Source organism: Pseudorhodoferax sp. Leaf274, assembly GCF_001422445.1.
Classification (GTDB): Bacteria; Pseudomonadota; Gammaproteobacteria; order Burkholderiales; family Burkholderiaceae_C; genus Pseudorhodoferax.
In genome coordinates this window covers 281175-333730 of sequence record NZ_LMNA01000026.1, presented here as the reverse complement: position 1 = coordinate 333730, position 52556 = coordinate 281175, and the positions used below count along the sequence as shown (strand labels likewise).

56 protein-coding genes and 1 tRNA gene (2 of these 57 cut by a window edge) are annotated in these 52556 nt (G+C 69.2%); 25 read left to right on the top strand and 32 right to left on the bottom strand.

The features are described from left to right. Both ASF44_RS22270 and ASF44_RS22265 read right to left on the bottom strand, forming a co-directional pair. Positions 1-454, bottom strand: partial view of a TlpA disulfide reductase family protein gene (locus ASF44_RS22270; protein WP_056901429.1) — the 5' portion only. Its footprint begins 47 nt before the window's first position; 454 of the gene's 501 nt are visible here — the first part of the coding sequence; the start codon lies at positions 452-454; the stop codon falls past the left edge of the window. Between the two features lie 66 nt (positions 455-520). Further along, complete coding sequence (locus ASF44_RS22265; RefSeq protein WP_056901428.1) at positions 521-1591, bottom strand: hypothetical protein; 1071 nt, start codon at positions 1589-1591, stop codon at positions 521-523. Between the two features lie 127 nt (positions 1592-1718). On the opposite strand from ASF44_RS22265, the gene ASF44_RS22260 reads away from it, so the two are divergent. The 4 genes from ASF44_RS22260 to ptsP are packed head-to-tail and all read left to right on the top strand — an operon-like array spanning position 1719 to position 4754. Then, the gene (locus ASF44_RS22260) at positions 1719-2270 is read left to right on the top strand and encodes a hypothetical protein (RefSeq protein ID WP_056901427.1); all 552 of its coding nucleotides are present in this window, start codon (positions 1719-1721) and stop codon (positions 2268-2270) included. Between the two features lie 10 nt (positions 2271-2280). After that, positions 2281-2724, top strand: a complete 444-nt coding sequence (locus tag ASF44_RS22255) for a PTS sugar transporter subunit IIA (RefSeq protein WP_056901426.1) — start codon at positions 2281-2283, stop codon at positions 2722-2724. Beyond that, positions 2693-2962 (top strand): HPr family phosphocarrier protein, encoded by a 270-nt coding sequence (locus tag ASF44_RS22250; protein WP_056901425.1) that lies wholly within the window; start codon positions 2693-2695, stop codon positions 2960-2962. The genes ASF44_RS22255 and ASF44_RS22250 overlap by 32 nt, the downstream gene beginning before the upstream one ends. 22 nt (positions 2963-2984) lie before the next feature. Continuing rightward, entirely contained in the window at positions 2985-4754 is a 1770-nt protein-coding gene (gene ptsP, locus ASF44_RS22245) for a phosphoenolpyruvate--protein phosphotransferase (protein ID WP_056901424.1), read from the top strand. An 18-nt stretch (positions 4755-4772) separates the two neighbouring features. On the opposite strand, the gene lipA is transcribed toward ptsP, so the two are convergent. The 3 genes from lipA to ASF44_RS22230 are packed head-to-tail and all read right to left on the bottom strand — an operon-like array spanning position 4773 to position 6746. Continuing rightward, positions 4773-5759 carry a lipoyl synthase gene (gene lipA / locus ASF44_RS22240; RefSeq protein ID WP_056901423.1) on the bottom strand — a complete coding sequence of 329 codons (987 nt, stop codon included), beginning with the start codon at positions 5757-5759 and terminating at the stop codon, positions 4773-4775. Between the two features lie 5 nt (positions 5760-5764). Then, a complete protein-coding gene (gene lipB, locus ASF44_RS22235) occupies positions 5765-6436 on the bottom strand; it encodes a lipoyl(octanoyl) transferase LipB (protein WP_082524974.1) in 672 nt (223 codons plus the stop codon). Positions 6437-6449: 13 nt separating this feature from the next. Next, on the bottom strand, positions 6450-6746 hold the full coding sequence (locus ASF44_RS22230; RefSeq protein ID WP_056901421.1) for a YbeD family protein: 297 nt from the start codon (positions 6744-6746) through the stop codon (positions 6450-6452). Positions 6747-7089: 343 nt separating this feature from the next. Here ASF44_RS22230 and ASF44_RS22225 point away from each other — a divergent pair, with 343 nt between their 5' ends. The 9 genes from ASF44_RS22225 to ASF44_RS22185 all read left to right on the top strand — a co-directional run bounded on the left by ASF44_RS22225 (position 7090) and on the right by ASF44_RS22185 (position 14201). Further along, positions 7090-7542 (top strand): ATP synthase subunit I, encoded by a 453-nt coding sequence (locus ASF44_RS22225; RefSeq protein WP_235579307.1) that lies wholly within the window; start codon positions 7090-7092, stop codon positions 7540-7542. Positions 7543-7544: 2 nt separating this feature from the next. Continuing rightward, a complete protein-coding gene (gene atpB / locus ASF44_RS22220; RefSeq protein ID WP_056901419.1) occupies positions 7545-8423 on the top strand; it encodes a F0F1 ATP synthase subunit A in 879 nt (292 codons plus the stop codon). 64 nt (positions 8424-8487) lie between these two features. Next, entirely contained in the window at positions 8488-8748 is a 261-nt protein-coding gene (gene atpE / locus ASF44_RS22215) for a F0F1 ATP synthase subunit C (protein ID WP_056667590.1), read from the top strand. 42 nt (positions 8749-8790) lie between these two features. After that, complete coding sequence (locus ASF44_RS22210) at positions 8791-9261, top strand: F0F1 ATP synthase subunit B (protein WP_056901418.1); 471 nt, start codon at positions 8791-8793, stop codon at positions 9259-9261. Between the two features lie 7 nt (positions 9262-9268). Then, positions 9269-9799 carry a F0F1 ATP synthase subunit delta gene (locus ASF44_RS22205; RefSeq protein WP_056901417.1) on the top strand — a complete coding sequence of 177 codons (531 nt, stop codon included), beginning with the start codon at positions 9269-9271 and terminating at the stop codon, positions 9797-9799. A gap of 45 nt (positions 9800-9844) precedes the next feature. Beyond that, the gene (gene atpA, locus ASF44_RS22200; protein WP_056901416.1) at positions 9845-11398 is read left to right on the top strand and encodes a F0F1 ATP synthase subunit alpha; all 1554 of its coding nucleotides are present in this window, start codon (positions 9845-9847) and stop codon (positions 11396-11398) included. A 23-nt stretch (positions 11399-11421) separates the two neighbouring features. After that, positions 11422-12312, top strand: a complete 891-nt coding sequence (gene atpG / locus ASF44_RS22195) for a F0F1 ATP synthase subunit gamma (RefSeq protein ID WP_056901415.1) — start codon at positions 11422-11424, stop codon at positions 12310-12312. Between the two features lie 41 nt (positions 12313-12353). Beyond that, complete coding sequence (gene atpD, locus ASF44_RS22190; RefSeq protein ID WP_056901414.1) at positions 12354-13760, top strand: F0F1 ATP synthase subunit beta; 1407 nt, start codon at positions 12354-12356, stop codon at positions 13758-13760. A 21-nt stretch (positions 13761-13781) separates the two neighbouring features. Continuing rightward, positions 13782-14201, top strand: a complete 420-nt coding sequence (locus tag ASF44_RS22185) for a F0F1 ATP synthase subunit epsilon (RefSeq protein ID WP_056667572.1) — start codon at positions 13782-13784, stop codon at positions 14199-14201. 91 nt (positions 14202-14292) lie between these two features. Here the strand turns inward: ASF44_RS22185 and ASF44_RS22180 are convergent, their stop codons facing one another. The 3 genes from ASF44_RS22180 to ASF44_RS22170 are packed head-to-tail and all read right to left on the bottom strand — an operon-like array spanning position 14293 to position 16367. Beyond that, positions 14293-14811, bottom strand: coding sequence for a TPM domain-containing protein (locus ASF44_RS22180; protein ID WP_056901413.1), 519 nt, complete (start codon positions 14809-14811; stop codon positions 14293-14295). A 14-nt stretch (positions 14812-14825) separates the two neighbouring features. Next, positions 14826-15776, bottom strand: a complete 951-nt coding sequence (locus tag ASF44_RS22175) for a YgcG family protein (RefSeq protein WP_056901412.1) — start codon at positions 15774-15776, stop codon at positions 14826-14828. Positions 15777-15779: 3 nt separating this feature from the next. Beyond that, on the bottom strand, positions 15780-16367 hold the full coding sequence (locus ASF44_RS22170; RefSeq protein WP_056901411.1) for a LemA family protein: 588 nt from the start codon (positions 16365-16367) through the stop codon (positions 15780-15782). Positions 16368-16509: 142 nt separating this feature from the next. Between ASF44_RS22170 and ASF44_RS22165 the strand changes: the two genes are divergently transcribed. The 3 genes from ASF44_RS22165 to ASF44_RS22155 are packed head-to-tail and all read left to right on the top strand — an operon-like array spanning position 16510 to position 18552. Continuing rightward, a complete protein-coding gene (locus ASF44_RS22165; RefSeq protein WP_056901410.1) occupies positions 16510-16965 on the top strand; it encodes a nuclear transport factor 2 family protein in 456 nt (151 codons plus the stop codon). A gap of 32 nt (positions 16966-16997) precedes the next feature. After that, on the top strand, positions 16998-17993 hold the full coding sequence (locus ASF44_RS22160; protein ID WP_056901466.1) for a YheT family hydrolase: 996 nt from the start codon (positions 16998-17000) through the stop codon (positions 17991-17993). 10 nt (positions 17994-18003) lie between these two features. Continuing rightward, a complete protein-coding gene (locus ASF44_RS22155) occupies positions 18004-18552 on the top strand; it encodes a DUF2946 family protein (protein WP_056901409.1) in 549 nt (182 codons plus the stop codon). Positions 18553-18567: 15 nt separating this feature from the next. Here the strand turns inward: ASF44_RS22155 and ASF44_RS22150 are convergent, their stop codons facing one another. From ASF44_RS22150 to ASF44_RS22135, 4 genes are all read right to left on the bottom strand, one after another. Continuing rightward, positions 18568-19140, bottom strand: a complete 573-nt coding sequence (locus tag ASF44_RS22150; protein ID WP_056901408.1) for a cytochrome c5 family protein — start codon at positions 19138-19140, stop codon at positions 18568-18570. A gap of 88 nt (positions 19141-19228) precedes the next feature. Continuing rightward, complete coding sequence (locus ASF44_RS22145; RefSeq protein WP_056901407.1) at positions 19229-20644, bottom strand: efflux transporter outer membrane subunit; 1416 nt, start codon at positions 20642-20644, stop codon at positions 19229-19231. Further along, on the bottom strand, positions 20637-23807 hold the full coding sequence (locus tag ASF44_RS22140) for an efflux RND transporter permease subunit (protein ID WP_056901406.1): 3171 nt from the start codon (positions 23805-23807) through the stop codon (positions 20637-20639). The genes ASF44_RS22145 and ASF44_RS22140 overlap by 8 nt, the downstream gene beginning before the upstream one ends. 18 nt (positions 23808-23825) lie before the next feature. After that, positions 23826-25085 carry an efflux RND transporter periplasmic adaptor subunit gene (locus ASF44_RS22135; RefSeq protein WP_056901405.1) on the bottom strand — a complete coding sequence of 420 codons (1260 nt, stop codon included), beginning with the start codon at positions 25083-25085 and terminating at the stop codon, positions 23826-23828. 221 nt (positions 25086-25306) lie between these two features. Between ASF44_RS22135 and ASF44_RS22130 the strand changes: the two genes are divergently transcribed. The 3 genes from ASF44_RS22130 to ASF44_RS22120 all read left to right on the top strand — a co-directional run bounded on the left by ASF44_RS22130 (position 25307) and on the right by ASF44_RS22120 (position 26624). Continuing rightward, complete coding sequence (locus ASF44_RS22130) at positions 25307-25945, top strand: TetR family transcriptional regulator (RefSeq protein WP_082524967.1); 639 nt, start codon at positions 25307-25309, stop codon at positions 25943-25945. Between the two features lie 83 nt (positions 25946-26028). Next, positions 26029-26487 carry a hypothetical protein gene (locus ASF44_RS22125; RefSeq protein ID WP_156374630.1) on the top strand — a complete coding sequence of 153 codons (459 nt, stop codon included), beginning with the start codon at positions 26029-26031 and terminating at the stop codon, positions 26485-26487. 61 nt (positions 26488-26548) lie between these two features. Then, positions 26549-26624: transfer RNA gene (locus ASF44_RS22120), tRNA-Arg, on the top strand. A 6-nt stretch (positions 26625-26630) separates the two neighbouring features. Here the strand turns inward: ASF44_RS22120 and rsmI are convergent. After that, positions 26631-27554, bottom strand: a complete 924-nt coding sequence (gene rsmI, locus ASF44_RS22115; RefSeq protein ID WP_056901403.1) for a 16S rRNA (cytidine(1402)-2'-O)-methyltransferase — start codon at positions 27552-27554, stop codon at positions 26631-26633. Here rsmI and ASF44_RS22110 point away from each other — a divergent pair. From ASF44_RS22110 to ASF44_RS22100, 3 genes are all read left to right on the top strand, one after another. Further along, positions 27554-27943: a YraN family protein gene (locus ASF44_RS22110; protein WP_056901402.1), complete on the top strand. Its 390-nt coding sequence runs from the start codon at positions 27554-27556 to the stop codon at positions 27941-27943. The two genes, rsmI and ASF44_RS22110, sit on opposite strands and share 1 nt — an antisense overlap. A 66-nt stretch (positions 27944-28009) precedes the next feature. After that, entirely contained in the window at positions 28010-28609 is a 600-nt protein-coding gene (locus tag ASF44_RS22105; RefSeq protein WP_056663774.1) for a phosphoheptose isomerase, read from the top strand. Further along, the gene (locus ASF44_RS22100; protein ID WP_056901401.1) at positions 28606-29235 is read left to right on the top strand and encodes a BON domain-containing protein; all 630 of its coding nucleotides are present in this window, start codon (positions 28606-28608) and stop codon (positions 29233-29235) included. Before ASF44_RS22105 ends, ASF44_RS22100 begins: the two co-directional genes overlap by 4 nt. A gap of 44 nt (positions 29236-29279) precedes the next feature. On the opposite strand, the gene ASF44_RS22095 is transcribed toward ASF44_RS22100, so the two are convergent. Next, complete coding sequence (locus ASF44_RS22095) at positions 29280-30182, bottom strand: NAD(P)-dependent oxidoreductase (RefSeq protein ID WP_056901400.1); 903 nt, start codon at positions 30180-30182, stop codon at positions 29280-29282. A gap of 33 nt (positions 30183-30215) precedes the next feature. Next, entirely contained in the window at positions 30216-30605 is a 390-nt protein-coding gene (locus ASF44_RS22090; RefSeq protein WP_056901399.1) for a tautomerase family protein, read from the bottom strand. A gap of 89 nt (positions 30606-30694) precedes the next feature. On the opposite strand from ASF44_RS22090, the gene ASF44_RS22085 reads away from it, so the two are divergent. Next, positions 30695-31606, top strand: a complete 912-nt coding sequence (locus ASF44_RS22085; protein WP_082524966.1) for a LysR family transcriptional regulator — start codon at positions 30695-30697, stop codon at positions 31604-31606. On the opposite strand, the gene ASF44_RS22080 is transcribed toward ASF44_RS22085, so the two are convergent. The 3 genes from ASF44_RS22080 to ASF44_RS22070 are packed head-to-tail and all read right to left on the bottom strand — an operon-like array spanning position 31603 to position 34453. Then, entirely contained in the window at positions 31603-32739 is a 1137-nt protein-coding gene (locus tag ASF44_RS22080; RefSeq protein ID WP_056901397.1) for a PilT/PilU family type 4a pilus ATPase, read from the bottom strand. The genes ASF44_RS22085 and ASF44_RS22080 overlap by 4 nt on opposite strands. Continuing rightward, entirely contained in the window at positions 32717-33385 is a 669-nt protein-coding gene (locus ASF44_RS22075) for a cyclic nucleotide-binding domain-containing protein (RefSeq protein WP_056901396.1), read from the bottom strand. The genes ASF44_RS22080 and ASF44_RS22075 overlap by 23 nt, the downstream gene beginning before the upstream one ends. Positions 33386-33409: 24 nt before the next feature. Further along, complete coding sequence (locus ASF44_RS22070) at positions 33410-34453, bottom strand: type IV pilus twitching motility protein PilT (RefSeq protein ID WP_056663793.1); 1044 nt, start codon at positions 34451-34453, stop codon at positions 33410-33412. Positions 34454-34493: 40 nt separating this feature from the next. Between ASF44_RS22070 and ASF44_RS22065 the strand changes: the two genes are divergently transcribed. Next, positions 34494-35207, top strand: coding sequence for a YggS family pyridoxal phosphate-dependent enzyme (locus ASF44_RS22065; RefSeq protein WP_056901395.1), 714 nt, complete (start codon positions 34494-34496; stop codon positions 35205-35207). Between the two features lie 19 nt (positions 35208-35226). Here the strand turns inward: ASF44_RS22065 and ASF44_RS22060 are convergent, their stop codons facing one another. The 10 genes from ASF44_RS22060 to ASF44_RS22015 all read right to left on the bottom strand — a co-directional run bounded on the left by ASF44_RS22060 (position 35227) and on the right by ASF44_RS22015 (position 45074). Beyond that, positions 35227-35757 carry an OmpA family protein gene (locus tag ASF44_RS22060; RefSeq protein WP_056901394.1) on the bottom strand — a complete coding sequence of 177 codons (531 nt, stop codon included), beginning with the start codon at positions 35755-35757 and terminating at the stop codon, positions 35227-35229. Continuing rightward, complete coding sequence (locus ASF44_RS22055) at positions 35757-37055, bottom strand: diguanylate cyclase domain-containing protein (protein ID WP_056901393.1); 1299 nt, start codon at positions 37053-37055, stop codon at positions 35757-35759. The genes ASF44_RS22060 and ASF44_RS22055 overlap by 1 nt, the downstream gene beginning before the upstream one ends. Further along, positions 37052-37606: a YfiR family protein gene (locus ASF44_RS22050; protein WP_056901392.1), complete on the bottom strand. Its 555-nt coding sequence runs from the start codon at positions 37604-37606 to the stop codon at positions 37052-37054. The genes ASF44_RS22055 and ASF44_RS22050 overlap by 4 nt, the downstream gene beginning before the upstream one ends. 98 nt (positions 37607-37704) lie before the next feature. Beyond that, complete coding sequence (locus ASF44_RS22045) at positions 37705-38352, bottom strand: thioredoxin family protein (protein WP_056901391.1); 648 nt, start codon at positions 38350-38352, stop codon at positions 37705-37707. 79 nt (positions 38353-38431) lie between these two features. Further along, positions 38432-40576: a protein-disulfide reductase DsbD gene (locus ASF44_RS22040; RefSeq protein ID WP_082524973.1), complete on the bottom strand. Its 2145-nt coding sequence runs from the start codon at positions 40574-40576 to the stop codon at positions 38432-38434. Between the two features lie 56 nt (positions 40577-40632). Next, positions 40633-41376 carry an alanyl-tRNA editing protein gene (locus tag ASF44_RS22035; protein WP_056901390.1) on the bottom strand — a complete coding sequence of 248 codons (744 nt, stop codon included), beginning with the start codon at positions 41374-41376 and terminating at the stop codon, positions 40633-40635. A gap of 108 nt (positions 41377-41484) precedes the next feature. After that, positions 41485-42453, bottom strand: coding sequence for a tripartite tricarboxylate transporter substrate binding protein (locus tag ASF44_RS22030; protein ID WP_056901389.1), 969 nt, complete (start codon positions 42451-42453; stop codon positions 41485-41487). A gap of 55 nt (positions 42454-42508) precedes the next feature. Further along, on the bottom strand, positions 42509-43711 hold the full coding sequence (locus ASF44_RS22025; RefSeq protein ID WP_056901388.1) for a M20 aminoacylase family protein: 1203 nt from the start codon (positions 43709-43711) through the stop codon (positions 42509-42511). A 5-nt stretch (positions 43712-43716) separates the two neighbouring features. Further along, entirely contained in the window at positions 43717-44544 is an 828-nt protein-coding gene (gene panC, locus ASF44_RS22020) for a pantoate--beta-alanine ligase (protein WP_056901387.1), read from the bottom strand. Positions 44545-44600: 56 nt separating this feature from the next. Then, positions 44601-45074: an Lrp/AsnC family transcriptional regulator gene (locus tag ASF44_RS22015; protein ID WP_056901386.1), complete on the bottom strand. Its 474-nt coding sequence runs from the start codon at positions 45072-45074 to the stop codon at positions 44601-44603. 130 nt (positions 45075-45204) lie between these two features. On the opposite strand from ASF44_RS22015, the gene mdeB reads away from it, so the two are divergent. Continuing rightward, positions 45205-47814: an alpha-ketoglutarate dehydrogenase gene (gene mdeB, locus ASF44_RS22010; RefSeq protein ID WP_056901385.1), complete on the top strand. Its 2610-nt coding sequence runs from the start codon at positions 45205-45207 to the stop codon at positions 47812-47814. A 46-nt stretch (positions 47815-47860) separates the two neighbouring features. Here mdeB and ASF44_RS31255 read toward each other — a convergent pair whose 3' ends face one another. The 4 genes from ASF44_RS31255 to ASF44_RS21990 form a co-directional block, all read right to left on the bottom strand. Beyond that, positions 47861-48745 (bottom strand): THxN family PEP-CTERM protein, encoded by an 885-nt coding sequence (locus tag ASF44_RS31255; protein WP_162243858.1) that lies wholly within the window; start codon positions 48743-48745, stop codon positions 47861-47863. A gap of 215 nt (positions 48746-48960) precedes the next feature. Beyond that, a complete protein-coding gene (locus tag ASF44_RS22000; RefSeq protein WP_235579306.1) occupies positions 48961-51258 on the bottom strand; it encodes an ATP-dependent DNA helicase in 2298 nt (765 codons plus the stop codon). Then, positions 51255-51704 (bottom strand): hypothetical protein, encoded by a 450-nt coding sequence (locus ASF44_RS21995; protein WP_056901383.1) that lies wholly within the window; start codon positions 51702-51704, stop codon positions 51255-51257. Before ASF44_RS21995 ends, ASF44_RS22000 begins: the two co-directional genes overlap by 4 nt. A 29-nt stretch (positions 51705-51733) precedes the next feature. Further along, a protein-coding gene (locus ASF44_RS21990) for a YbfB/YjiJ family MFS transporter (RefSeq protein ID WP_056901382.1) crosses the window boundary here: on the bottom strand, positions 51734-52556 show its 3' portion. The gene runs 431 nt beyond the window's last position; only the last 823 of its 1254 coding nucleotides appear in the window; its start codon lies off the right edge, out of view; the stop codon is at positions 51734-51736.

The window sequence follows — 52556 nt, the reverse complement described above, 5'->3', positions numbered from 1 at the left end:
AGTCAGGCTCGCCCACATAGCGCTTGACGATCTCCCCGCGCTTGTTCACGACAAAGGTCGTGGGCGTGAGCTGGATGTCGCCCCAGGCCCGGGCCACGCTGCCGGTGTTGTCGATGGCCACGCGAAACGGCAGTTTGCGCGTCTCGGCGAAGTTCACCACATAGCTCGGCGGGTCGTACTGCATCGCCACGGCGAGGGTGTCGTAACCCTGGGCCTGGTACTTGTCGTGCGTCGCGACGATCTGCGGCATCTCTGCCACGCAGGTCACGCAGCTCGTGGCCCAGAAGTTGACCAGCGTGACGCGGCCCCGTAGCGCCTGCGTGTCCAGCGTGCTGCCGTCCAGCAGCACGTAGCGGGCATCCGGCGCCGGCGTGGGCGCGGCCATCGCACGGTAGCCGAGTGCGCCGGCGGTCAGCACGATGGCGACCAGTGCGAGGGAGTAGATCTTTTTCATGGCAGTAGGGGGTGGACCGGGAGAGCGACTCGGCAATGGCTGAAAAGTTCGGTGGACATACCCGCTTCAGCGCGCGTGCGACCGTGACAGGCCATACAGCAGCGTGCTCGCCAGCTGGCTGCGCAGATTGTGCAGGGTCAGGCTGTCTTCGCGCATCCATGCGGTCAGCGAAATGCTGGCCGCGTCTTGCGCGATCTCGATCCATGGGATGTCGGGTGCATCCGTCAGCAGGTTCGACTGCAGGCGCCGCGCCGCAGCGTCGATGTTGCGCGCATCCACCAGAACGATGTCAGCCCGGGTCTGTGCGAACTGGCGTTGCGCGGCGGATCCGGTGGCCACCCAGTCGACCTGCGCGCCCAGGCTTTCGCACACATGCTCGACCTCCTGGCGCACCGCCTCGTGCCGCGTGATCAGCAACACGCGCTGGTGCTGCAGCGGGACGGCCGCGCTGCCCACCAGCGCATCCTGGCTGGTCAGCAGATCGCCGGGCAGCGGGTCGGCGGCGACCGCGTGCAACTGCTGCAAGCCCAACGTCAGGACCGTGTCATCGCCCTGGCTTTGCCGCGCCAGCCGCGCACCGGCCGCACGCGCCAGCGCCTGCAGCAGGTGCCAGGTCAGGCGCTGGCGCGTGTCCGGCCCGGTCTGCGCGGTGCTATCGGGGCTCAGACGCAGGCGCAGCAGGGCGATCCCCATGTCGCCCGAGGGCTCGAGGGAGACCGCCAGGCGGTGGTCGGGCCGCATGCACCAGGCAATGGCGGTATCGACCAGGCGCTGCAGCAGTTCGGCGTCGGTGCCCACCCACACGGGCAATGAGGTCTGCTGCCGCACCTGCACCCGGTGGTGCTGCAGGCCGGGCATCTGCCGCGCCAGGGCCTGCGACACGAAGATGTCCAGGCGTTGCGGTGCGCCAACGGCGGCTCTCGGCTGTTCGTCCAGCGCGGCCAGCTGCAGGCTCTGCTGCGCGACCTGGAGTCCATCCTCCACCGCGGCACGGAGCCGCTGCAGCTGGGCGCGCGAGATCTTGCCGCTGCGCAGGAACTCCTGGACGATGCCATGCGCCTGTTCCATCGGCGGGCCGAGCGCGTCGCCGACGGCGCCGGCCAGGCCCGCACCGGCGCGCGTGGTCCCTGCCGCCATTGCGGGCGGGTGGGAAGGCGGTGGCGGCATGCCAGGCATGCCTGGATCGGGGCCTAGGTCGTGCGTCATGGGGAGCAGTTCAGTTTACTGGGCCAGGCGCGCGGCGAGAGCGCTCGATAATTCCGGCATGTCGTGCCCCCGTCCCTGGCCTGCCGCGCTGCTGGCGGCCTCGCTGCTGGCCTGCAGCCCTGCGCTGAACTGGCGGCAAGTCCGCATCGACGGCATGGCGATGCGCATGCTGCTGCCGTGCAAGCCCGACCGGGCGGAGCGGGAGGTGGCGATGGGCGGGCGCAGCATGCCGCTGCGTATGCTGGGCTGCGATGCAGATGGCGCCACCTTCGCGGTCTCGCATGTGCAGGTGCCCGCTGCCGATCCGTCCAATCCGTCCGATTCTTCCGCGCTGCTGGAGGGCTGGAAGTCCGCCGTGCTGGCCCATGTGCACGCCAGCGGCGTGGTGGAGCAGGCCTGGGCTCCGGCCGGTGCACAGCCCGGCGCCGCTGCCATGCGCGTGCAGGCACAGGGCCGCGGGGCCGATGGCGCTGCCGTTGCATTGCAGGCCGTCTGGTTCGCCGTGGCCGACCCTGCAGGCCTGCATCTTGTGCATGCTGTGGTATTGGCGCCGCAAGCGCGAGCCGAGGCGGCAGAGACCTTTTTCTCGAGCTTCGCGCCCGCACCATAATCCCGCAGTCATGACAGGCATCCTGATCGTCGCCCATGCGCCGCTGGCGCACGCTTTGCGCCAATGCGCGCTGCACGTATTTCCCGACTGCGAGCGTGGCGTGCAGGCACTGGACGTGCAGCCCCACGTGTCTCCGGACGAGACCTTCGGCGCGGCCCGCATCGCCATGGAGCAGATGGGCAACGTGCCCGTGCTGGTGCTGACCGACGTGTTTGGCGCCACGCCCTGCAACGTGGCACAGCGGCTGGTCGATGGCGTGCGCAGCAAGCTGGTGGCGGGCGTCAACCTGCCCATGCTGCTGCGCACGGTCAGCTACCGGCACGAGCCGCTGGAAGGGCTTGTCGCGCGCGCCTTGGTGGGAGGGACACAAGGGGTCATGCAGGTGGCGATCACGGCGCCGCAGAACCAGGCAAGGAAGAGGAATGATCAAAGCCACCACGAGCATCAACAATAAGCTCGGGCTGCACGCCCGCGCGTCCGCCAAGCTGACCAAGCTGGCGGGCAGCTTTCCCTGCGAAGTCTGGATCGCCAAGGGCGAGCGGCGCGTGAATGCCAAGAGCATCATGGGCGTCATGATGCTGGCAGCCGGCTTGGGCAGCACCGTGGTCATCGACACCGAGGGGCCGCAGGAGCAGGAAGCCATCGACGCCGTCCTGGCCTTGATCGCCGACAAGTTCGGCGAAGCCGAGTGATCGCATCGATGCGGAGCGTGCGGTGACGTTCTCCCTGCATGGCCTGCCGGTCGCCCGCGGCGTCGCCATCGGCCGTGCGGTGCTGATGGCATCGAGCCGCGTCGATGTTGCGCACTACTTCATCGAGCCCGAACGCGTCGCTGGCGAGATCGACCGGCTGCGCGCGGGCCGCAATGCCGTCATCGATGAACTGCACCGGCTGCAGCTCAGCGTGGCCCAGATGGGGCCGAACGATGCGCCGCACGAGCTCTCGGCGATGTTGGACGTGCACCTCATGCTGCTGCAGGACGAGGCGCTGACCAGCGGCGTCAAGCACTGGATCACCGAACGGCTCTACAACGCCGAATGGGCGCTGACCACGCAGCTGGAAATCATCGCGCGCCAGTTCGACGAGATGGAGGACGAGTACCTGCGCGAGCGCAAGGCCGACCTCGAGCAGGTGGTCGAGCGCATCCTGCGCTACATGAAGGGAGTGGCTTCGCCCGTCGCGCCGCCGACCGCGCCGCGCCGCAAGACCCAACAGGACCTGCTGCTGGACGACACGGTGGACGTGCCGCTGGTGCTGATCGCGCACGACCTGTCGCCGGCCGACATGCTGCAGTTCAAGCAGAGCGTGTTCGCAGGCTTCGTCACCGATGTCGGCGGCAAGACTTCGCACACAGCCATCGTGGCGCGCAGCATGGACATCCCGGCCGTCGTCGGCGCGCGCACGGCGAGCCAGCTGGTGCGCCAGGACGACTGGGTCATCATCGATGGCGATGCCGGCGTGGTCATCGTCGACCCCTCGGCCATCATCCTGGCCGAGTACGGCTTCAAGCAGCGCCAGGGCGAACTCGAGCGCGAACGCCTGGCGCGCCTGCGCCATACGCCGGCGGTCACGCTGGACGGCGAGCGCATCGAGCTCCTGGCCAACATCGAGATGCCGGACGACGCGCCTGGCGCGTTCAAGGGCGGTGCCGCAGGGGTCGGCCTGTTCCGCAGCGAGTTCCTGTTCATGGGGCGCCAGGGCCATCTGCCCGACGAGGAAGAGCAGTACCAGGCCTACCGCCGTGCCGTGCTGGGCATGGAGGGCCTGCCTGTCACGATCCGCACCGTCGACGTCGGGGCCGACAAGCCACTGGACCGCTCGACCAAGGACGAGGCGCACCTGAACCCGGCGCTCGGCCTGCGTGCGATCCGCTGGAGCCTGGCCGATCCTGCGATGTTCCGCACCCAGCTGCGGGCCATCCTGCGGGCGGCCGTGCATGGTCCGGTGCATTTGCTGATCCCCATGCTGGCCCACGGCAGCGAGATCCGGCAGACGCTGTCGCTGATCGACTTCGCGCGCGCCGAGCTGGACAACCGCGGCGCAGCGCATGGTTCCGTGCAATTGGGCGCCATGATCGAGGTGCCTGCTGCGGCGCTGACGGTGCGCCTGTTCCTCAAGTACTTCGACTTCCTGTCGATCGGCACCAATGACCTGATCCAGTACACGCTGGCGATTGACCGGGCCGACGAGTCGGTGGCCCATCTGTACGACCCACTGCATCCGGCGGTGCTGCGGTTGCTGGCCGACACCATCGCGGAATGCCGGGCCCAGGGCAAGGGCGTCAGCGTCTGTGGCGAGATGGCTGGCGACGTGCAATACACGCGCTTGCTGCTAGGCCTGGGCCTGCGCAGCTTTTCCATGCACCCCGCGCAGATCCTCGCGATCAAGCAGGAGGTGCTGCGCGCCGACGCCGGCAAGCTGGCGGCATGGGCGCAGCAGGTGCTCGCGGCGGACGACCCGGCCGCGCTGCTGACGAAGGGCTGAGCCCGCCCCCCGCTGCGCTCAGTGCGCGGCCAGCACGTGGCCGGCCTGCTGGTCGGCGTGGTAGCTGGAGCGCACCATGGCGCCCACCGCGGCATGGCTGAAGCCCATCTTGTAGGCTTCTTCCTCGAACATCTTGAAGGTGTCCGGATGCACGTAGCGGCGCACCGGCAGATGGCTGCTGCTGGGCGCCAGGTACTGGCCGATGGTCAGCATGTCGATGTCATGCGCCCGCATGTCACGCATCACCTGCAGGATCTCTTCGTCGGTCTCGCCCAGGCCGACCATGATGCCGCTCTTGGTGGGTACGCTGGGATGCAGGGCCTTGAACTTCTTCAGCAGGTTCAGGCTGAACTGGTAATCGCTGCCGGGGCGGGCCTGCTTGTAGAGCCGCGGCGCGGTCTCCAGGTTGTGGTTCATCACGTCCGGCGGCGCGGCCTTCAGGATCTCGAGCGCGCGGTCGTCACGGCCGCGGAAGTCGGGCACCAGGATCTCGATCTGCGTGGTCGGGGACAGTGCGCGCGTCTGGCGGATGCACTCGACGAAGTGGCCGCTGCCGCCGTCGCGCAGGTCGTCGCGGTCCACGCTGGTGATCACCACGTACTTGAGCCGCAGCTTGGCGATGGTCTTGGCCAGGTTCAGCGGCTCGTCCGCGTCCAGCGGATCGGGGCGGCCGTGGCCGACGTCGCAGAACGGGCAGCGCCGCGTGCACTTGTCGCCCATGATCATGAAAGTGGCCGTGCCCTTGCCGAAGCACTCGCCGATGTTGGGGCAGGAGGCTTCCTCGCACACCGTGTGCAGGTTGCTCTCGCGCAGGATCTGCTTGATCTCGTAGAAGCGCGTGGTCGGCGAGCCGGCCTTGACGCGGATCCAGTCGGGCTTCTTCAGCGTCTCGGCCTGTTCGACCTTGACCGGGATGCGCGAGAGCTTGGCCGCGGCCTTCTGCTTGGCGGATGCGTTGTAGCTGGCGGCGTCTTGCGCGTCGCGGACGACTTCGGTGCTGCTCATGGCGGTCAGGGGGCGAGGTGGGTGGCGAGCTTTGTGCTCAGCACCGACGCCGCTTCGTTCCAGGTGATGGGGAGGCCGATTGTAGAAAGGTCCACCGTCTGCAGTCCGGGATAGCCGCAAGGGTTGATGCGGCCGAAGGGCTCCAGGTCCATGGCGACGTTGAGCGCCACGCCGTGGTAGGTGCAATGCCGACTGACCTTGATGCCCAGTGCCGCGATCTTTCCGAGGCCGATGAAGCGTGGTTCCTCGCCAGGCGGCGTCGGCTCCAGCCGCGCGTGGCCGAAAGGGTCTTCAAGCCGCACATAGATGCCCGGCGCGCCGCGCACGCGGTGGCCGGTCACGCCGAAGTGGGCCAGCGTGCGCAGCACGGCCTCCTCGATGCGGTGCACGTATTCCTTGACGTAGTAGCCGGCGCGCTGCAGGTCGATCAACGGATAGGCCACCACCTGGCCCGGCCCGTGGTACGTGGCCTGGCCACCGCGGTTGGTGGCCAGCACGGGGATGTCGCCGGGCAGCAGGATATGTTCGGGTTTGCCGGCCAGACCCTGCGTGAACACGGGCGGGTGCTCGCAGACCCACAGGGCATCCGGCGTGTCGGCGGCGCGCGCAGCCGTGAAGGCCTGCATCTCGGCGCAGACAGCGCCGCAGTCGCTGAGGCCCCGCTGTTCGATGCGGATTGCGGACACGCGCCTACAGCACCACCTTGACCATCGGGTGCGTGCTCAACGTGCGGTACAGCTCGTCGAGTTGCTCGCGCGAGGTGGCCGTCACCGTGACCGTCACGCCCAGATAGTTGCCGCCCTTGCTCTCGCGCAGCTCGACGGTGCTGGCGTCGAACGCCGGATCGAACTGGCGTGCGATGGTGGTCACCGCATGCACGAAGCCTTCGGCCTTGGTGCCCATGACCTTGATCGGAAACGGCGAGGGGTACTCGATCAGCGAGTCCTTGCGCGCTTCGGGTTGCGGGGTGTCGGGGCTTTCGTTCATGGAATGGATTCCTGGTGGGCGCTGGCCTTGGCCTGCTGGTGGCACAGCGTGATCTACAGCGCTGACTCTGCTTTCGTGCAGCGGCCGCAGCGCACTGCCGGCATGGCGCGAAACGCTGGCGCGCGCGGCGGAGGTCATGGAGCGCAAATGCAACGCCGCAAGCGTGAAGCTTTCGAGCGTCAGGGGTTTCTACGTATAATAAGTGGCTTTGCGAAATTCTCGGGGGAGGCTTCACAAGCTTGCAGCAGATGGCGCCCAGGCGCTGCCAGCCTGCAGCCGATGAAGTACTGCGCAGGAGCACGAGGAGCCATAACGAATGACATACCAAGCTCCTGTGTCCGAGATGGACGCTGAAGTCGCAGATTTCAAGCCCTTGACCGCCGAAGAGGCGCAACGCTTGCGCGACGCAAATCCCGTGCTCTCGCCCTGGTGGGTGATTGCTGCCCAGGCGGGCGCGGGTGTGCTCGTGGCAATGCTGGCGCTGTTGTGGGTGCGCGAGTGGTCGGCCGCCTGGTCCGCGCTGTATGGCGCACTGGCGATCGCCCTGCCTGCCGCCCTGTTCGTCCGGGCCATGCGCCGCTCGCCCGCCAATTCGCAGGCAGCGATGCTGCGGTTCGCGGTGTGGGAGATGGTCAAGCTGGGCCTGAGCGTGTTGATGCTCGGCGTGGCCTGGTGGCTGATTGCAGACCTGCACTGGCTGGCCATGCTGGCCGGTGTGGTTGCTGCGCTGAAGATGTATTGGCTGGCCCTGGTGGCTCGGCCGAAGTTGTTGAAAACGGAACTGAAGAGACCTTGAAGATGGCCGCTGAAGGACACGCACCGACCGCAAGTGAGTACATCGTCCACCACTTGCAGCACTGGCAAGTGGATTGGGGTCTCAATCCCGTGAAGCAGACGGCCATCGTCGACTTCAACGTCATCAACCTGGACTCCGTCCTGTATTCGTTGATCCTGGGTGTGATCGGCTGCTTCGTGATGTGGCTGGCTGCGCGCAAGGTGTCGTCGGGCGTGCCGGGCCGTTTCCAGGCCGCCGTCGAGATCCTGGTCGAGATGGTCGACAACCAGGCCAAGGCCAACATCCACAACGCGCAGAGCCGCAAGTTCATTGCCCCGCTGGCATTGACCGTGTTCGTCTGGATCTTCCTGATGAACGCCATGGACATGCTGCCGGTCGACCTGCTGCCGAGCGCCTGGACCCATGTCTACGGCGCGCTGGGCCATGACCCCCACCACGCCTACATGCGCGTCGTGCCGACCGCCGATCTGTCGACCACGCTGGGCCTGTCCACTTCCGTCCTGTTCCTGTGCTTCCTTTACAGCATCAAGATCAAGGGCCTGGGCGGTTGGGGCCACGAACTCATCACGGCTCCTTTTGGTGCCCACCCCGTGCTGTGGCCCATCAACCTGCTGATGCAGGCCATCGAATATCTTGCCAAGACCGTCTCGCATGGCATGCGGTTGTTCGGCAACATGTATGCAGGCGAACTGGTGTTCATGTTGATTGCCCTGATGGGTGGCGCCATGGCCTTCAGCTTCTCCGGCATGGCACTCACGTTGGGTCACGTGGTCGCTGGCTTCATCTGGGCGGTGTTCCACATCCTCGTGATCACGCTGCAGGCTTTCATCTTCATGATGCTGACGCTCATCTATCTGGGCCAGGCACATGAGGCGCACTGATCGCCCGCAGCAGTTTTCTCTCGTTTCTTTCTCTCTTGCCTTTTCATTTATCTAAGGAGTCATCATGGCAAACGTTCTCGGTCTCGTCGCTCTGGCTTGTGGTTTGATCGTCGGTCTCGGCGCGATCGGTGCTTCCATCGGTATTGCTCTGATGGGCGGCAAGTTCCTTGAGTCGTCGGCACGCCAGCCCGAACTCATGAACGACCTGCAAACCAAGATGTTCATCTTGGCCGGTCTGATCGACGCGGCCTTCCTGATCGGTGTGGCCATCGCCCTGCTGTTCGCCTTCGCCAACCCCTTCATCGCTGCACTGCCCGCCGCCTGATCCCGCGTTCGACGCCCCAGCCTAGAGTAGAGGAGTGTTGACGTGAGTATCAACGCAACCCTGTTCGTTCAGGCCGTCGTCTTCCTGCTGCTGGTGCTGTTCACGATGAAGTTCGTGTGGCCGCCCATTGCAAAGGCGCTGGATGAACGGGCACAGAAAGTCGCAGCCGGCCTGGCGGCCGCTGAAAAGGCCAAGGCCGAACTCAGCTCCGCCAACCAGCGTGTCGAACAGGAACTGGCAGCCTCGCGCAACGAGACCGCCGGCCGCCTGGCCGATGCCGAGCGCCGCGCCCAGCAGATCATCGACGAGGCCAAGAGCCGCGCCACGGAAGAGGCAGCCAAGATCGTTGCGGCCGCGCGCGACGAGGCCGAGCACCAGACCGTGCGTGCACGCGAGGCCCTGCGCGAGCAGGTCGCCGTGCTGGCCGTCAAGGGTGCCGAGCAGATCCTGCGCAAGGAAGTCAATGCCGGCGTGCATGCAGACCTGCTGCAGCGCCTGAAGACGGAACTCTGAGGACGCCATGGCCGAACTCGCGACCATTGCGCGTCCTTATGCAGAGGCCTTGTTCAAGGCCAGCGCGTCCGACCTGAACGGCGCGCAGGCCTGGCTCGACCAGCTGGCGGCGGTGGCCGGCCAGCCGGAACTGTTGCAGGTCGCTGCCAACCCCAAGGTCACGCCTGCCCAGGTGTTCGACCTGATCGCCGGCCTGGTGCCGCAGGGCTTGCCCGAAGCGGGCAAGAACTTCCTGCGCGTGCTGATCGACAACGACCGCCTTGCTGCGCTGCCCGAAGCGGCGCTGCAGTTCCGGTCGTTGAAGAACGCCGCCACCGGCGCCTCCGACGCGGTGGTCTACAGCGCCTTCCCGATCGATGCGCAGGCGCTGCAGGAAGTTTCGGCCACGCTGGAGCAACGCTTCGGCCGCAAGCTGACGACCCGGGTCGAGATCGATCCGGCACTGATCGGCGGCATCCGTGCCGTGGTCGGTGACGAGGTGCTGGACACCTCGGTCAAGGCCCGCCTGGAACAGATGAAAGCTGCGCTCACCGCTTGATGCGGTTGGCGACGGTGTCTCCCAATATTGAATAAGGAAAGAGTCATGCAGCTCAATCCCGCAGAAATTTCCGAACTGATCAAGAGCCGCATCGAAGGTCTCGGCGTCAGCGCCGACATCCGCAACCAGGGCACCGTGGTCTCCGTGACCGACGGCATCGTGCGCGTGCACGGCCTGTCGGACGTGATGCAGGGCGAAATGCTGGAATTCCCCGCCACCCCTGGTGGCGCGCAGACCTTCGGTCTGGCCCTGAACCTGGAGCGCGACTCCGTCGGCGCGGTGATTCTGGGCGAGTACGAGCACATTTCCGAAGGCGACACCGTCAAGTGCACCGGCCGCATTCTGGAAGTGCCGGTCGGTCCCGAGCTCGTTGGCCGCGTGGTCAACGCACTGGGCCAGCCGATCGACGGCAAGGGCCCCGTCAACGCCAAGCTGACGGACGTGATCGAGAAGGTCGCGCCCGGCGTGATCGCCCGCAAGTCGGTCGACCAGCCCATGCAGACCGGCCTGAAGTCCATCGACTCCATGGTGCCCGTCGGCCGCGGCCAGCGCGAGCTGATCATCGGCGACCGCCAGACCGGCAAGACGGCCGTGGCGATCGACGCGATCATCAACCAGAAGGGTCAGAACATGACCTGCGTCTACGTTGCGATCGGCCAGAAGGCTTCGTCGATCAAGAACGTGGTGCGCGCCCTGGAGCAGGCCGGCGCGATGGAATACACCATCGTCGTGGCCGCTTCGGCTTCCGAATCCGCTGCCATGCAGTACCTGTCGGCCTACTCGGGCTGCACGATGGGCGAGTACTTCCGCGACCGCGGCGAAGACGCGCTGATCGTCTATGACGACCTGTCCAAGCAGGCCGTGGCCTACCGCCAGGTCTCGCTGCTGCTGCGCCGCCCGCCAGGCCGCGAAGCCTATCCCGGCGACGTGTTCTATCTTCACAGCCGTCTGCTCGAACGCGCCGCCCGCGTGAACGCCGACTACGTGGAAGCCTTCACCAAGGGCGAAGTCAAGGGCAAGACCGGTTCGCTGACGGCACTGCCGATCATCGAAACGCAGGCTGGCGACGTGTCCGCCTTCGTGCCGACCAACGTGATCTCGATCACCGACGGCCAGATCTTCCTGGAAACCAGCCTGTTCAACGCCGGCATCCGCCCCGCCATCAACGCCGGTATCTCGGTGTCGCGCGTCGGTTCCTCGGCCCAGACCAAGATCATCAAGGGCCAGTCCGGCGGTATCCGTACCGACCTGGCCCAGTACCGCGAGCTGGCTGCGTTCGCGCAGTTCGCTTCCGACCTGGACGAGGCCACCCGCAAGCAGCTGGACCGCGGTGCCCGCGTGACCGAACTGCTCAAGCAGGCCCAGTACGCGCCGCTGCCGATCAGCCTGATGGGCGCCACGCTGTTTGCCGTGAACAAGGGGTTCATGGACGACATCGAGGTGAAGAAGGTGCTGCCGTTCGAGCACGGCCTGCACGCCTACCTGAAGGACAAGAACGCCGCGCTGCTGGCCAAGCTGGAGTCGACGAAGGCCCTGGACAAGGACGCGGAAGCCGAACTGTCGGCCGCCATCGGCGCGTTCAAGAAGTCCTTTGCCTGATCACCTAAGCAAAGGAGTCTTGCATGGCTGCTGGTAAAGAGATTCGCGGCAAGATCAAGTCGGTCGAGAACACCAAGAAGATCACCAAGGCCATGGAAATGGTCTCGGTCTCCAAGATGCGCAAGGCCCAGGAACGGATGCGCGCTGCGCGTCCGTACGCCACCAAGATCCGCGACATCGCGGCCCACCTTGGCGAGGCGAATCCCGAGTACACGCACGCCTTCATGAAGGCGAACGAAGCCAAGGACGTCGGCTTCATCGTGGTGACGACCGACAAGGGTCTGTGCGGTGGTTTGAACACCAACCTGCTCCGCCTGCTGACGGGCAAGCTGCGCGATGTGCAGGCCGCCGGCGGTACGCCGCTGACGGTGGCCATCGGCGGCAAGGGTCTGGGGTTCCTGAACCGCATGAACGCCAAGGTCGTCGCCCACGTGACGCACCTGGGCGACACGCCGCACCTGGACAAGCTCGTCGGTCCCGTCAAGGTGCTGCTCGATGCGTATGCCGAAGGCAAGCTCGGCGCGGTCTATCTTTGCTACACCCGCTTCATCAACACGATGAAGCAGGAGTCGGTGATCGAGCCGCTGCTGCCGCTGTCGAATGCCAAGCTCAGCGACGAGGCCAAGGCCAAGGCCGAAGCCAAGCCGAGCACGCACAGCTGGGATTACATCTACGAGCCCGACGCGCAATCCGTCATCGACGAACTGCTGGTCCGCTACGTGGAGGCGCTGGTCTACCAGGCCGTGGCAGAAAACATGGCGTCGGAGCAGTCCGCGCGCATGGTGGCCATGAAGTCCGCGACCGACAACGCCGGCAATGTGATTGCCGAGCTCAAGCTGGTCTACAACAAGTCGCGTCAGGCGGCGATCACGAAGGAACTCTCCGAGATCGTCGCGGGTGCTGCTGCGGTCTGACGTCCGCCCCGATTCAAATTTTTGGAGCAAAGGAGCACCAAATGGCTCAAGCACAAGGCAAGATTGTTCAATGTATCGGCGCTGTGGTGGACGTCGAGTTCCCGCGCGACCAGATGCCCAAGGTCTACGACGCGCTCAAGATGGAAGGTTCGGCGCTGACGCTGGAAGTCCAGCAGCAGCTGGGTGACGGCGTGGTCCGTACCATTGCGCTGGGCTCGTCCGACGGCCTGCGCCGCGGCTCCATGGTGTTCAACACCGGCGCCTCCATCATGGTGCCGGTCGGCAAGGCCACGCTGGGCCGCATCATGGACGTGCTGGGCAGCCCCATCGACGAACGTGGTCCGGTCGACCAGGCCCTGACGGCCTCGATCCACCGCAAGGCCCCGGCCTACGACGAGCTGTCGCCGTCGCAGGAACTGCTGGAAACCGGCATCAAGGTGATCGACCTGGTGTGCCCGTTCGCCAAGGGCGGCAAGGTGGGCCTGTTCGGCGGCGCCGGCGTGGGCAAGACCGTGAACATGATGGAACTCATCAACAACATCGCCAAGGCCCACAGCGGTCTGTCGGTGTTCGCTGGTGTGGGCGAGCGGACCCGCGAAGGCAACGACTTCTACCATGAGATGGCCGACTCCGGCGTCGTGAACCTGGAGAACCTGGAAGAGTCCAAGGTGGCCATGGTCTACGGCCAGATGAACGAGCCCCCGGGCAACCGTCTGCGCGTGGCCCTGACCGGCCTGACCATCGCCGAGTCGTTCCGCGACGAAGGCAAGGACGTGCTGTTCTTCGTGGACAACATCTACCGCTACACGCTGGCCGGTACCGAAGTGTCCGCCCTGCTGGGCCGCATGCCTTCCGCCGTGGGCTACCAGCCGACGCTGGCCGAGGAAATGGGCCGTCTGCAAGAGCGCATCACCTCGACCAAGGTGGGCTCCATCACGTCGATCCAGGCCGTGTACGTGCCGGCGGATGACTTGACCGACCCCTCGCCTGCCACGACCTTCGCCCACTTGGATTCCACCGTGGTGCTGTCGCGTGACATCGCCTCGCTGGGCATCTACCCGGCCGTGGATCCGCTGGACTCCACCAGCCGCCAGCTGGACCCGCTGGTGGTCGGCGCCGACCACTACGAGACGGCCCGCTCGGTGCAGGGCACGCTGCAGCGCTACAAGGAACTGCGCGACATCATCGCGATCCTGGGCATGGACGAACTCGCGCCGGAAGACAAGCTGGCCGTGGCCCGTGCCCGCAAGATCCAGCGTTTCCTGTCGCAGCCCTTCCACGTCGCCGAAGTGTTCACGGGCTCGCCCGGCAAGTACGTGCCGCTGGCCGAAACCATCCGCGGTTTCAAGATGATCACGGCCGGCGAGTGCGACCACCTGCCCGAGCAGGCCTTCTACATGGTCGGCACCATCGACGAGGCCTTCGAGAAGGCCAAGAAGCTGTCCTGATCGGGCGCCTGGAGGAACCCCATGGCAACGACATTCCAAGTTGACGTCGTCAGTGCCGAGGAGTCCATCTTCTCGGGTGAGGCCCGTTTCGTGGCCTTGCCCGGCGAGGCCGGCGAGCTCGGCATCTTTCCGCGCCACGTGCCGCTGATCACGCGCATCAAGCCTGGCTCGGTGCGCATCGAGCGGCCGGACGGCAGCGAAGAGTTCATCTTCGTGGCCGGCGGCATCCTCGAAGTGCAGCCCAACGCCGTGACCGTGCTGTCCGACACCGCGATCCGCGGCAAGGACCTGGACGACGAGAAGGCCAACGCGGCCAAGGCTGCGGCCGAGGAAGCGCTGCGCAACGCCAAGGGCGAGTTGGACATCGCCAAGGCGCAGTCCGAGCTGGCCGTCATGGCGGCGCAGATCGCTGCGCTGCGCAAGTACCGCCAGAAGAAGTAAAGCCGGCGCCCTTGCTGCTCCACAGGGGGCTGCATGGAACCCTCAACGAACGCCGCAGGCCCTTGGTCTGCGGCGTTCCTGTTTTTGGGGCTCAGCGCAACTCGATGTGGTCGGGCAGGCTGTTGGTGCGTGGCGTGCCCTGGGCCTGCGGAAAGTGCATGACCAGCACGGCCGAGACTTCTTCCAGCGCGGTCGTGAGGCCGTCCTCCACGCTCCCCCGGCGCAGGACCTGGCCAAGCTGGGCAACCACGGCCTGCCAGTGCGGTGCGTCCACATGCCGGTTCAATCCGCGGTCGGCCACGAGTTCGATGGCGTGTTCGGCCAGCAGCAGGTAGATCAGCACGCCGTTGTTGTGCTCGGTGTCCCAGACGCGCAGCTTGCCGAACATGGCGACGGCCCGCTCGCGTGGCGTGGCGTCGCGCAGCAGGTAGCTGGTGGGCAGGGCGGCCTCGACGCAGATGCAGACTTCGCCGGTATGGCGTTGCTCGCTGGCGGAGATGCGGCGCTCCAGCCGCTCCAGCGCCGCGCGCGGCAGGGCCTTGTGCGCGTCGCCCACGTCGATCCACCGGTGTGCCAGAAAGCGCCGTAGCCGGCCCCAGATCTGTGCCATGCGCCGTGTGCTCCCTACCAATCGCCGGAGGCGCCGCCGCCGCCGAAGTCACCGCCACCGCCGGAGCTGAAGCCGCCGCCTCCGCCGCCACCGTCTCCGCCACCACCGATGGTCCAGCCTCCAGCGAAGCCGCCGGCCCCGCCGGCCCAGCCACCCGGTCCCGGGCCGATGCGCCCGCGGCCGCGCCGTGAGCCCGGGCGCAGCACCGGGCTGAGCCCCGCCACCAGAGCGATCACGAACGCCAGCAACCCCGCGCCCAAGGCAAGCCACCAGACCGCCTGCAGCACCAGCGCCGCGAAAGCGCCTGCTGCGATGCCTGTCGCCGCTGCGCCCAGGCGTCGCCCGAGCATGCCGCGCAGCACGCCGGCAACCACCGGTACCGCGAAGAACAGCGCGAACAGCAGCGGCGCCAGCATGTCCTCGCCCAGGCCCTCACCGCCGTGCCCCTTGGCCGGCTCCGGCGCCGGCAGGTTCTCGCCGCGGATGCGCGCGTCCAGTTGCGCCACGCCGGCCAGCAGCGCGCCCGCATAGTCGTTCTGGCGCAGCCGCGGCGCGATGGCCTCGTCGATGATCTGCCTGGCCGCCAGGTCGGGGATGGCGCCTTCGAGGGTCTTGGCCACTTCGATGCGCAGCCGCCGGTCGTTCTTGGCGACCAGCAGCAGCACGCCGTCGCCGACATCGCGCCGGCCGATCTGCCAGGCGTTGGCAACGCGGTTCGCATAGGCTGCGATGTCCTCGGGCGCGGTGGTCGCCACCAGCAGCACCACCACCTGCGCACCGCGCTCGTGTTCCAGCCGCGCCAGCGCCTGCTCCAACTGCGCACGCTGGCCCGCGTCCAGCGTGCCGGTGGTGTCGACCACCCGTGCCGTGAGCGTGGGCACCGGCTGCAGGGGCTGGGCCTGCAGCGTGGCCGTGGCCAGCAGCAGAGCTGCCCACAGGCCGATCCGTGCAAGCCAGGCGCGCAAGGGCTACTTCTTCTGGAAGTCGACCACCGGCGGGGATGAGATCTGCGCCTCGTTGGCGACCGTGAAGCTGGGCTTGGCGCCGTAGCCGAACACTTTGGCCGTCAGGTTGGTCGGAAAGCTGCGCGCGAGCACGTTGTATTCCTGCACGGCCTGGATGTAGCGGTTACGCGCCACGGTGATGCGATTCTCCGTGCCTTCCAACTGCACGCGCAGGTCGCGGAAGCCCTGGTTGGCCTTGAGGTCGGGATAGCGCTCGCTGACCACCATCAGGCGCGACAGGGCGCTGCCCAGTTCGCCCTGGGCCGCCTGGAACTTCGCCATGGCCTCAGGGTTGTTCAGCGTCTCCGGCGTGACCTGGATCGACGTCGCCTTCGCGCGGGCCTCGACCACCTTGGTCAGCGTGTCCTGCTCGAACGCAGCCTCGCCCTTGACCGTGGCGACGATGTTGGGCACCAGGTCGGCGCGGCGCTGGTACTGGTTCAGCACCTCGCTCCAAGCCGCCTTGGACTGCTCGTCCAGGCGTTGGAAGTCGTTGTAGCCGCAGCCCGACAAGGCCAGCGCCAGCGCGATGGTGAAAAGCCAGTGACGCATCTTCCCGTGCTCCGTGCATCCGGCGCCACCGCCGGCTGGCAGCGAGCATAGCGGAGCATCGAGGCGGCACGGCGCTGGTGCGGCGGGCGCAGCAATTCGTTGCACAATCGCGCGCACCGCAACCTCCTCGTATGCCGACCGCATGAGCAAAGCCCGACTGCAGGCCGCCACACTCTCCGGCAGTGCCGACGAAACCGAGGCCGCGTTCTACGACGCCATGCTGCATGCCGATGTCGACGCCATGATGGCCTGCTGGGCCGACGAGGACGAGATCGTGTGCATCCATCCTGATGGCCCGCGGCTGGTCGGCGCGGGCGCCATCCGCGCCGCCTACGAAGCACTGTTCTCGGCCGGCGCGGTGCGCGTGCTGCCGCAGCGCGCGCGCAAGATCGAGACGCTGGCCTGTGCCGTGCACAGCGTGGTCGAGCGCATCGAGGTGCTGACCGACAGCGGCCTGCGTGCCGCCGAAGTCGTCGCCACCAATGTCTACCTGAAGACCGCGCAAGGCTGGCGCATCGTCACGCACCACGCCAGCGCCGACCGGCTCGGCGGGGGCCGGGACCACGAGCCTGCGGCCGGGCCGCAGACGCTGCACTGAGCGGCTTGTCCACGGACGGCGAGGCGCGGCAGATGGAGTACAGCGCACCCTGGTGGCTTCCGGGCGGTGACCTGCAGACGATCTGGGCGTCGCTGTATGGCCAGCGGCGCCATGGGCCTGCGCTGGCATTCAAGCGCGAGCGCTGGATCACGCCCGACATGGACTTCATCGACGTGGACATGGCAGATGCCGCCGCCGATGCCATCGACCCGGCCGCGAGCCCCGAGCAGCGCCCGTTGCTGGTGCTGTTCCATGGCCTGGAGGGTTCCTCGAGCAGCCACTATGCCGAGGCCTTCGGCGACTTTGCGCGCCAGCACGGCATGGTCTACGCCGTGCCGCACTTCCGCGGTTGCAGCGGCGAGCTCAATCTCGCGCCGCGCGCCTACCACTCCGGAGATTTCGAGGAGGTCGGCTGGATCTTGCGGCGCATGCGCGCGCGCCACCCCGGGCCCATCGTGGCCGTTGGCGTCTCCCTCGGCGGCAACGCGCTGCTGCGCTGGGCCCAGGAGATGGAGGGCGCGGCGTCGGCCTATGTGTCGGCCATCGCTGCGGTCTGCGCACCGCTGGACCTGACGGCGGGCGGCATGGCACTGGGCCAGGGTTTCAACCGGCTGGTCTACACGGGCATGTTCCTGCGTTCGATGAAGCCCAAGGCCCTGCGCAAGCTGGCGCAGCATCCCGGCCTGTTCGACCGCGACGTGTTGCTCTCGGCGCGCGACCTGTACGCGTTCGACAACGTGTTCACCGCGCCGCTGCACGGCTACCGCGACGTCGAGGACTATTGGCGGCGTGCATCGGCCGGGCCGCACCTGACCCGCATCCGCATCCCCGCGCTGGTGCTCAACGCCCGCAACGATCCCTTCGTGCCGGTCGCCAGCCTGCCCCGTGCCGATGCGGTGGGGTCGCACGTGACGCTGTGGCAGCCGGAGGAGGGTGGGCACGTGGGCTTTCCCCATGGGCCCTGGCCTGGCAGCGTGAGGGCCATGCCCGACGCCGTGGGCAACTGGTTGCTGCAGGCCCTGCGCTGATAATCCGCGCATGGACGACATCGTGCGCCAGGCCATCGCGAAATGGCCCAACGTGCCGGCCTGCTATGGCTGGTTGGGCCTGGACGCGCGCGGCGGCTGGTATCTGCGCGACGCCCAGGTGCAGGCCACGGGCGCTTTCACGCAAGGCGGCGTGGCCAAGGGCGACCTGCTGCGCCACGACAAGCTGCTGGCATTCATCGGCCGCAACTACGCCTGCGATGCGCGCGGCTGCTGGTTCTTCCAGAACGGGCCGCAGCGCGTCTTCGTGGAACTCGAGGCCGCACCCTGGGTCTGGCGCATCGCGCCCGACTTGTCGCTGTCGGCCCACACCGGGGCGGTTGCCCGCCTGGACAAGCTGCTGCTGGACGAGCAGGGGCGGGTCTTTGCGCTGACCGACCTGGGCCTGGGCCTGGTGCACTCGCTCGACGTGGAACTGGTGGCGTCGGCGGTGGAGCAGGCGGGCTGGATGCTGGAAGACGTGCTGGCGGCCGATCTGCCGGCCCGCCACGGCTTCGTCCTCAGCCCCCAGCAACTCGCACAGGACAGCGCGGCGGGCTGAAGCCGCCGGCCTGGCTTACTTGGAGGCGGCTTCCGCCGGGGCCTCAGCCGCGGCTGCGGGTTGTGCCGGTTCTTCGAACTTGCCGCCGCCCGCATTGCCCAGATAGGCCACGGCGCGTGCAATCTCCAGGTCGGCGAAATCGCCGCCGCCCTGTGGCGCCATGGCGCCCTTGCCCTTGAGCGCATGCTCGACCAGCGTCTGGAAACCCTGGCCCAGGCGTGGGCCCCAGGCGGCTGCGTCGCCCAGCTTGGGCGCACCGGCCACGCCGGTGCCATGGCAGGCCGCGCACTGGGCCTTGAACACGGTCTCGCCGTTGGCCAGCGGGCGGTTGGCGTCGCGGATCTCCACGCTGCCTACCTTCTGCAGCCGTGCCGCCACGCCTTGGGCGAGGCTTTGCTCCGTCATGCCGCCCAGCGCCATCGCGCTGGCGTCGTTGCTGCCGGAGGGCTTGACCGCCGACACCACGAAGTACACCAGCCCGATGATCACGAAGATCGGGACGACGAAGGAGAACAAGGTTGCCACCAGCAGTTGGCTGGGGTTCTTGATGGGGCCCGTATGGGCGCCGCCGTCCGCATGTTCGCTCATGTTGTCCTCAGTCTCGTCGGGGGCTTTTTGTCAGCCGGCGAGTATAACGGCCGGGTCCTGTGCGGACCCGTCGCGCATGTGCCCGCCTTCATGGCTGCTGTGTCCAGCCGCCGCCCAGTGTCCTGTACAGCGTGACCTGGTTCTGCAGCTGCGCAAGCCGCGTCTGCACCACGGCCTGCTGCGTGACGAACAGCGAGCGCTGCGCGTCCAGCAGATCCAGGTAGCTGGCCACGCCGTTGCGGTAGCGCAGGTCGGACAGCTTGAAGCGCGCGGACTCCGCCTCGGCCTGGGCCTGCTGCGCACGCAATTCCTCGCCCAGCGTGGCACGCCCGGCCAATGCGTCGGCGACTTCGCGGAACGCGGTCTGGATGGCCTTTTCATACTGCGCCACCGCGATGTCGCGGCTGACGTTGGCCGAGTCCAGCCCGGCCTGGTTGCGCCCGCCGTCGAAGATCGGCAGCAGCAGCTGCGGCGCCACGCTCCAGCCCCAGCTGCCGCCCTCGAACAGGCCGGACAACTGGCCGCTCACCGTGCCGAAACCGGCCGTCAGCGTGATGCGCGGGAAGAAGGCGGCGCGCGCGGCGCCGATGTTGGCGTTGGCCGAGCGCAGCTGCTGCTCGGCCTGGCGGATGTCGGGCCGGGCGGTCAGCACGTCCGACGGCAGGCCGGCGGGCAGCTCGTTCATCATGACGGCCGATTCCAGCCGGCTCGTGGCGGGCAGCGCAGCGATGCGCTGGGCCCAGTCGGGCTGGCCGACCAGCAGCGTCAACTGGTTCTGGTCCTGGGCGCGCTGGCGCTGCAATTGGGCCAGCGTGGCGCGTGCGGCCTCCAGCAGCGACTGGGCCTGGCGCAGGTCCAGTTCCGAGGCCACGCCGCTGTCGAAGCGGAGCTTGGACAGCTTGGCCGAATCCTCGCGCGTGGCCAGGGTCTGGCGCGTGAGCTCCAGCAATTCATCGTCGGCCAGCAGGCTCAGGTAGGCGTTCGCGACCGAGGCGACGAGCGTGATCTGGGTGGACTTGCGCCCCTCCTCGGTGGCCAGGTATTGGGCCAGTGCGGCCTCGCTCAGGCTGGCGATGCGGCCGAAGAAGTCCAGTTCCCACGACGACAGCGTGAGGCCGACCTGGTAGGCCGTGAGGTTCTCGCCGTTGCCCTGTGGCGTGCGCGAGCCGCTGGCGCCCACGCCGATGGAGGGCAGGCGGTCGGCGCGCTGGATGCGGTATTGCGCGCGTGCCTGCTCGATGTTGAGCACGGCCACGCGCAGGTCGCGGTTGTTGGCCAGGGCCTGCTCCACCAACGCGCGCAGCCGCGCGTCGCTGAAGAAGCTCTGCCACGGAATGTCGGCCACGGGCTGGGCCGCCGGCGTGGCGCTGGCTTCGCCCGGCCATTGCGCGGCCACCGGAGCGGCGGGCCGCTCGTAGGTGGGCATGAACGAGCAGCCGGCCATGAGCGCCGTCAACGCGGCCAGTGCCAGCGCCGACAGGCGTGCGGATGGTTTCTTAGTCATGTGCGCCTCCCTTGGCTTCGCCCATGCCAGCTTCGCGCGCATGGGCGGCATAGATCTCGTTCTGGCGCTTGCTGCCCTTGAAGATGCTGCGCACGATCACGAAGAACACCGGCACGAAGAACACGGCCAGCAAGGTTCCCGTGACCATGCCGCCGATCACGCCCGTGCCGATCGCGCGCTGGCTGGCCGAACCGGCACCGGATGCGATGAACAACGGCACCACGCCCAGGCCGAAGGCCAGCGAGGTCATGATGATCGGACGGAACCGCAGGTGCGCGGCCTCCAGCGCGGACTCGACCACGCCCTTGCCCTGCGCCTGCAGGTCCTTGGCGAATTCGATGATCAGGATCGCGTTCTTCGCCGACAGGCCGATGATGGTGATCAGGCCGACCTGGAAGTACACGTCGTTCGAGTAGGACCGCAGCAAGGTTGCCAGCAGCACGCCGACCACGCCCAACGGCACCACCAGGATCACCGCCAGCGGGATCGACCAGCTCTCGTACAGCGCCGCCAGGCACAGGAACACCGCCAGGATCGCGAAGCCATACAGGATGATGGCCTGCGAGCCGGCGAGCTTCTCTTCGCGCGACTGGCCGGTCCATTCGAAGCCGAAGCCGGGCGGCAGCTGGGCTGCCAGCTTTTCCATCTCGGCCATGGCCGCACCGGTGCTCTGGCCGGGCGCGGCGTCGCCGCTGATGCGCATGGCCGGGTAGCCGTTGTAGCGCACCGTCTGCATCGCACCCGTCACCCAGCGCGTGGTCGCGAAGGCCGACAGCGGCACCGGCGTGCCCTGGGCGTTGGCCGCGTTCAGGCGCAGCAGGTCTTCCGGCTGCATGCGGGCCGGCGCATCGGCCTGCACGATCACGCGCTGCAACCGGCCACGGTTCGGGAAGTCGTTGATGTAGCTCGAACCCAGCGCGGTCGACAGCGCGGTGTTGATCGCATCGAAGCCCACGCCCAGGGCCTGGGCCTTGTCGCGGTCGATGTCGATCTGCAGCTGCGATGCGTCTTCCAGGCCGTCAGGCCGCACCTGCGCCAGCACCTTGCTCTGCGAGGCCATGCCCAGCAGCTGGTTGCGTGCGTTGAGCAGCGCCTGGTGGCCCTGGCCCGAACGGTCCTGCAGCCGGAACGAGAAACCGCTGGCATTGCCCAGCTCGGGAATCGGCGGCGGGCTCAGCGGGTAGATGAAGGCGTCACGGATGCCCGACAGCGCGCCGAAGGCACGGCCGGCCAGTGCGCTGGCGGAGTTCGCCGGGTCGTGCCGTTCGGACCAGTCCTTCAGCGTCACGAAGGCGAGACCGGAGTTCTGGCCCTGGCCCGAGAACGAGAAGCCCAGAACGCCGACCATGCTCTCGACTTCAGGCTGCTTGAGGATGAAGCCTTCGACCTGCTGCATCACGTCCAGCATGCGCTCCTGCGTGGCGCCAGGCGGCAGTTGCACGTTCACGATGATGTTGCCCTGGTCTTCCTGCGGCAGGAAGGAGGTGGGCAGGCGCTGGTACATCACGACCACGGCACCGATGATGGCGGCGTAGATGACGAGGTAGCGCGCGGCGCGCTTGAGCAGGCGCGAGACCACGCTCTCATAGCCCTTGGCAGTGCGCGAGAAACCGCGGTTGAACCAGCCGAAGAAGCCGCGCTTCTCGTGGTGGTGGCCGGCCTCGACCGGCTTGAGCAGCGTGGCGCACAGGGCCGGCGTCAGCGACAGCGCCATGAAGGCCGAGAACGCGATCGACGCCACCATCACCGCCGAGAACTGGCGGTAGATGTTGCCGGTGGAGCCGGCAAAGAAGGCCAGCGGCACGAACACCGAGATCAGCACCACCGTCACGCCGATGATGGCGCCCGAGATCTGCTGCATGGCCTTCTTGGTGGCCTCGCGCGGTGGCAGGCCTTCCTCGCTCATGATGCGCTCGACGTTCTCCACCACGACGATGGCGTCGTCCACCACGATGCCGATCACCAGCACCATGCCGAACATGGTCAGCACGTTGATCGAGAAGCCCAACGCCAGCAAGGTGGCGAAGGTGCCCAGCAGCGCGATCGGCACCACCAGCGTGGGGATCACCGTGTAGCGCCAGTTCTGCAGGAACAGGAACATCACCAGGAACACCAGCGCCACGGCCTCGAACAGCGTGTGGGTGACCTGCTCGATGGAGATGCTGACGAACCTGGAGCTGTCGTAGGGAATGTCGAACTTCACGCCGGGCGGGAAGAACTTGGACAGCTCGTCCATCTTCTGGCGCGCCAGGCGCGCCGACTCCAGCGCATTGCCACCCGGCGAGGGCTGCACGCCCAGGCCGACCGCAGGCGTGCCGTTCAGGCGCGCCGAGGTGGCATAGCTCTGGCCGCCGATCTCGATGCGTGCCACGTCCTTCAGCCGCACGGTGGAGCCGTCGGCATTGGCGCGCAGCACGATGTTCTCGAACTGCGCCACGTTGGACAACTGCCCCTTGACGACCACGGTGGCGGCGATGCCCTGGCCCGCCACGTTCGGCAGGTCGCCGATGGTGCCGGAGGCCACCTGGGCGTTCTGGGAGCGGATCGCGGCCGACACCTCGGCCGAGGAGATCCGCACGCCCTGCATCTTGGCCGGGTCCAGCCAGATCCGCATGGCGGTCTCCGAGCCGAACAGCTGCACCTGGCCCACGCCCTTGACGCGCTGCAGTTCAGGCTGGATGTTGCGCGCGGCGTAGTCGCCCAATTCCACCGTGGTGAAGTCGGGGTTGTCCGAGGACAGCATCGCGAACAGCAGGAAGTTGTTGCGCGACTTGTCCACGCGCACGCCCTGCTGCGTCACGGCCGAGGGCAGGCGCGGCGTGGCGCGCGAGAGGCGGTTCTGCACGTCGACCTGGGCCAGGTCGTCGTTGGTGCCGGGCTCGAAGGTCACCGTGATGGTGCCGGTGCCGTCGGCCTGGGCCACCGATTCCACGTAGATGAGACCGGGCGAACCGTTCATCTCGCGCTCAATGACGGACAGCACGCTGTCCTCCAGCGTCTGCGCGGAGGCGCCCGGGTACGTGACGTTGATGACGATGGCCGGTGGGGCCACCGGCGGGTACTGCGAGATCGGCAGCTGGGTGATCGAGACCGCGCCCATCACGATGACGAACAGCGCGATCACCCAGGCAAAGATCGGGCGATCGATGAAGAACTTGGCCATGGATGCTTGCCTTGCTTCTTATTGCTTGGGGGCCGCGGTCGGTGCGGCGGCCGATGCCGTTGCCGCGGGAGCAGGGGCCTGGCCAGGCGGCTGCCATGGCACGGCCTTGACCGGCGTGCCCGGCGGCAGCATCTGCAGCTTCTGGAAGCCGTCGACCATGACCTGCTCGCCGGCCTTGAGGCCTTCGGTGACGATCCAGCGGTTGTTCTGGCCGGCCGTGATCTTGACCTGGCGCTTCTCCAGCTTGCCGCCCTCGCCGACCACCGTCAGCGTGTTGCCGCTCTCGCCGCGCGTGACGGCCTGCTGCGGCACCGCGATGGCGTTGCTGGCCTGGGCCTGCTCGATCTGCACGCGCACGTACAGGCCCGGCAACAGGTCGCCCTTGGGGTTGGGGACTTCGGCGCGCAGCGTGATCTGGCCCGTCGTCGAATCCACGGTCAGGTCGGAGAACAGCAGCTTGCCGGGCAGCGGGTAGGTGCTGCCGTCTTCCAGCACGATGCGCACGCTGGCGGCCTCGCCGTTGCCGGCGCGCTTGAGCGTGCCGGCTTCCATGGCGCGGCGCAGGCGCAGCGCATCGCTGGCCGACTGCGTGAAGTTCACATACATCGGGTTGATCTGTTGCACCACTGCGAGCGGCGTGGCCTCGCCCTGGCCCACCAGTGCGCCTTCGGTGACGAGCGCACGGCCGATGCGGCCGGAGATCGGCGCGGTCACGGCCGCATAGTCCAGGCTGATCTTGGCGGTCTGCACGGCCGCCTTGGCCACGGCCAGGTCGGCCTCGGCCTGCACGCGCGCGGCAACGGCGTCGGCGTAGTCCTGCTTGCTGATCGCGTTGGCGGCCACCAGCGGCTCGTAGCGCTTGGCCACCTCGGCGGTGCGCGTGACGGCGGCCTGGGCGCGCAGCACCTGGGCCTGCGAGCTTTGGTAGGTTGCCTGGTAGGGCGCCGAATCGATCGCGAACAGCGGCTGGCCGGCCTTCACGTCGCTGCCTTCCTTGAACAGGCGGCGCTGCAGGATGCCGGCGGCGCGCGCGCGCACCTCGGCCATGCGCGAGGCCTCCAGTCGGCCAGGAAGTTCGGTCACCAGGCCGATGTCGCCCGGCGTGGCCACCACGACGCCAACCTCCGGCGCGGGCATGCCGCCGCCGGCCTTGGCCGGTGCGCCCTCGGCCTTCTTGTCGCCCTGGCCGCAGGCAACCAGCAACACGGCCATGGCCAACACGATGGGCCGCAGCGGCGCCGCCGCGGCATTCAGGGAACCAAGACGCAACGCAGACATGCGATTCCTTCCTCAGACAACAACACAACGCCGCAACCGCCGCCGCTGCGGTGGCTCCGGTCTCTTTATTGGAAATGGGTGGGAGGTGGATCAGGCGTGGCCGGCTGGGCAAGTGCCGCCGGTTCCAACGCTCCCAAACGCCGGCGAGTGTAGCTTACTTACATACAATGATGAATGTATATTGCCCCCGCCGGGCACAACGGACTCTTGCCGAGGAGGAAATGGTGGCGCGCAGTACCAAGGAAGAAGCCCAGGCCACGCGGCACCGGTTGCTTGATGCGGCCGAGCGGCTGTTCCACCGCAACGGTGTCTCGCAGACCTCGCTGCAGCACATCGCCACCGAGGCCGGCGCCACGCGTGGCGCGATCTACTGGCACTTCAAGGACAAGGCGGACCTCTTCAACGCCATGATGGAGCGCGTCACGCTGCCGCTGGAGCAGTCGCTGCACCAGGCGGCAAGCAACGGTGCCGATCCGCTGGTGAGCCTGAAGGATTCGCTGCGCAACGCGCTGGTGCTCATGCGCGACGACCCGCAACTGCGCCGCGTGGTGGAGATCGCCGTGCACAAGGTCGAGTATGTGGATGAGATGCACGCCGTGCGCGAGCGGCATCTCAGCGTGCGCAACCAGTGCGTGGGCGACATCGGCCGCGCGCTGCGGTTGGCGGCGCGCCAGCGCGGATGTCGCCTGCGCCTGCCGGCCGCGGTGGCGGCAGCGGGCCTGCATGCCACCATCGACGGGCTGATCTTCAACTGGCTGCTCGACACCGCCGCCTTCGATCTGCCGACGCTGGGCGACCAGATGCTGGAGCTGCACCTGGTCGGCCTGGGCCTGCGGGAGCAGGGTGTGCGCAACAAGTGAAACAAGTCTCTGCGCGCCTGCAACCGCACTGAAACAGGGCCTTCCCACCATGGACAGCGATGCTGCCGCTCCCCCTGTCCGCCATGCAAACCCCCGGCCTGGGTCCGCCCCAGGACCCGGCGCGCCTGCGCCCGCCCCTGTCGGACCGCTGGACGCGCTACGACGCGCTCGTCTACCTGGAGGCGAACGACCTGGCCAGCAGCGAGGCGCATGCCTTCCTCGCCTACCGCGAGACCAGCCTCATGGGGGCTGGCTGGCGCGTGCGGGTGCGCTCGCGCCTGACGGCAGGCGGCGTGTTCGAACCCGCTGCCATGGCGCAGCAGGCCCAGGGCGCCACGGCGCGTGGCGAGCAGAGCTTCGTGTGGGGCTACCAGCGCCTGCCCCGCGCGGCGGACGCGCGCCACATCGAGTTCCGCGTGCACGTCGATGCCGGCCGGCCGGTGCGGCTGGAGCTGTACGCGCGGCTGCGCCAGGCCGACGGCAGCCCCGCATCGGCGCGCTCGGCCAGCTGTGACTGGCCGGCGGATCCGCCGGGCCCGTGAACCGGGCACATAGCCAACGGCCAAAGTCACCACTGACGCGTGGCTACAATGGCGCCCGGTCGCGGCTGTAGCTCAGTGGATAGAGTATTGGCCTCCGAAGCCAAGGGTCGTGGGTTCGATCCCCGCCAGCCGCACCAAGTCTTTCAGTTGTCCCCCGCCTCTTCGTCCCGCTGCGGCTTGAGCCGCAGGGCCTGCGCGTACAGCGCGTTGCGTGGCTGGCCTGTGATCTCGGCGGCCAGGCGCACGGCGGATTTCAGCGGCAGCTCGGGCAGCAGCAGCTTCAGCACACGCAGGTCCTCGACGGGCTCCACGCTGGCCGGCGCGGGATGGACGACCAAGGCGAACTCGCCGCGCGTGCGCGTGGCCTGCGCGGCCAGCCAGGCCGGCATCTCCTGCGCAGCAACCGTGGCGATCTCCTCGAACTGCTTGGTCAGCTCGCGCCCCACCGTCACGGGCCGCGCGCCGAGCGCCGCCAGCGCACGCGCCAGCGCCTCGATGCGGTGCGGCGCCTCCAGCAGCACCACGGCGCGTGGTTCGGCCGCCAGGGCCTGCACGGCGGCGTCGCGCTCGCCCGCCTTGCTTGGCAGGAAGCCCGTGAACACGAAGGCCGCGTCCTCGGCGATGCCGGCCACCGACAAGGCCGTGGTCACGCTGCTTGCGCCGGGCAGCGGCACCACGGCAAAGCCCGCCGCGCGCGCCGCCGCCACCAGCCGCGCGCCGGGGTCGCTCAGTGCGGGCGTGCCGGCGTCGCTGACATAGGCCACGCGCTGGCCCTGCGCCAGGCGCGCCAGCACGGCCTGGGCCGCCTCGGCCTCGTTGTGCTGGTGGGCCGCCAGCAGCTGCGCGCCGGGGCGGTCCAGCCCGTAGGCACGCAGCAGGCTCTGCGTGTGCCGCGTGTCCTCGCAGGCGACGGCATCGACCAGCTGCAGCACATGCAGCGCGCGCAGGCCGATGTCGGCCAGGTTGCCGATGGGCGTGGCGACGACGTAGAGTGCGGCCTGCGGGTAATGCTGGGCGGCTGCGGCCTCATGGGCGGCGCGCAGCGCCAAGGCGAAAGAAGCGCTCAATGGGATTCCTCTGGAAGGGTGCGGCCAGCGGGCCGACCACGAAACAGGCTGGCGACGCGGCCGAGGCCTTGGCGCTGGCGCATCTGCAGCGTGCCGGGTTGCGCCTTCTGGCGCGCAATTATCGGACGCCGGGCCGTGGCGGCGGCGAGATCGACCTCGTCATGCGCGCGCCCGACGGCACCGTGGTCTTCGTCGAGGTGCGCCGCCGTGCCAGCCTCTCGCACGGCGGTGCGGCGGCCAGCATCGGCGCCGTCAAGCGCCGGCGCATCGTGTTCGCGGCGCGCCATTACCTCGCGCGGCTGGCCACGCCGCCGCCGTGCCGCTTCGACGTGGTGGTGCTGGAGCCGGGTGGGCCCCAGTGGCTGCAGGCGGCCTTCGACGCGGACTGAAGCACGCGCAGGCAGCCCCCACCCCAGGGGCAGCAGGGAATACCGCAGGGGTATCATCACCGCCCCATGCTCGAGCAACGCATCCAACAGCATTTCATCGACAGCGCCGACCTGAAGTACCAGTCGGCCGAGGCACTGAGCAAGCCGATCGCGGCGGCGGTGCAGGCCATCCTTGTCAGTGTGACGAGTGGCGGCAAGGTGCTCGCCTGCGGCAACGGCGGCTCGGCCGCCGATGCCCAGCATTTCGCGGCCGAGTTCGTCGGCCGCTTCGAGCGCGAGCGGCCTGAATTGGGCGCCATCGCGCTGACCACCGACAGCTCCATCCTCACGGCGATCGCCAACGACTATTCGTACGAGCAGGTCTTCGCGCGCCAGGTGCGCGCGCTCGGCCTGGCCGGCGACGTCTTGCTGGCCATCTCCACCAGCGGCAATTCGCCCAGCATCCTGGCGGCCGTCGAGGCCGCGCATGCGCGCGAGATGACGGTGGTGGCGCTGACGGGCCGCGGCGGCGGCAAGATGGCCGGCGCGCTGCGCGAGACCGATGTGCATGTCTGCGTGCCACACGACCGTACCGCCCGCATCCAGGAGGTGCATCTGCTGACGCTGCACTGCCTGTGCGATGGCGTGGACTCCCAATTGCTAGGTGACCAGGAAACAAGTCTATGAAAGTGAGTTCCAAGCGCGTCGTGCTGATGTCGCTGGCGGCGGCCACGCTGGTGGCCAGTCTGTCGGCCTGTGTGCCGCTGGTGGTCGGTGGCGGTTTCGCCAGCGGCGTGCTGGTGGCCATGGACCGCCGCACCTCGGGCGCCCAGCTGGAAGACCAGGGCATCGAGCTGCGCGGCAGCAACAGGCTGAAGGAAGCCCTGGGCGATAACGCGCGCGTCAGCGTCACCAGCTACAACCGCCAGGTGCTGCTGACCGGCGAGGTGCCGCGCACCGAGGACATCCAGCGTGCCGAGCAGATCATCGCCAAGGTGGAGAACGTGGGCTCCGTGGTGAACGACCTGGCCGTGGGCATTCCGGCGGCGCTCACGCAGCGATCCACCGACCTTCTGATCACGAGCAAGGTCAAGGCCTCGCTGATCGATGCCAAGGACCTGCAGGCCAATGCCTTCAAGGTCGTGACCGAGCGCAACGTGGTCTACCTGATGGGCCGCGTGACCCAGCGTGAAGCCAACCGCGCGACCGAGATCGCGCGCGGCGTGAAGGACGTGGCCAAGGTTGTGCGCGTGTTCGAGACGCTGACCGAGGAAGAGCTGGCCCGCCTGGGCCAGCAGCCACCGGCGAAGTAAGCCGGCCGGCTCGGACAAAGCAGGGCGCCGCGTGGCGCCCTGTTTCATTTCAACCGTGTGATCAGGCTGGAGGTGTCGTAGCGGTTGCCGCCGGCCTGCTGCACGTCGGCGTAGAACTGGTCCACCAGCGCCGTGACGGGCAGCCGCGCGCCGTTGCGCTTGGCCTCGTCCAGCACCAGGCCCAGGTCTTTGCGCATCCAATCCACCGCGAAGCCGAAGTCGAACTTTCCCTCGACCATGGTCTTGCCGCGGTTCTCCATCTGCCAGCTCTGGGCCGCGCCCTTGCTGATCACGGCCAGCACCTGGCCCATGTCCAGCCCGGCGCGCTGGCCGAAGGCGATGGCTTCGGACAGCCCCTGCACGAGGCCGGCGATGCAGATCTGGTTGACCATCTTGGCCAGCTGGCCCGAACCGCTGTCGCCCAGCAGCACGATGGAGCGCGAGAAGGCCTGCGCCACCGGCTCGATGCGGGCGAAGGGCTCGGCGTCGCCGCCGCACATCACGGTCAGCATGCCGTTCTGCGCGCCGGCCTGGCCGCCGGAGACCGGCGCGTCGACGAAGTGCAGGCCGGCCTCGCGCGCCTTGCCGTGCAGTTCACGCGCCACGTCGGCCGAAGCCGTGGTGTGGTCCACGAACACCGTGTCCTTGTCCATGCCGGCGAAGGCGCCGTTCGGGCCCAGCACCACGGAGCGCAGGTCGTCGTCGTTGCCGACGCAGCAGAACACGATGTCGGCGCCGGCCGCGGCCTCGCGCGGCGTGGCAGCGGTCTTGCCCTGGAACTCGCCGGCCCAGGCCTGGGCCTTGGCCGCGGAGCGGTTGTAGACCGTGACTTGGTGGCCGGCCAGGGCCAGGTGGCCGGCCATGGGAAAGCCCATCACGCCCAGGCCCAGGAAGGCCACGTTGCGTGCAGGAAGTTCGGTGTAGCTGCGCGGATTGGTGGAAGCCATGCGGATTCTTTTCTCCAGAGTGGACCGGCGATTCTAGGAAGCCGCTGGCGCATAGTGCGCCACACCCTCGCCGAACGACCAGTTCTCGCGCGCGGTCTCGACCAGGTGGATGACCACGTCCGCCGCGGCGAAGCCGGCTTGCGCGGCGTTCTGCACGATGCGCGCATACAGCGCGCGCTTGTGCGCGGGCGTGCGGCCGAACGAGCAGGTGACCTGCACCAGCGCCACGCGCGCGGAGTGCGCCACACCCAGGTAGGACGGCGTGCAGACCAGCGCGCCCGGCGCATGGCGTGCGAGCACCTGGAAGCGGTCGTCGGGCGGCACCTCGAAGGTCGCCACCAGGGCCTGGTGGACGGCATCGCCGAGCGCTTGCGCGTCCTGCGGCGAGACGGTGTCGGGAAGGTCGATGCGGACGAAGGGCATGAGGGTTCTCCTGTGATCCCGTGACGGGCCCGCCACTGTGCGCGGCGCGCGCCGCCGCCGAAACGCCTGCGCGTTCACAATGCTTGTGCATGGCGCGCACAAGCATGGACCAGCTCGGCTTCGATGACTTCGAACTGTTCGACCGGATCGCGGCAACGCGCTCGCTCTCCGAGGTCGCGCGCGAGCGCGGCGTGGCCAGCAGCAACGTCTCGCGCGCGCTGGGCCGCATCGAGGCCGCCTGCGGCCTGCGCCTGGCCCACCGCAGCACGCATGGCCTGGCGCTCACCGACGAGGGCGAGCTGTTCCTCGAGCATGCGCAGCGCATGCTGGCCGAGCGCCGCGCGCTGCAGGCCAGCCTGGGGCCGCGCCGCACGGCCGTCACGGGCCTGCTCCGGCTCGCGCTGAGCCGGTTGCTGGCCGAGTACATCGTGGTGCCCAGCCTGCCGGCACTGCGCGCCGCCCATCCGGGCCTGCAGGTCGAGCTGCACCTGGGCGACCGCCTGGCCCGCATGGCCGACGAAGGCATCGACATCGCCGTGCGTGCCGGCGTGGCACCTGCCGGCCACCACGTGGTGCGGCCGCTCGCGCGCTACGGCCGCCGGCTCTACGCCGCACCGGCCTACCTCGCGCAGCATGGCGCGCCGCGCAGCGTGGCCGAGCTGGCCGCGCATGCGCTGGTCGGCAACACCGCGGTGCCGGGCCACAACCTGTGGTCCTTCCACGGACCGGATGGGCCCGCCAGCCTGCCCGTGCAGGGCCAGCTGCGGGCCGATTGCAGTGCGGCGGTCGTGGGGCTGGCGCTGGCCGGCGCGGGCATCGCCAGCCTGAACGACCTGGTGGCCGAGCCGCTGGTGCGCCAGGGCCGGCTGCAGCCCGTGCTGGCGCACAGCGTGGCCCCTGGCGAGCACAGCATCCAGGCCGTGGTGCTGGCCGAGCGGCACCGCGCGCCACGCATCCGCGCCATGCTGGCGCACCTGCAGGCCGTGTTCGCGCCGGGCTAGAGGATCGTCAGGTTCTCGGTGCCCGCGGCCAGGTCGTTGCTGCGCGCACGCTGGCTGTTGAGCTTGATCTGCAGCCGCAGGTCGTTCAGCGAATCGGCGTTGCGCAGCGCGTCTTCGTACGTGATCAGGTAGCTCTCGAAGGCGTCGAACAAGGCCTGGTCGAAGGTCTGCATGCCCAGGTTGCGGCTCTTCTTCATGACCTCCTTGATCTCGGCCACCTCGCCCTTGAAGATCAGGTCGGCGATCAGCGGCGAGTTCAGCAGCACCTCCACCGCGGCGATGCGGCCCTTGCCGTCCTGGCGCGGCACCAGGCGCTGCGAGACGATGGCCTTGAGGTTCAGCGACAGGTCCATCAGCAGCTGCGCGCGCCGTTCCTCCGGAAAGAAGTTGACGATGCGGTCCATCGCCTGGTTGGAGCTGTTGGCGTGCAGCGTGGCCAGGCACAGGTGGCCGGTCTCGGCGAAGGCGACGGCCTGGTCCATGGTGCTGCGGTCGCGGATCTCGCCCATCAGGATCACGTCCGGCGCCTGGCGCAGCGAGTTCTTGAGCGCCGCTTCCCAGCTCTCCGTGTCGATGCCCACCTCGCGCTGCGTCACCACGCAGTTCTTGTGCGGGTGCACGAACTCGACCGGGTCCTCGATGGTGATGATGTGGCCGTGCGAATGCTCGTTGCGCCAGTCCACCATCGCCGCCAGCGTGGTCGACTTGCCCGAGCCGGTGGCGCCCACCATGATGCACAGGCCGCGCTTGGTCATCGCGATGTCCTTGAGCACCGTGGGCACGCTGAGGCCGTCCAGCGTGGGCACCGTGGCCGGGATCACGCGCAGCACCAGGCCGACCTTGCCCTGCTGCAGGAACGCGTTCACGCGGAAGCGGCCGATGCCGCCGGGCGAGATCGAGAAGTTGCACTCCTTGGTGCGCTCGAACTCGGCCGCCTGCTTGTCGTTCATGATGGCGCGCGCCAGCGCCATCGTGTGGGCCGGCAGCAGCGGCTGGGCCGAGACCTTGACGATCTTGCCGTCGACCTTGATGCCGGGCGGGAACTCGGCCGTGACGAACAGGTCGCTGCCGCCGCGGGTGACCAGCAGCCGCAGCAGGTCGCTGATGAACTTACTGGCCTGGTCGCGTTCCATACGGATGTTCCTGGTTCGGGCGGTCGCTCAGGCGTGCATTGACGGCACGCAGTCGCAACGATAGCTTGCGCGCCAGCAGGGCGATCAGCGCCGCCGCCAGCCGCGGGTCGCTGCGCATCATCTCATCCATGCCTTCCGCGGGCAGTGCGGCGATCTCGCAGTCGCTCAAGGTGGTGCAGGCGGAGAAACGCTGGCCGCTGTCCAGCAGCGACATCTCGCCCAGGATGTCGCCCGGCCGGCTCTCGGCCAGCCGCAGCAGTTCGCCCCAGGGTTGGCGCCGGTCCACCGCGATGCTGCCCTGGAGCAGCACCACCATGAAGTTGCCGAACTCGTGCTGGTGGATGACGATCCGGCCGCTGCCGACCCGCACGAAGCGGAAGAAGCGCTCCATCTGCGCGACGTCCTGCGCGTCCAGCCGCGACATGTTGCGGTCGCGTGCCCACAGGGACTGCAGCGTGGCCACGGCCGTGCCGGAGGGAATGCTGCGCGCCCCGACCTCGGCGGCCCGCGTTTCCCAGGGCACCATCACCGCCTCTTCGCTGCCCAGGCCATGCGCCGCCGCGGCGAACAGCCCCGGCTCGGCGCCGGCGGGCGGGCGGCCGGTTGCCAGCGATGCGCCGCGCAGGGAACCGAACCAGCTACGCATGACGGCCGTTCCCGCGCTGTGGCGTCATCCGGGGAAGTTCTCGGGCGTCTTCGCCTTGCCGCGCGCCTCGGCCGGCGAGATCACGTTGCGCCGCACCAGGTCGGTCAGGTTCTGGTCCAGCGTCTGCATGCCGGCGGCCTGGCTGGTCTGGATGGTGGAGTACATCTGCGCCACCTTGGCCTCGCGGATCAGGTTGCGGATGGCGGGCGTGCCCAGCATGATCTCGTGCGCCGCCACGCGGCCCTGGCCGTCCTTGGTCTTGCACAGGGTCTGCGAGATCACCGCCTGCAGCGATTCGGACAGCATGGCCCGCACCATCTCCTTCTCCTCGGCCGGGAACACGTCGATGATCCGGTCGATCGTCTTGGCCGCGCTGGAGGTGTGCAGCGTGCCGAACACCAGGTGGCCGGTCTCCGCCGCGGTCATGGCCAGGCGGATGGTCTCCAGGTCGCGCAATTCGCCCACCAGGATCGCGTCCGGGTCCTCGCGCAGCGCCGACCGCAGTGCGGCCGCGAACGACAGCGTGTGCGGACCCACCTCGCGCTGGTTGACCAGGCACTTCTTGGACTCGTGCACGAACTCGATCGGGTCCTCGATCGTCAGCACGTGGCCGTACTCGCTCTCGTTGAGGTGGTTCACCATGCCGGCCAGCGTGGTCGACTTGCCCGAGCCGGTGGGCCCCGTCACCAGCACCAGGCCGCGCGGCTTGAGTGCCAGTTCGCCGAAGATGCGCGGCGCGTTGAGCTGCTCCAGCGTCAGGATCTTCGAAGGAATCGTGCGCAGCACCGCACCGGCGCCGCGGTTGTGGTTGAAGGCGTTGACCCGGAAGCGCGACAGGCCCTCGATCTCGAACGAGAAGTCGATCTCCAGGAACTCCTCGAAGTGCTTGCGCTGGCTGTCGCTCATGATGTCGTACACCATGCCATGCACCGTCTTGTGGTCCAGCGGATCCACGTTGATGCGGCGCACGTCGCCGTGCACGCGGATCATCGGCGGCAGGCCGGCAGACAGGTGCAGATCCGAAGCCTTGTTCTTGACCGTAAAGGCCAGCAGCTGGGTGATGTCCACGGGAGTCCTTGCGGGATTTGGTACGCTTGCTTAACGAATTATGACGAGCATACGTAACAATCTCCAGCAAGTGCGTGACCGCATCGCCACAGCCTGCGCGCAGGCCGGGCGGCCTGCGGACAGCGTGCAGCTGCTGGCCGTCTCCAAGACCATGCCGCTGGCCAACGTGCTGGACGCCATGGCGGGTGGCCAGGTCGCCTTCGGCGAGAACTACGTGCAGGAAGGCGTCCAGAAGATCGAGGCGCTGCGCGCCTGGGAGGCCGAGGGTGGCCGCCCGGCGCAGGTGGTGTGGCACCTGATCGGGCCGCTGCAGAGCAACAAGACCCGGGTGGTCGCCGCCCACTTCGACTGGGTGCACAGCGTGGACCGGCTCAAGATCGCCGAGCGGCTGGCCGAGCAGCGGCCGGCCGAACTGGCGCCGCTGCAGGTCTGCATCCAGGTCAACATCGACGGCGGGGCCAGCAAGTCCGGCGTCGCGCCCGAGGAGGCGCTGGCGCTGGCGCGCGCGGTGGCGGCCTTGCCGCGGCTGGTGCTGCGCGGGCTGATGACCATTCCCGAGCCCGTGGCCGGCTTCGCCGCGCAGCGTGCCGTGCATGCGCGCGCGCGGGCCCTGTTCGAGCAGGTGCGCACGGCCGGCATCGGCGGGCCCGCTTTCGACACCTTGTCGATGGGCATGACGGCCGACCTGGAGGCCGCCATCGACGCGGGCAGCACGCTGGTGCGCGTGGGCACCGCGATCTTCGGCGCGCGCTGAGCCCCTCCGGCCTGCCGGTTCAGTGCGCCGGCAGCACGATGGCCACGCGCCGGTTTTGCTGCCGTTGTTCGGGCGTGCGGTTGTCGCCCATGGGCGCGGCCTCGCCCAGGCCAATGGCCTGCATCTGCGCGCCGCGCAGCCCGGCCGCCACCATGGCGCGCAGCACGGCCTGCGCGCGCCGCAGCGACAGCGCCTGGTTGTAGGCATGTCCGCCGGTGCTGTCGGTGTGGCCCTCGACGCGCACGCGCGCGATGTCCAGCAGGGCCAGCTGGCGCCCGAGCTGCTCGGCCGTGGCCTGGGTTTCGGCGTCCAGCGCGTCGGAGTCGCTGCCGAACAGCAGCCGGCCGGTGATGGACAGCTCCCAGCCCTCGTCGGTGGCGTGAAAGCCCAGCGCCCGCAGCTGCGCGTCCCGGCTGGGCGCCGATGCAGGCGCGGGGGCCGGCGCGGGAGCGGGCGGCGGCGGTGCGGCGCAGGCCGCCAGCAGCCAGGTGCTGCCCCATGCGGCGCCGAGCAGCCAGGCACGGCGGGGGGCGATTCGATGCAGTTCCATCACAACTCCGGGACGTCGCTCACGACGTGGGCGCCTTCGAACAGGCAACTGGTGCCGCGGCCCCTCTTCTTGGCTTCGTACATGGCACGGTCGGCCGCGCGCAACAGCTGGTCGGCGGTCTGTCCGTGCTGGGGATACAGGGCAATGCCGATGCTGACCGACGGCACGATGCGCTCGTGCCGCTCGGACAGCGGCACGGCCACGGCGGCATTGATCTTGTCGGCGATGCGCAGGGCGTCCTGCGGCTGGTGTACCGGGGCCAGCAGCACCGCGAATTCGTCGCCGCCCAGCCGCGCCACGATGTCGCCCTCGCGCAGCTGCGCGCGGATGCGCGCGGCCACCTCGACCAGCAGCAGGTCGCCGATGGCGTGGCCATGGTGGTCGTTGATCTGCTTGAAGTGGTCGTTGTCCATGTACAGCACGGCGATGTTGCCGCCCTGCACTTGCGCGTCCTGCAGGACCCGGCCCAGCCGGCGGCTGAAGTAGGCGCGGTTGTGCAGGCCGGTCAGGCTGTCGTGGTTGGCCAGGTGCGTCAGCGAGCGGTTCTCCTGCGCCAGCTGGGCCTGCTGCGTCTCGATCTCGACCAGCAGCGCATTGAAGTCCTCGCCCAGCGCGTGGAACTCGGCGATCCCCGAGGCCGGCGCGCGCTGCATGGTGCTGCGCTGCGCGCGGGCCTGGTGGGTCATGGCGATCAGGGCTTGCACCGGCTCCACGATGTCGCGCTGGATGCGCCGCGACAGCAGGCGCAGGCCCAGCCCGGCGAACACCAGGCACAGCGCGATGCCGGCCGAGGCGGTGGCCAGGAAGCGCGCGAACACCGCACCGTCGCCGCGCAGCCGCACCTCGCCGATCGTGCGGCCACGGTCCAGCACGGGGGCGACGGTCGGGGCCGGCATCAGCAGGCGGCCCAGCGGCTCGCCGGCGGCCTCCAGCAGCTCGCCGGCCTTCTGCGCGTCAGGGCGAACGTAGCGCGCCAGCACGTGGCCGGCCTGGTCGCGCAGCTCGGCCTCGCGCAGCGATTCGCGCTGGGCGATGACCGCCAGCTGCTCCATGACGGCCACCCGGTCGTTGAACACCACGGCCGCCTCGACCGAGTAGGCGATGGAGCGCGCCACCAGTTCCAGGTGGTTGTTGGCGTAGGTGCGCAGCGCCAGCACGGCCGCCAGCAACAAGGCCAGGCCGACGGCGGCCATGCTGATGCTGGCCACCCGCACGTGGGCGCTCCGCAGGGTGTGCAGCAGGCTGCGGCGCACGGGTTCGGTGCCGCCGGCCTGCGGTGCGCGCGGTCGTTCGTTCATGGCTTGCGCTCCTGGCCCAGGCGCAGCACCTGCGGGTGGATGCGCACCTTGCCGCGGGCCAGCGCATCGAGGTTGATCTCGAAGCGCACGGGCACGCCGGCGGGGTCGATATCCAGCCGCACCATGCCGTTGGCCAGGCATGGGCTGGAGCGCTCGCACAGCGTCAGCACGGGCTGGCCCTCCAGTTCCTGCGCAAGCTGCTGCCATTGGGGCGTGTCGAGCGCACCGATGTACAGCGCGTCGCATTGCGCAGACACGGGCCGCGCGGGATCGGGCCGCAGCAGCAGCACGGGGCCGCCCGGCCAGGCGATGCCCTGTTGCCGAAGGCGCTCGGCATGGGGGCTGGTACCCACGAAGCACACGCGCAAGGGGTCGGGGGCCACCGGCCAGCGCGTGTAGGCCAGCACACGCGTCACGGTCTCGCGCAGGTCCAGTCCGGCGTGCTGCCCCGTGGCCGGCGCGGCCAGGCCGAGCGCCAGCAGCACGCACAGGGCCAGGCCGGCCGGCCGGCGGCGTCGCGAAGACAAGGCGGCGTAGGGGCCGGACAACATGGCGGGTGGATGGGCGCTTTGCGCGCCCCGGCGAAAGCGGCGGGCGATGCTAACAGCCGCCGCTGACGCCGGCCTGTCGCTGCCGCCGCCGGTCTGGCTCAACTCTTGTACTTGATCGTGCAGCCGTAGGGCTGTGTCTGCGCCTGGCTGATGGGCTTGCCGGCCAGCGTTTCGTTCAAGCCCTGGCGCACGTAATTGGTGGCGGCCTGGATGTCGCTGGCGCGGGCCGAGGCGATGGAGTCGATGCCGCCGGCGTACACCAGCGTGCCCTGCGGGTTGACGATGTACATGTGCGGCGTGGTGCGCGCGCCGTAGGCCTTGCCCACCGTGCCTTCCTCGTCCATCAACGTGGCCGTAGGCGCGCCGGACTTGCCCTGTATCCAGCCGGCCAGCGCGCGCGGCGCCAGGTAGTCGGACGCGGCCTTCTCGGTCGAGTTGACGGCCAGCCAGACCACGTCCTTGCCCGTGAACTCCTTTTGCAGGCCGGGCATGTTGGCGCTGTCGTAGTGCTTGCGCACGAAGGGGCAGCCCGGGTTGGTCCATTCCAGCACCACGGTCTTGCCCTTGAACTCGGCCAGCGTGCGCGTCTTGCCGCTGGTGTCGGTCAGCGTGAAGGCGGGGGCGGGCTGGCCGACGGCGGCGGCCGCCTGTACGGTGCCCGCCAGCAGCGTGGCGCAGGCGGCGAGCGACAGCAGAGCGGCGCGGCGCTGCACGCGGGGGCGGAGGGTTCGGATCGGGGATGGCATCGGATCGGCTCCTTCGGTGTGGATCAAGGAATGGCTTCGCGCTGCGGTGCCGGGCACCTGGGGGCGGCGCCGGCGGCGCTCACAGGGTCGCGATGGCCGCGCGCAGTTCGGCCACGCTCAGGATCTCGGACAGCACCACCGGCGCGCTGCCCTGGCGGTACAGCACGTAGACCGGCACGCCGCTGCGGCCCAGCGCGCGCAGCGCGGCCGTGATGGCCGGGTCGCGCCGCGTCCAGTCGGCCGTGAGCAGCTGCACGTTCTTGGTCTGCAGGTCGGACAGCACGCTCTTGTCGGCCAGCGCCGTGCGCTTGTTGTACTGGCAGGTCACGCACCAGGCGGCCGTGAAGTCCACGAACACGGGCCGGCCCTGTGCCAGCGCCTGCTGGACCTGCTCGGGCGCCCAGGGCTGCCAGCGCGCACCGGCCTGCGCCACGGGTGCGGCCTCCACCGGCCGCAGCACAGCCGGGCCGAACAGCCCCAGCATGCCGGCGGCCAGCCCCAGTGCCAGCGCACCCATGACCAGGCGCGCGCGCCCGGCCAGGCCCAGTGCCCAGACCACGGCGGCCAGCGCCACGAGCAGCAGCAGCAGCGCGGCGGCGCCGTCGATGCCGGTCTGCTGGCCCAGCACCCAGACCAGCCAGGCCACGGTGGCGAACATCGGGAAGGCCATGCAGCGGCGGAACACGTCCATCCAAGGGCCTGGCCGCGGCAGCCAGCGCACCGCGGCCGGCACCAGGCTGGCCAGCAGGAAGGGCAGGGCCATGCCCAGGCCCAGCACCGCGAACACCAGCAGGGCCTGGGCCGTCGGCAGGCCCACGGCCAAGCCCATGGAGGCGCCCATGAACGGCGCCGTGCAGGGCGAGGCGATGGCCACGGCGAGCACGCCGGACAGGAAGGCGTCCGCCGTGGGGTTGCGCGCCTGCGCCGAGGCCAGCCGCGAGGGCAGCAGCTGGCCGAACTCGAACAGCCCCGCCAGGTTCAACCCCAGCAGCGTGAACAGCACGGCCAGCGCCGCCACCACGCCGGGCGACTGCAGCTGAAAGCCCCAGCCCAGCTGCTCACCGGCCGCGCGCAGGCCCAGCAGCAGGCCGGCCAGCGCCACGAACGAGAGCACCACGCCGGCGCTGTAGGCCAGGCCGTGCACGCGCAGCGCACGCTGTTGGCCGGCGTGGCGCGCAAAGCCCAGCATCTTGATGGCCAGCACCGGAAACACGCAGGGCATGAAGTTCAGGATCAGCCCGCCCAGCAGCGCACCGGCCAGCGCGGCGATGAGTCCGATGGGCCGGCCCGCGTCGACCGGCGTGGCCGTGGCGTTGGCCTCCAGCGCGGCCGTCAGCGCCGGGGAGACGGTGGCCACGGCCGCGCCCTGCGGCCAGGGGCCGGCCACCGCGGCTTCGGCACGCCAGGCCTGGCGGTTGCCGTCGGCGCCCAGCGCCAGCACCACGGGCATCCGCTCCGGGCTCTGGCTGCGCTGGGCCGACAGCGGCACGCGCGCGGTCCAGACCGCGCCGTCCCAGGCCTGCGTCCAGGCGCCTGCGGTCTCGATCACTTCGGCCGTTTCGGGGAAGAACTCCAGTGTCTTGCCCTGCAGCGTGGCGGGCAGGCCGCGCACCGAAACGGCCAGCGTCTTGCCGTCGACGATCTCCGCCGTGCTGCCCGCGGGCAGCGCCTGCGGATGGGCGGCGGCCGCCGCATCGAATGCAGCCTGGTGCAGGGCCGTGGCGCCCTGCACGGGCAGGTCCAGCGTGAACTCGCCTTCCTCAGGGATGCATTCCTTGCGGCAGACCAGCCAGGACGCGCTGAGCTTGACCTGCATCTGCCCGCCCGTGGCCTGGAAACCGGGGCCCACGGTCAGTGGCACGGGCAGCAGCACGGTGTTCTCGTAGCCGTAGTTGGCCAGCGGGCCGATCGGGATCTTGTGCGGCACGGGCCAGGCGATGTCGCCGGCCTGCACGCCGGCCGGCAGCTGCCAGCGCAGTTCGGTCGGCAGGCCCGAATCCCCTGGGTTCTTCCAGTAGGTGTGCCACTCGGGCTTGTGCGTGATCGACAGCCCGACCCAGACCGGCTGGCCCGGCGCCACGCCCTGGGGCGCCAGCGCCACGAGCTCGGCCCGCACCTGGGGCGTGGTCACCACGGCGGCGTCGGCCAGCGCCGCCGGCGCGGCCACGGCGGCGCTGGCGGCCAGCAGCAGGGCAAGGGCGGTGTGGGCGGGGCGTGGTGGCATGGACATCGGGCGCTGGCGCCCATGGGAGCGGCCACCGCCCGCAAAGTTCCACCGCATCATGCGGCGAAGCCCAGCACCACGCGGCGCGCCATGGCGCCCTTCTTCTCGATCTTGGTGACGACCACGGCGCCGATCTCGGCCGTGTTGGCCACGTGCGTGCCGCCGCAGGGCTGCAGGTCGATGAGCCCGTCGGCGCCGATCCGGATGGTGCGCACGGCGCCCGTGCCGCGCGGCGGCGAGACCGACATGCTCTTGACCAGCGACGGGTTGGCGTCCAGCTCGGCCTCGGCGATCTCGCCCACCGTGACCGGCAGCGCGGCGCCCACCAGGCGCGCAATGCCGGCGCTGAGCAGCGCCTTGTCCAGCGGCTGATCGGTATGGAAGTCCAGCCGCGCCGCGTCTGCCGTGATCGCGCAGCCGTTGACCGGCTGCGCCACGAGGTGGCACAGCAGGTGGGTGGTGGTGTGAAAGCGCATCAGGCGGTGCCGGCGCTCCCAGTCGATCTCGGCCGTCACGGGCGTGCCGGCTGTGCAGCGGGCCAGCAGCGCGTCCTGCCCGGGCGCGGGCACATGGCAGATGGCGGCGGTGGGCCGGCCCTCTGCGTCCTTGCCCTTGCGCGTGTCGGCCACGCCCAGGCGCTGGCCGTCCGCCAGCACCAGCCAGCCGGTGTCGCCGGCCTGGCCGCCGCCCAGCGGATAGAACACCGTGCGGTCAAGCACGATGCCTTCGGGGCCGGCAGAGAGGATGGTGGCGCTGGCCTGGCGCAGGCGGGCGTCCTGGCGGAAGAGATCCTGGGTCATCTTGCGGAGTGGCGGTGGTGCAGGCAGGGCCGCCATTGTCGGCGGGTCGGCGGGTCGGCGCGGAGCCGCAGGCCGGCGGCGACGGAGCGAGCGCAGCCGCTGCCAGGCTCACTCGACCTTGGCGCCGGAGGCCTTGACCATCGCGCCGGAGCTCTCCCAATCGGCGCGCAGCAGCTTCTGGAAGGCGTCCGGCGTCATCGCTGCGGACTCCACGCCCAGACGCGCCAGCCGTTCCTGCACGGCGGGGTCGGCCAGCGTCTTCTGCAGGGCGGTGTCGATCTTGTCGAGTTCGGCGCGTGGCAGCGCGGCCGGTGCCAGCAGGCCGATCCACGAATCGAAGCTGTAGCCCGGCAGGCCGCTCTCGGCCGCGGTGGGCAGGTCCGGCAGGAAGCGCGAGCGCTGCTTGCCCGTGTAGGCGATGAACTTCACGCGCGCGTCGTCCCGGTAGCCCATCACGCCGATCAGCGAAGAGGTGACGGCCTGCACGCGCCCGGCCAGCACCTCGTTGACCGCGTCGCCCGTGGACTTCATCGGGATGTGCTGCATGTCCAGCCCGGCCATGGCGACGAAGGAGGCCATGCCCAGGTGGGTGGCGCTGCCATTGCCGGCCGAGGCGTAGTTGAAGGCTCCGGGCCGGGCCTTCACGGCAGCGATGAACTCGCGCGTGTTGGCCGCGCCCAGTGCCGCGCTGGCGACGATGGCATAGCCCGAATTGCCGATGTAGCCCACGCCGACGAAGTCCTTCAGCGGGTCGTAGTCGAGCTTCTTGTACAGGTGGCCGACGATGTGGTGGCTGGCCGCGGCCAGCACCAGCGTGTTGCCGTCGGGCGCGGACCTGGCCACGTACGACGAGCCCACGCTGCCGCCGGCGCCGGCACGGTTCTCCACGATCACGCTGGCGCCCAGCGCCTGGCCGAGTTCGGTATTGATGGCGCGGGCGATGGTGTCCTGCACCGCGCCCGTGCCGAAGGGCACGACGATGCGCACCACGCGCTGCGCCTGCGCCGGCAGCGCGGCGGACAACAGGCCGGCAGCCAGCAGGGGCAGCAGCAGGCGCGGGAGGGTGGGGCGGAACATGGGGCGACTCCTGTGGTGGGGAAACTGCAGGCCCAGCAAGAACGGCGCCAGCGGCTCAGCGCGGCGTGGCGAGCCAGCGCTCGGCCAGGCGCACGAAGTAGCTCGCGCCGACCGGGATGATGTCGTCGTTGAAGTCGAACGAGGTGTTGTGGATGATGCACGGCCCCGGGCCGTGGCCGGCCATGCGGTGGTCGCCGTCGCCGTTGCCCAGGAAGGCGTAGCAGCCGGGGCGTTCCATGAGCATGTGCGCGAAGTCCTCGGCGCCGAGCACGCCGGGCAGGTTCTCGTCGACCAGTGCGTCGCCCACGATCTCGCGCATGACCTCGGCCGCGAAGCGCGCCTCGGCCGGGTGGTTCACGACCGGTGGCGAGGCACGCCGGAACATCACCTCGGCCGTGCATTCGTGGGCCTGGGCGATGTGCCCGGCCAGGTGGCGCAGGCGCGCCTCGATCTTGTCCAGCGCATCGACCGAGAAGGTGCGCACCGTGCCGCCGACCCAGGCGGTGTCCGGGATGACGTTGGGCGCATCCGAGCCCTGGATCTGCGTGACGGCCAGCAGCGCGCGCTCGGTGCTGGGGATGGTGCGCGCCACCAGGCTGCGCAGCGCCTGCGCGATCTCCAGCACGGCGCCCACCGGGTCCAGCCCCGTGTGCGGCATGGAAGCGTGCGTGCCGCGCCCGCGCACCGTGATGCGCCAGGTGTTGCTGGACGCCATCAGCGCGCCGTGGTTCAGCGCGAAGTTGCCGACGCGGCCGAGGTTGAAGTTGTGCAGCGCGAACACCGCGTCGCAGGGGAAGCGCTCGAACAGGCCTTCGTCGATCATCTTGCGCGCACCGGCCTTGCCCATCTCCTCGGCCGGCTGAAAGATGAAGTGCACCGTGCCGGCGAAGTCGCGCCGCTGCGCCAGCTGCCAGGCCGCTGCCAGCAGCATGGTGGTGTGGCCGTCGTGGCCGCAGGCGTGCATGCGGCCATCGTGCCGGGAGCGGTGGTCGAAGCCGTTGACCTCCTGCAGCGGCAGCGCGTCCATGTCGGCGCGCAGGCCGATGGTCTTGCCGTTGTCGGGCCAGCTGCCGCGCAGCACGCCGACCAGGCCGGTGCCGGCGATGCCGCGGTGCACCTCGATGCCCCATTCGGCCAGCAGGCCGGCCACGATTTCGCTGGTACGGTGCTCCTCGAAGCCGAGCTCGGGGTGGGCGTGGATGTCGCGCCGCAGCGTGCGGAAGCGGCCGGTGTCGGCAAAGGCATCGAGGATGGGCATGGGGCTCAGAACTCCAGGTTGTCGATCAGGCGCGTGTTGCCCAACCGGGCCGCGGCGACGACCACCCGCGGCGCATCGGCAGACGTGGCCGGCAGCAGGTCGGTGCGCTGGCGCACGGCCACGTAGTCGGGCGCCCAGCCGCGTGCACGCAGAGCCTGCACGGCGGCCTGTTCGGCCGCCTCGGTGGCACCAGGGTCGGCGCGCACGGCGTCCGCCACGGCGCGAAGCTGCGCATGCAGGGCCGTGGCTTCGCTCCGCTCGGCCGCGCCCAGGTAGCCGTTGCGCGAAGACAGCGCCAGGCCGTCGTCGGCGCGCACGGTCTCGACACCGGTGATGGCGATCGGCAGCGCGAAGTCGCGCACCATGCCTTCGATCACGCGCAGCTGCTGGTAGTCCTTCTTGCCGAACAGCGCCGCGCCCGGCTGCACGATCTGGAACAGCTTCATGACCACGGTGCACACGCCGGTGAAGAAGCCGGGCCGGAAGTGCCCTTCCAGGATGTCGGCCAGCGCCGCCGGCGGCGCCACCTTGTAGGCCTGGGGTGCGGGGTACATCTCGGCCTCGTCGGGGGCGAAGACGATGTCGCAGCCGGCGCCGGCCAGCAATTCGCTGTCGCGCGCCAGCGTGCGCGGGTAGCGGTCGAAGTCCTCGTGCGGTGCGAACTGCAGGCGGTTCACGAAGACGCTGGCGACCACCGGGCGCCCGCTGGCCTTGGCCTGGCGCACCAGGGCCAGGTGGCCTTCGTGCAGGTTGCCCATGGTCGGCACGAAGGCCGGGCGCGGGCCGGTCTCCAGGGCCTGGCGCAGTTCGGTGATGTGGTGCACGACGTGCATGCGGTCGGTCTCCTTGTCGCAGAAAAGTCGGAAGTGTGCCTGCAGTGCCGGACGCCTCAGGCCGAAGCGGCGGGCAGGGGCAGGGCAGTCTTGTAGCGCACCTGCTTGAGCGCGAAGCTCGAACGGATCTTTTCGATGCCCGGGATGGGCGTGAGCTGCTCCAGGATGAAGCGTTCCAGCGCCGCGATGTCGGCCACGGCCACGCGCATGAGGTAGTCGCTGTCGCCGGTCATGAGGTAGCACTCCATCACCTCGTCGTGCAGCGCGATGCGTTGCTCGAAATCGGCCAGCGCCTGCTTGCTCTGCCGCGTGAGGCTGATCGAGATGAACACGTTGAGCCCCAGGCCCAGCGCGGCCGGGGCGGCGAGCGCCACATAGCCCGTGATGATGCCGGCGGCCTGCAGCGCCTTCACGCGCGCCAGACAGGGCGAGGGCGACAGGTGCACACGCCGCGCGAGCTCCACGTTGGAGAGCGCGCCGTCGCGCTGCAATTCGTCCAGGATGCGCAGATCGGTTGCATCCAGTTTCATCCCATGCCTCCGTTTTCAAGTTTGACGGCATTTTGTGCTGCTTGATGGCATTGCGCCATGCATCTCGGCAACATGTTCGGCGTGTTTGCACCTAGAGTGCAGAGATCTTCGACTCGCATGCCTTCTTGCCATGAATGCACCCCACCCATTGGTCCAACTGCTGCAGGTGCCCGCTGCGGGCGACGCCGATCCGCTGGAAACGCAGGAATGGCGCGATGCCTTCGCCGCGCTGCTGGCCTCTGGCGGCCCGGAGCGCGCCCGCTTCATGCTGGACGAACTGGCACGCGTGGCGCGCGCCCAGCGCATCGGCTGGAAGCCCGAGCTGTCCACGCCCTACGCCAACACCATCGGGGTGGAGCAGCAGCCCGTGTTCCCGGGCGACCTGGCCATCGAGGAGCGGCTGGCCTCGCTGATGCGCTGGAACGCGCTGGCCATGGTGGTGCGCGCCAACCAGGCCGAATTGGGCGGGTCGAGCGAGCTGGGCGGCCACATCGCCAGCTATGCCAGCGCCGCCGATCTGTTCGAGGTGGGCTTCAACCACTTCTTTCACGGCCGCCAGGGCCTGGAGGATGGGCAGCACCGCGGCGACCTGGTGTTCTTCCAGCCGCACAGCGCGCCGGGCGTCTACGCGCGTGCGTTCCTCGAAGGCCGGCTGGACGAGGCCGATTTGATGCACTACCGCCAGGAGATCGCCGCGTCCGAGGCCGGCGCGCGGGGCCTGTCGAGCTACCCGCATCCCTGGCTGATGCCGGATTTCTGGCAGTTCCCGACCGGATCGATGGGCATCGGGCCGATCAGCTCGATCTACCACGCGCGCTTCATGCGCTACCTCACGCACCGCAACCTCCTGGACTGCACGCACCGCAAGGTCTGGGGTGTGTTCGGCGACGGCGAGATGGACGAGCCCGAGTCCATGAGCGCGCTGACGCTGGCCGCGCGCGAGAAACTGGACAACCTGGTCTGGGTCGTCAACTGCAACCTGCAGCGGCTGGACGGCCCTGTGCGGGGCAACGGCCGCATCATCGACGAGCTCGAGCAACTCTTCGCCGGCGCCGGCTGGAACGTGGTCAAGCTGGTCTGGGGCAGCGACTGGGACGGGCTGTTTGCGCGCGACCAGCAGGGCGCCCTGCTGCGCGCCTTCGCCCACACCGTGGACGGCCAGATGCAGACCTTCGCGGCAAAGGACGGGCGTTACAACCGCGAGCACTTCTTCGGCCAGGACGAGGCCTTGCAGCGCCTGGCCCAGGGCATGACCGACGAGCAGATCGACCGCCTGCGCCGGGGTGGCCACGACCTCGTGAAGATCCACGCGGCCTACGCGGCCGCCGCCGCCCACCGCGGCCAGCCGACCGTGGTGCTGGCCCACACCAAGAAGGGCTACGGCATGGGCGCGGCCGGCCAGGGCCGCATGACCACGCATTCGCAGAAGAAGCTGGACGAAACCGACCTGATCGCGTTCCGCAACCGCTTCGACCTGCCGCTCACCGACGAGCAGGCGACCTCGCTGGCCTTCCACAAGCCGGCCGAGAACAGCCCGGAGATGGCCTACCTGCGCGAGCGACGCGCAGCGCTGGGCGGCTACCTGCCGCGCCGCGAGACCGTTTGCGAGACGCCGCCGGTTCCGGCGCTGGCCAGCTACGCGCAGTTCGCGCTGGCCGCCGACGGCAAGGAGATGAGCACCACCATGGCCTTCGTGCGTCTCTTGGGCCAGTTGCTCAAGGACCCGCAGCTGGGGCCCCGCATCGTGCCCATCGTGGCCGACGAGGCGCGCACCTTCGGGATGGCCAACCTGTTCAAGCAGGTGGGCATCTACAGCAGCGTGGGCCAGCGCTACGCGCCCGAGGACATCGGCTCGGTGCTGTCCTACCGCGAGGCGCTGGACGGGCAGATCCTCGAAGAAGGCATCAGCGAGGCCGGTGCCATCGCCAGCTGGACGGCCGCGGCCACCAGCTACAGCGTGCACGGCCTGGCCATGCTGCCGTTCTACATCTACTACTCGATGTTCGGCTTCCAGCGCGTGGGCGATGCGATCTGGGCCGCGGCAGACCAACGTGCGCGCGGCTTTTTGCTGGGCGCAACCTCAGGCCGGACCACGCTGGGCGGCGAGGGCCTGCAGCACCAGGACGGCAGCAGCCACCTGGTGGCGGCCACCATCCCCAACTGCAAGGCCTACGACCCGGCATTCGCCGGTGAAATGGCCGTGATCGTGGATGCTGGCATGCGCGAGATGCTGGTGGAGCAGCAGGACGTCTTCTACTACGTCACGCTCATGAACGAGAACTACGCCCAGCCCAGCCTGCCTGGCGGAGCGGCCGAAGGCGTGGTGCGTGGCGGCTACCGCTTCGGCATCTATGGCCCGCAGCACGGACGGCGCGTGACACTGCTGGGGTCGGGCGCGATCCTGACCGAGGTCATCAAGGCTGCAGAACAACTCGCCACCGAGGGTATCGGCAGCGAGGTGCTGAGCATCACCAGTTGGAGCGAGCTGGAGCGCGGAGCGCGGTCTGGCGGAACACACCTGGCAGAGCTGCTGTCCGGCAACGGCCCGATCGTGGCCGCGAGCGACTATGTGCGCGCCGTGCCTGAAAGCCTGCGCGCCTCCGTGCCCTCGGGCCGCGCGTACCGGACGCTGGGCACCGATGGCTTTGGCCGCAGCGATACGCGGGCGGCACTTCGGCGTTTCTTCCACGTGGATTCGGCTGCGATTGCCGAAGCTGCGCGCAGCGCGCTGCAGGCATAAAAAAACCCCGCCGAGGCGGGGTTTCGAAAAAACGAGGCTTGAAGAATCAGGCCTTGTTCTTTTGCTGGCGGCGACGGATGCCAGCCAGGCCCAGCAGGCCGGCGCCCAGCAGGGCGATGGATGCGGGCTCAGGGATTTCCGTGGCGTTCAGAGCGAATTGGAACGTGACGGGCGTGTTCGTGCGCTCGTAGGTCGAGAAGCCCAGGCAGCCCGTGGCGCCGGTGGCCAAAAGGCACTGGGCATCGTTCAGGTTGAACGCAGGGGTGGCCGAGAAGTTGAACGAGTACGAGTAGCCGTCGTAGGTGAAGGGCTCACCCAGCGAACCGAAGATCACGAAAATGTCGCTGCACAGCTGGGTCGGCGAATCGGTGCCAGCCGTGGGGCAGGTCGTAGCATTGTTCGGGGTTTCGACGAAGGAGACCTTGTAAGCGGCCTTGAATTCCTTGGCAACGCCCGGAGCCGTCAGCGTCAGCTCTGCATTGATCGTGGTGGACTTCAGGGTCCAGCTGTCGTTGGTCAGGTTCGAACCGTTGAAGTGGGTGTAGGTGTTGGCATTCGCGAAACCCAAACCCGTCGTCACCGTGCCGACCTTGGGCGTCTGGGTGATCGTCAGCGCGCTGCGCTGGCCGTTGGCGACGGTGCCACCAACGCGGCCCCAGTCCAGTTGGTTTGCGGAAATGCTCCAGCTCGAGTCCGGATTGGCCGCTGCCGTAGGGCCGGACGAGCGGGACGGAACGAAGGTCGTGGTGCCATCGCCAGCCGATTGGCCGGTGCCGGTACCAGTCGAGCTGGTTGCAGGAGCACCTGCGCCATTGCCGAACCAGCTGGCAACGGTGTAGTTCCAGGTGGTGATCGGGGCAGCGGATGCAGCAGATGCAGCAACCAGAGCGGCTGCAGCGAGGCCCAGCTGGGCGAGTTTGAAATGACGCATGACGAATTCCTTTGATGCGGGCAGAGGGCGGGAGGCACAGACCCAACAGAGTTGGCGAAAAAGTAGAGCAAATCGCATGCCTCTCACGAAAAATCCAGCGATTTCATTGACTTAGTTCTCGTTGACACATTTCAAATGACTGGCGTGTCAAATATTTCGACGTCATGTGACGCGTCATTTCGTGATGCCTTGACCGCCTGTTGCGCTTTGTGGCGTCACGCCGGCCCGACGTTCCACCACGACGGCAACAGCGCGCGCACCGCCCGGTGTGCAAACCGCGCATCGATCAGCACGACCACACCCCGGTCCTCGCGCGACCGGATGACCCGGCCGGCTGCCTGCACCACCTTGCGCAGGCCGGGAAACAGATAGGTGTAGTCGTAGCCGGCTCCGAATGCGTCCTGCATGCGCCGGCGCATCTCCTCGTTGACGGGGTTGACCTGGGGCAGGCCGAGCGTGGCGACGAAGGCGCCGATCAGCCGGTCGCCCGGCAGGTCGATGCCTTCGCCGAAACTGCCACCGAGCACCGCAAAGCCGATGCCGGCACCGCCCGGCGCAAAGCGGGCGAGAAAGTCCTGGCGTTCGGCCTCGTCCATGCGCCTGGTCTGGCGCCAGTGCGGGATGGCCGGGTGCATCTGCGCGAACGCGTTGGCCACCAGGTCCAGGTAGTCGTGGCTACTGAAGAACGCCAGGTAGTTTCCGGGCTGCGCCAGGTACTGCTGCGCCATGAGCGTGGCGATCGGTGCGGCCGAGGCCTGGCGGTCCGCAAAGCGGGTCGAGATCGCGTCGGCCACGTGCACGCGCAGTTGGTCGGCGGCATAGGGCGATGCGACGTCGACAAACGGCGCATCCGCCGGCAGCCCCAGCGTGTCGCGGTAGAAGTCGGGCGGCGCCAGCGTGGCCGAGAACAGCGTGCAGTTCCAGGCGGCTGCCAGCCTCGGCGCCAGGAATTCGGCCGGGATCAGGTTGCGGATGTGCATTTCGGCGTCGTTGCGTCCCGATCCCTTGCCGGCCGGCAGGCGCGTCACATCGACCATGGAATGGGCGCCGAAGCTCTGGGCCAGGCGCAGCCATTGCAGCGCCTCGAACCAGAATGCCTGCAGGGCGCCGTCCAGCGGATGGGGTGCACCGGGCGTGGCATCTGCGAAATAGTCGCCCAGCGCGGCGGCGGCATCCTGCAGCGCAGCGGCCCAGGCCGTCGGGGGCGCGCCGCGCGTGCTGTACGGGCGTTCGTCCTCGGCCAGCAGGGTGCGCCACTGGCGGTCCAGCCGCTCCAGGGGTCGCCGCAGCGTGGCAGGCGCCTCACGCGCCAGCGCGCGCACAGGGCCGCGCTGCATGCCGGCCGAATACATCGCCCGGCCCCGGTCGACCAGGTTGTGCGCCTCGTCCACCAGCACGCCCACGCGCCATTCGTTCTGCAAGGCCAGGGCATACAGCATGGCGCTGCCGTCGAACCAGTAGTTGTAGTCGCCGACCACCACGTCGGCCCAGCGTGCCAGTTCCTGGCCCAGGTAGTAGGGGCAGACCTGGTGCGCCAGCGCCACGTCGCGCAGCGGGGCGCGCGCCATCGGTCCCGCCGCCACGGCCGCGCCGCGGGCAGCCGGCAGCCGGTCGTAGAAGCCACGCGCCAATGGGCAGGACTCGCCGTGGCAGGCCTTGTCCGGGTGCTCGCAGCTTTTCTCGCGCGCGGTCAGTTCCAGCACGCGCAGCGGCTGGCCTGCGGGCGCGATGCGCGCCAGCGCGTCCAGCGCCAGTTGGCGGCCCGGTGTCTTGGCGGCCAGGTAGAACACCTTGTCGATGGCCTTGCCGGGGCAAGCCTTGAGCAGGGGAAAGAGCGTGCCCACGGTCTTGCCGATGCCGGTGGGGGCTTGCGCCAGCAGGGGGCGTCCGCGCGCGGCGGCGCGGTACACGGCCTCGGCCAGTTCGCGCTGGCCGGGGCGGAACTGCGCATGCGGAAACGCCAGCGCCGCCAGTGCCGTGTCGCGCGCCGTGCGGTGGGCTTGCTCCTGGGCCGCCCAGGCGAGGAAGCGCAGGCATTGCTGTTCGAAGAAGGCGCGCAGTGTGGCCGCATCGTGCCGTTCCTCGAACACGGTCTCGCGCTGGCTCGCGATGTCGAAGTACACCAGCGCCAGCGTCAGCGCGGGCAGGCTGCGCTCTTCGCACAGCAAGGCGCCATACACCTTGAGCTGCGCCCAGTGCAAGGCCCGTTGCTGGGCCGGCTGGCGCGCCAGGTCGCCACGGTGCGTCTTGATTTCCTCGAGCCGCTGCCGCGCGGCATCGAAGCCGTCGGCGCGTCCGCGCACCTGCAGGTCGCCATGGCGGCCCTGCAGGCGCACCTCGGCCTCGTAATCAGCGCCGCGCCGCCCGGCCACCAGCGCGTGGCCGGCAATGCCTTCCAGCGCGGTCGGCGCGGGTGTGAAGCGCAGGTCGAGGTCGCCGGCCTTGGCCGTGAACTCGCACAGCGCGCGCACGGCCACCGTGTACGGGGCCAGGCCGGCGGGCGCGCCGGTCAAGGGCAGCTCAGCACCGTGCCCTGCTGCGTGCACAGCCCACCCTGTGGGTTGACCAGTTGGTTGCCCGCACGGTTCAGCCGCTGGCCGCTGCTGTCCCAGCAGCCACCGGCATCGCAGCGCGCCACCTGCGGCGGTTGCGGTGCGGCAGGTGCCGCGATGGCGGGCGTGTCAGGTGTGGCGGGTGCCAATGGCTGCGCCGGTTTCGACCCGCCGGCCGGCGGCAGCACGATCATCGGCCGTTCCGAACGGGATGGTGGCGCAGCGTCGGCCTCTGCTCGAAAGCAGGCACGCGCCGCGCGCTGGCGTGCGGCGCGCAACTGCGCGATGTCGGGCTTGGGTTCCGCCATCACGGCATCCAGCCGCTCGCGTGCGGCCAGGCAGGCTGGAGATTGCAGCGCATCGTCCTGCGGCGCCGCCGCTGCGCCCAGGGCCAGTCCGGCCAGCACGGCTGCGGCGATTGGCCCATGCCAAGCCCTCATCGCGCATCGCCCTTGGGATAGCGCCGGGCACCCAGCAGGTAGGCGCCCGCCCCCAGCAGCAGCGTGCCGGCCGCGACCATCAGCGCCAGCGCGAAGCCGCGCGCCGGTGAGCCCGACCACCCGATCAGCAGAGCCACCAGCGGCGGACCCAGTACCTGGCCGATGCCGTACAGCGCTGTCAGCAGTCCCATGGTGCTGGCGGCGCTGGCGGGCCGCAGGCGGCGCACCTCCTGCATCGCGAAGTACGTGATGGCCGTGAACGGCAGCCCGAGCAGCAGGCTGCCCAGCACGAAGCCCGGCAAGGTGGGGCTGGCCAGGCTCATGGCCACGCCTACGGCCTGCACGGCATGGCACAGCGCCAGCAGCCGCCGCATGTCGCCGCTCAGCGGCACGCGTGTGGTCGCCATCGCACCCAGGATCACGCCGAGGCCGAAGATCGGCCAGAACAGGTCCAGCCAGACCGATGCCGGCAGCGCCGCGCGCGCGATGACGGGCAGGAACGTCGCGGTGATGATGTAGCCGAAGCCGGCGCAGCCATAGCCCAGGGCCAGCAGCGCCATCTCGCCGCGCGGGGCCATGGGCTGCACCGTGGCCTGGCCGGCCGCTGCGGCCACCGGCGGCGCCGGCAGTTCGCCACCGCGCAGCACCGGCCGCACCGCCACCGTCAAGGCGGCGGCCAGCGCGCCGAACACCAGCCAGCCCAGCCGCGCGCTGCCGTCGCCGGCCACCACCGCGCCGGCGATCAGGCCACTCAGCACGATGCCAGTGCCCGGCCCCACGTAAATCATGCCGCCCAGCGCGGCGCGCCCGCGCCGCGCC

What these genes read in the sequence shown, in the direction of transcription:
- ASF44_RS22075 (WP_056901396.1), bottom strand. Translation starts at nt 33,385, where the DNA reads ATGCGTAGCTGGTTCGGTTCCCTGCGCGGCGCATCGCTGGCAACCGGC.
- ASF44_RS22140 (WP_056901406.1), bottom strand. Translation starts at nt 23,807, where the DNA reads ATGGCCAAGTTCTTCATCGATCGCCCGATCTTTGCCTGGGTGATCGCG.
- ASF44_RS22085 (WP_082524966.1), top strand. Translation starts at nt 30,695, where the DNA reads ATGGCGCGCACAAGCATGGACCAGCTCGGCTTCGATGACTTCGAACTG.
- ASF44_RS22225 (WP_235579307.1), top strand. Translation starts at nt 7,090, where the DNA reads ATGGACGCTGAAGTCGCAGATTTCAAGCCCTTGACCGCCGAAGAGGCG.
- ASF44_RS22080 (WP_056901397.1), bottom strand. Translation starts at nt 32,739, where the DNA reads ATGGAACGCGACCAGGCCAGTAAGTTCATCAGCGACCTGCTGCGGCTG.
- atpG (WP_056901415.1), top strand. Translation starts at nt 11,422, where the DNA reads ATGGCTGCTGGTAAAGAGATTCGCGGCAAGATCAAGTCGGTCGAGAAC.
- ASF44_RS22230 (WP_056901421.1), bottom strand. Translation starts at nt 6,746, where the DNA reads ATGAACGAAAGCCCCGACACCCCGCAACCCGAAGCGCGCAAGGACTCG.
- atpE (WP_056667590.1), top strand. Translation starts at nt 8,488, where the DNA reads ATGGCAAACGTTCTCGGTCTCGTCGCTCTGGCTTGTGGTTTGATCGTC.
- ASF44_RS22105 (WP_056663774.1), top strand. Translation starts at nt 28,010, where the DNA reads ATGCTCGAGCAACGCATCCAACAGCATTTCATCGACAGCGCCGACCTG.
- ASF44_RS22255 (WP_056901426.1), top strand. Translation starts at nt 2,281, where the DNA reads ATGACAGGCATCCTGATCGTCGCCCATGCGCCGCTGGCGCACGCTTTG.
- lipA (WP_056901423.1), bottom strand. Translation starts at nt 5,759, where the DNA reads ATGAGCAGCACCGAAGTCGTCCGCGACGCGCAAGACGCCGCCAGCTAC.
- ASF44_RS22165 (WP_056901410.1), top strand. Translation starts at nt 16,510, where the DNA reads ATGAGCAAAGCCCGACTGCAGGCCGCCACACTCTCCGGCAGTGCCGAC.
- ASF44_RS22260 (WP_056901427.1), top strand. Translation starts at nt 1,719, where the DNA reads ATGTCGTGCCCCCGTCCCTGGCCTGCCGCGCTGCTGGCGGCCTCGCTG.
- atpB (WP_056901419.1), top strand. Translation starts at nt 7,545, where the DNA reads ATGGCCGCTGAAGGACACGCACCGACCGCAAGTGAGTACATCGTCCAC.
- ASF44_RS22265 (WP_056901428.1), bottom strand. Translation starts at nt 1,591, where the DNA reads ATGGCGGCAGGGACCACGCGCGCCGGTGCGGGCCTGGCCGGCGCCGTC.
- ASF44_RS22060 (WP_056901394.1), bottom strand. Translation starts at nt 35,757, where the DNA reads ATGGAACTGCATCGAATCGCCCCCCGCCGTGCCTGGCTGCTCGGCGCC.
- ASF44_RS22145 (WP_056901407.1), bottom strand. Translation starts at nt 20,644, where the DNA reads ATGACTAAGAAACCATCCGCACGCCTGTCGGCGCTGGCACTGGCCGCG.
- atpA (WP_056901416.1), top strand. Translation starts at nt 9,845, where the DNA reads ATGCAGCTCAATCCCGCAGAAATTTCCGAACTGATCAAGAGCCGCATC.
- ASF44_RS22180 (WP_056901413.1), bottom strand. Translation starts at nt 14,811, where the DNA reads ATGGCACAGATCTGGGGCCGGCTACGGCGCTTTCTGGCACACCGGTGG.
- mdeB (WP_056901385.1), top strand. Translation starts at nt 45,205, where the DNA reads ATGAATGCACCCCACCCATTGGTCCAACTGCTGCAGGTGCCCGCTGCG.
- ASF44_RS22040 (WP_082524973.1), bottom strand. Translation starts at nt 40,576, where the DNA reads ATGCCACCACGCCCCGCCCACACCGCCCTTGCCCTGCTGCTGGCCGCC.
- ASF44_RS22030 (WP_056901389.1), bottom strand. Translation starts at nt 42,453, where the DNA reads ATGTTCCGCCCCACCCTCCCGCGCCTGCTGCTGCCCCTGCTGGCTGCC.
- ASF44_RS22045 (WP_056901391.1), bottom strand. Translation starts at nt 38,352, where the DNA reads ATGCCATCCCCGATCCGAACCCTCCGCCCCCGCGTGCAGCGCCGCGCC.
- ASF44_RS22250 (WP_056901425.1), top strand. Translation starts at nt 2,693, where the DNA reads ATGATCAAAGCCACCACGAGCATCAACAATAAGCTCGGGCTGCACGCC.
- ASF44_RS22130 (WP_082524967.1), top strand. Translation starts at nt 25,307, where the DNA reads ATGGTGGCGCGCAGTACCAAGGAAGAAGCCCAGGCCACGCGGCACCGG.
- ASF44_RS22095 (WP_056901400.1), bottom strand. Translation starts at nt 30,182, where the DNA reads ATGGCTTCCACCAATCCGCGCAGCTACACCGAACTTCCTGCACGCAAC.
- ASF44_RS22170 (WP_056901411.1), bottom strand. Translation starts at nt 16,367, where the DNA reads ATGCGTCACTGGCTTTTCACCATCGCGCTGGCGCTGGCCTTGTCGGGC.
- atpD (WP_056901414.1), top strand. Translation starts at nt 12,354, where the DNA reads ATGGCTCAAGCACAAGGCAAGATTGTTCAATGTATCGGCGCTGTGGTG.
- ASF44_RS22155 (WP_056901409.1), top strand. Translation starts at nt 18,004, where the DNA reads ATGGACGACATCGTGCGCCAGGCCATCGCGAAATGGCCCAACGTGCCG.
- ASF44_RS22205 (WP_056901417.1), top strand. Translation starts at nt 9,269, where the DNA reads ATGGCCGAACTCGCGACCATTGCGCGTCCTTATGCAGAGGCCTTGTTC.
- ASF44_RS22015 (WP_056901386.1), bottom strand. Translation starts at nt 45,074, where the DNA reads ATGAAACTGGATGCAACCGATCTGCGCATCCTGGACGAATTGCAGCGC.
- ASF44_RS22050 (WP_056901392.1), bottom strand. Translation starts at nt 37,606, where the DNA reads ATGTTGTCCGGCCCCTACGCCGCCTTGTCTTCGCGACGCCGCCGGCCG.
- ASF44_RS31255 (WP_162243858.1), bottom strand. Translation starts at nt 48,745, where the DNA reads ATGCGTCATTTCAAACTCGCCCAGCTGGGCCTCGCTGCAGCCGCTCTG.
- ASF44_RS22025 (WP_056901388.1), bottom strand. Translation starts at nt 43,711, where the DNA reads ATGCCCATCCTCGATGCCTTTGCCGACACCGGCCGCTTCCGCACGCTG.
- ASF44_RS22055 (WP_056901393.1), bottom strand. Translation starts at nt 37,055, where the DNA reads ATGAACGAACGACCGCGCGCACCGCAGGCCGGCGGCACCGAACCCGTG.
- ASF44_RS22160 (WP_056901466.1), top strand. Translation starts at nt 16,998, where the DNA reads ATGGAGTACAGCGCACCCTGGTGGCTTCCGGGCGGTGACCTGCAGACG.
- ASF44_RS22135 (WP_056901405.1), bottom strand. Translation starts at nt 25,085, where the DNA reads ATGTCTGCGTTGCGTCTTGGTTCCCTGAATGCCGCGGCGGCGCCGCTG.
- ASF44_RS22090 (WP_056901399.1), bottom strand. Translation starts at nt 30,605, where the DNA reads ATGCCCTTCGTCCGCATCGACCTTCCCGACACCGTCTCGCCGCAGGAC.
- ASF44_RS22065 (WP_056901395.1), top strand. Translation starts at nt 34,494, where the DNA reads ATGACGAGCATACGTAACAATCTCCAGCAAGTGCGTGACCGCATCGCC.
- ASF44_RS22100 (WP_056901401.1), top strand. Translation starts at nt 28,606, where the DNA reads ATGAAAGTGAGTTCCAAGCGCGTCGTGCTGATGTCGCTGGCGGCGGCC.
- ASF44_RS22185 (WP_056667572.1), top strand. Translation starts at nt 13,782, where the DNA reads ATGGCAACGACATTCCAAGTTGACGTCGTCAGTGCCGAGGAGTCCATC.
- ASF44_RS22150 (WP_056901408.1), bottom strand. Translation starts at nt 19,140, where the DNA reads ATGAGCGAACATGCGGACGGCGGCGCCCATACGGGCCCCATCAAGAAC.
- panC (WP_056901387.1), bottom strand. Translation starts at nt 44,544, where the DNA reads ATGCACGTCGTGCACCACATCACCGAACTGCGCCAGGCCCTGGAGACC.
- ASF44_RS22125 (WP_156374630.1), top strand. Translation starts at nt 26,029, where the DNA reads ATGCAAACCCCCGGCCTGGGTCCGCCCCAGGACCCGGCGCGCCTGCGC.
- ASF44_RS22110 (WP_056901402.1), top strand. Translation starts at nt 27,554, where the DNA reads ATGGGATTCCTCTGGAAGGGTGCGGCCAGCGGGCCGACCACGAAACAG.
- ASF44_RS22035 (WP_056901390.1), bottom strand. Translation starts at nt 41,376, where the DNA reads ATGACCCAGGATCTCTTCCGCCAGGACGCCCGCCTGCGCCAGGCCAGC.